General features: G+C 62.3%; 60 protein-coding genes, 1 other RNA gene and 1 pseudogene (1 of these 62 running past the window's edge). 47 read left to right on the top strand and 15 right to left on the bottom strand.

Translation table 11 applies throughout. The annotated features are described in order from the left end of the window. On the top strand, positions 1–191 hold a 191-nt coding region (locus tag H0241_RS12260), incomplete at its 5' end, for a transposase (RefSeq protein WP_181057704.1). A 222-nt stretch (positions 192–413) separates the two neighbouring features. Then, entirely contained in the window at positions 414–728 is a 315-nt protein-coding gene (locus H0241_RS12265) for a hypothetical protein (protein ID WP_181057706.1), read from the top strand. Positions 729–800: 72 nt separating this feature from the next. Here H0241_RS12265 and H0241_RS12270 read toward each other — a convergent pair whose 3' ends face one another. Further along, positions 801–1,130, bottom strand: a complete 330-nt coding sequence (locus H0241_RS12270) for a nuclear transport factor 2 family protein (protein ID WP_181057708.1) — start codon at positions 1,128–1,130, stop codon at positions 801–803. Positions 1,131–1,305: 175 nt separating this feature from the next. On the opposite strand from H0241_RS12270, the gene H0241_RS12275 reads away from it, so the two are divergent. Beyond that, complete coding sequence (locus H0241_RS12275; protein WP_181058219.1) at positions 1,306–1,629, top strand: winged helix-turn-helix transcriptional regulator; 324 nt, start codon at positions 1,306–1,308, stop codon at positions 1,627–1,629. Between the two features lie 8 nt (positions 1,630–1,637). On the opposite strand, the gene H0241_RS12280 is transcribed toward H0241_RS12275, so the two are convergent. Then, positions 1,638–2,330: a GntR family transcriptional regulator gene (locus tag H0241_RS12280; protein WP_181057710.1), complete on the bottom strand. Its 693-nt coding sequence runs from the start codon at positions 2,328–2,330 to the stop codon at positions 1,638–1,640. Between the two features lie 69 nt (positions 2,331–2,399). Here H0241_RS12280 and H0241_RS12285 point away from each other — a divergent pair, with 69 nt between their 5' ends. The 4 genes from H0241_RS12285 to H0241_RS12300 are packed head-to-tail and all read left to right on the top strand — an operon-like array spanning position 2,400 to position 6,006. Further along, positions 2,400–3,293: a dihydrodipicolinate synthase family protein gene (locus tag H0241_RS12285; RefSeq protein WP_181057712.1), complete on the top strand. Its 894-nt coding sequence runs from the start codon at positions 2,400–2,402 to the stop codon at positions 3,291–3,293. A gap of 10 nt (positions 3,294–3,303) precedes the next feature. Next, complete coding sequence (locus H0241_RS12290; protein ID WP_181057714.1) at positions 3,304–3,747, top strand: GNAT family N-acetyltransferase; 444 nt, start codon at positions 3,304–3,306, stop codon at positions 3,745–3,747. Continuing rightward, positions 3,744–4,991, top strand: a complete 1,248-nt coding sequence (locus tag H0241_RS12295) for an NAD(P)/FAD-dependent oxidoreductase (RefSeq protein WP_328824667.1) — start codon at positions 3,744–3,746, stop codon at positions 4,989–4,991. The genes H0241_RS12290 and H0241_RS12295 overlap by 4 nt, the downstream gene beginning before the upstream one ends. Positions 4,992–5,004: 13 nt before the next feature. Then, a complete protein-coding gene (locus H0241_RS12300; protein ID WP_181057716.1) occupies positions 5,005–6,006 on the top strand; it encodes a 4-hydroxyproline epimerase in 1,002 nt (333 codons plus the stop codon). Here the strand turns inward: H0241_RS12300 and H0241_RS12305 are convergent. Further along, positions 5,999–6,904: a LysR substrate-binding domain-containing protein gene (locus H0241_RS12305; RefSeq protein WP_181057718.1), complete on the bottom strand. Its 906-nt coding sequence runs from the start codon at positions 6,902–6,904 to the stop codon at positions 5,999–6,001. The genes H0241_RS12300 and H0241_RS12305 overlap by 8 nt on opposite strands. Positions 6,905–7,036: 132 nt before the next feature. Between H0241_RS12305 and H0241_RS12310 the strand changes: the two genes are divergently transcribed. From H0241_RS12310 to H0241_RS12355, 10 genes and pseudogenes are all read left to right on the top strand, one after another. Further along, positions 7,037–7,423 (top strand): ectoine synthase, encoded by a 387-nt coding sequence (locus tag H0241_RS12310; RefSeq protein ID WP_181057720.1) that lies wholly within the window; start codon positions 7,037–7,039, stop codon positions 7,421–7,423. A 446-nt stretch (positions 7,424–7,869) separates the two neighbouring features. Continuing rightward, positions 7,870–8,772, top strand: coding sequence for a branched-chain amino acid ABC transporter permease (locus H0241_RS12315; protein WP_181057722.1), 903 nt, complete (start codon positions 7,870–7,872; stop codon positions 8,770–8,772). Positions 8,773–8,776: 4 nt separating this feature from the next. Continuing rightward, positions 8,777–10,372 (top strand): high-affinity branched-chain amino acid ABC transporter permease LivM, encoded by a 1,596-nt coding sequence (gene livM, locus H0241_RS12320; RefSeq protein WP_181057725.1) that lies wholly within the window; start codon positions 8,777–8,779, stop codon positions 10,370–10,372. Next, a pseudogene (locus H0241_RS12325) lies at positions 10,372–11,451 on the top strand (ABC transporter ATP-binding protein); the annotation flags it as partial. The gene livM and the pseudogene H0241_RS12325, both read left to right, overlap by 1 nt. Positions 11,452–11,468: 17 nt before the next feature. Beyond that, the gene (locus H0241_RS12330) at positions 11,469–12,197 is read left to right on the top strand and encodes an ABC transporter ATP-binding protein (RefSeq protein ID WP_181058221.1); all 729 of its coding nucleotides are present in this window, start codon (positions 11,469–11,471) and stop codon (positions 12,195–12,197) included. Between the two features lie 112 nt (positions 12,198–12,309). After that, a complete protein-coding gene (locus H0241_RS12335) occupies positions 12,310–12,657 on the top strand; it encodes a DUF6867 family protein (RefSeq protein WP_181057727.1) in 348 nt (115 codons plus the stop codon). 137 nt (positions 12,658–12,794) lie between these two features. Beyond that, a complete protein-coding gene (locus tag H0241_RS12340) occupies positions 12,795–13,916 on the top strand; it encodes a branched-chain amino acid ABC transporter substrate-binding protein (RefSeq protein WP_181057728.1) in 1,122 nt (373 codons plus the stop codon). Between the two features lie 300 nt (positions 13,917–14,216). Then, positions 14,217–17,675: a pyruvate carboxylase gene (gene pyc, locus H0241_RS12345; protein WP_181057730.1), complete on the top strand. Its 3,459-nt coding sequence runs from the start codon at positions 14,217–14,219 to the stop codon at positions 17,673–17,675. Positions 17,676–17,943: 268 nt separating this feature from the next. Beyond that, positions 17,944–18,204 (top strand): DUF2312 domain-containing protein, encoded by a 261-nt coding sequence (locus H0241_RS12350; protein WP_112393546.1) that lies wholly within the window; start codon positions 17,944–17,946, stop codon positions 18,202–18,204. A gap of 92 nt (positions 18,205–18,296) precedes the next feature. Next, positions 18,297–18,749: a hypothetical protein gene (locus tag H0241_RS12355; RefSeq protein ID WP_181057732.1), complete on the top strand. Its 453-nt coding sequence runs from the start codon at positions 18,297–18,299 to the stop codon at positions 18,747–18,749. 10 nt (positions 18,750–18,759) lie between these two features. Here the strand turns inward: H0241_RS12355 and H0241_RS12360 are convergent, their stop codons facing one another. After that, on the bottom strand, positions 18,760–19,269 hold the full coding sequence (locus H0241_RS12360) for an arsenate reductase ArsC (RefSeq protein ID WP_181057734.1): 510 nt from the start codon (positions 19,267–19,269) through the stop codon (positions 18,760–18,762). 205 nt (positions 19,270–19,474) lie between these two features. Here H0241_RS12360 and H0241_RS12365 point away from each other — a divergent pair, with 205 nt between their 5' ends. Then, on the top strand, positions 19,475–19,813 hold the full coding sequence (locus H0241_RS12365; RefSeq protein WP_181057736.1) for a hypothetical protein: 339 nt from the start codon (positions 19,475–19,477) through the stop codon (positions 19,811–19,813). Positions 19,814–19,880: 67 nt separating this feature from the next. On the opposite strand, the gene msrB is transcribed toward H0241_RS12365, so the two are convergent. The 6 genes from msrB to H0241_RS12395 form a co-directional block, all read right to left on the bottom strand. Continuing rightward, positions 19,881–20,285 carry a peptide-methionine (R)-S-oxide reductase MsrB gene (gene msrB, locus H0241_RS12370; protein WP_023832607.1) on the bottom strand — a complete coding sequence of 135 codons (405 nt, stop codon included), beginning with the start codon at positions 20,283–20,285 and terminating at the stop codon, positions 19,881–19,883. 103 nt (positions 20,286–20,388) lie between these two features. After that, positions 20,389–21,579 (bottom strand): vWA domain-containing protein, encoded by a 1,191-nt coding sequence (locus tag H0241_RS12375; protein ID WP_181057738.1) that lies wholly within the window; start codon positions 21,577–21,579, stop codon positions 20,389–20,391. Between the two features lie 9 nt (positions 21,580–21,588). Further along, positions 21,589–21,993 carry a type II toxin-antitoxin system HicB family antitoxin gene (locus H0241_RS12380; RefSeq protein WP_181057740.1) on the bottom strand — a complete coding sequence of 135 codons (405 nt, stop codon included), beginning with the start codon at positions 21,991–21,993 and terminating at the stop codon, positions 21,589–21,591. An 11-nt stretch (positions 21,994–22,004) separates the two neighbouring features. After that, positions 22,005–22,199 carry a type II toxin-antitoxin system HicA family toxin gene (locus H0241_RS12385; RefSeq protein ID WP_181057742.1) on the bottom strand — a complete coding sequence of 65 codons (195 nt, stop codon included), beginning with the start codon at positions 22,197–22,199 and terminating at the stop codon, positions 22,005–22,007. Between the two features lie 60 nt (positions 22,200–22,259). Further along, entirely contained in the window at positions 22,260–22,706 is a 447-nt protein-coding gene (locus H0241_RS12390; protein WP_181057744.1) for a GNAT family N-acetyltransferase, read from the bottom strand. A gap of 57 nt (positions 22,707–22,763) precedes the next feature. Beyond that, positions 22,764–23,051 (bottom strand): type 2 periplasmic-binding domain-containing protein, encoded by a 288-nt coding sequence (locus H0241_RS12395; protein ID WP_235984256.1) that lies wholly within the window; start codon positions 23,049–23,051, stop codon positions 22,764–22,766. A 93-nt stretch (positions 23,052–23,144) separates the two neighbouring features. Between H0241_RS12395 and H0241_RS12400 the strand changes: the two genes are divergently transcribed. After that, entirely contained in the window at positions 23,145–24,404 is a 1,260-nt protein-coding gene (locus H0241_RS12400) for an MFS transporter (protein ID WP_235984257.1), read from the top strand. Between the two features lie 44 nt (positions 24,405–24,448). Here the strand turns inward: H0241_RS12400 and H0241_RS12405 are convergent, their stop codons facing one another. Beyond that, a complete protein-coding gene (locus H0241_RS12405) occupies positions 24,449–25,288 on the bottom strand; it encodes an AAA family ATPase (RefSeq protein WP_181057746.1) in 840 nt (279 codons plus the stop codon). Between the two features lie 147 nt (positions 25,289–25,435). Here H0241_RS12405 and H0241_RS12410 point away from each other — a divergent pair, with 147 nt between their 5' ends. The 8 genes from H0241_RS12410 (at position 25,436) to H0241_RS12445 (ending at position 30,431) form a co-directional block, all read left to right on the top strand. Then, positions 25,436–25,861: a DUF4345 domain-containing protein gene (locus H0241_RS12410; protein ID WP_328824669.1), complete on the top strand. Its 426-nt coding sequence runs from the start codon at positions 25,436–25,438 to the stop codon at positions 25,859–25,861. 25 nt (positions 25,862–25,886) lie between these two features. Continuing rightward, positions 25,887–26,042: non-coding RNA, 6S RNA (gene ssrS / locus H0241_RS12415), on the top strand. Between the two features lie 94 nt (positions 26,043–26,136). Beyond that, a complete protein-coding gene (locus H0241_RS12420; RefSeq protein WP_181057748.1) occupies positions 26,137–26,721 on the top strand; it encodes a 5-formyltetrahydrofolate cyclo-ligase in 585 nt (194 codons plus the stop codon). Between the two features lie 81 nt (positions 26,722–26,802). Further along, positions 26,803–27,330, top strand: coding sequence for a DUF3592 domain-containing protein (locus H0241_RS12425; protein WP_181057749.1), 528 nt, complete (start codon positions 26,803–26,805; stop codon positions 27,328–27,330). Between the two features lie 56 nt (positions 27,331–27,386). After that, positions 27,387–28,211 carry a TIGR00282 family metallophosphoesterase gene (locus H0241_RS12430; RefSeq protein ID WP_181057751.1) on the top strand — a complete coding sequence of 275 codons (825 nt, stop codon included), beginning with the start codon at positions 27,387–27,389 and terminating at the stop codon, positions 28,209–28,211. A gap of 73 nt (positions 28,212–28,284) precedes the next feature. Further along, positions 28,285–29,046, top strand: a complete 762-nt coding sequence (locus H0241_RS12435; protein ID WP_181057753.1) for a TerC family protein — start codon at positions 28,285–28,287, stop codon at positions 29,044–29,046. Between the two features lie 336 nt (positions 29,047–29,382). Continuing rightward, positions 29,383–30,132 carry a YebC/PmpR family DNA-binding transcriptional regulator gene (locus tag H0241_RS12440; protein ID WP_181057755.1) on the top strand — a complete coding sequence of 250 codons (750 nt, stop codon included), beginning with the start codon at positions 29,383–29,385 and terminating at the stop codon, positions 30,130–30,132. 14 nt (positions 30,133–30,146) lie between these two features. Then, entirely contained in the window at positions 30,147–30,431 is a 285-nt protein-coding gene (locus tag H0241_RS12445) for a SelT/SelW/SelH family protein (RefSeq protein WP_181057757.1), read from the top strand. 338 nt (positions 30,432–30,769) lie between these two features. Here H0241_RS12445 and H0241_RS12450 read toward each other — a convergent pair whose 3' ends face one another. Further along, positions 30,770–31,810, bottom strand: coding sequence for an IS110 family RNA-guided transposase (locus H0241_RS12450; RefSeq protein ID WP_181057759.1), 1,041 nt, complete (start codon positions 31,808–31,810; stop codon positions 30,770–30,772). Between the two features lie 222 nt (positions 31,811–32,032). Between H0241_RS12450 and ruvC the strand changes: the two genes are divergently transcribed. The 6 genes from ruvC (at position 32,033) to H0241_RS12480 (ending at position 36,005) form a co-directional block, all read left to right on the top strand. Next, positions 32,033–32,545, top strand: a complete 513-nt coding sequence (gene ruvC / locus H0241_RS12455) for a crossover junction endodeoxyribonuclease RuvC (RefSeq protein ID WP_181057761.1) — start codon at positions 32,033–32,035, stop codon at positions 32,543–32,545. A 13-nt stretch (positions 32,546–32,558) separates the two neighbouring features. After that, positions 32,559–33,179 carry a Holliday junction branch migration protein RuvA gene (gene ruvA, locus H0241_RS12460; protein ID WP_181057763.1) on the top strand — a complete coding sequence of 207 codons (621 nt, stop codon included), beginning with the start codon at positions 32,559–32,561 and terminating at the stop codon, positions 33,177–33,179. 67 nt (positions 33,180–33,246) lie between these two features. Next, positions 33,247–33,531 carry an AbrB/MazE/SpoVT family DNA-binding domain-containing protein gene (locus H0241_RS12465; protein ID WP_181057765.1) on the top strand — a complete coding sequence of 95 codons (285 nt, stop codon included), beginning with the start codon at positions 33,247–33,249 and terminating at the stop codon, positions 33,529–33,531. Then, positions 33,528–33,932: a PIN domain-containing protein gene (locus H0241_RS12470; RefSeq protein WP_181057767.1), complete on the top strand. Its 405-nt coding sequence runs from the start codon at positions 33,528–33,530 to the stop codon at positions 33,930–33,932. The genes H0241_RS12465 and H0241_RS12470 overlap by 4 nt, the downstream gene beginning before the upstream one ends. After that, positions 33,929–34,966, top strand: coding sequence for a Holliday junction branch migration DNA helicase RuvB (ruvB, locus tag H0241_RS12475; RefSeq protein WP_181057769.1), 1,038 nt, complete (start codon positions 33,929–33,931; stop codon positions 34,964–34,966). Before H0241_RS12470 ends, ruvB begins: the two co-directional genes overlap by 4 nt. 136 nt (positions 34,967–35,102) lie before the next feature. Continuing rightward, positions 35,103–36,005, top strand: a complete 903-nt coding sequence (locus tag H0241_RS12480) for a metallophosphoesterase (protein ID WP_181057771.1) — start codon at positions 35,103–35,105, stop codon at positions 36,003–36,005. 3 nt (positions 36,006–36,008) lie between these two features. Here the strand turns inward: H0241_RS12480 and H0241_RS12485 are convergent, their stop codons facing one another. Further along, on the bottom strand, positions 36,009–37,259 hold the full coding sequence (locus H0241_RS12485) for a glycoside hydrolase family 5 protein (protein ID WP_181057773.1): 1,251 nt from the start codon (positions 37,257–37,259) through the stop codon (positions 36,009–36,011). 66 nt (positions 37,260–37,325) lie between these two features. Here H0241_RS12485 and ybgC point away from each other — a divergent pair, with 66 nt between their 5' ends. The 10 genes from ybgC (at position 37,326) to ppk2 (ending at position 48,418) form a co-directional block, all read left to right on the top strand. Continuing rightward, positions 37,326–37,796 (top strand): tol-pal system-associated acyl-CoA thioesterase, encoded by a 471-nt coding sequence (ybgC, locus tag H0241_RS12490; protein WP_181057779.1) that lies wholly within the window; start codon positions 37,326–37,328, stop codon positions 37,794–37,796. Positions 37,797–38,108: 312 nt separating this feature from the next. Next, on the top strand, positions 38,109–38,819 hold the full coding sequence (gene tolQ / locus H0241_RS12495) for a protein TolQ (protein ID WP_142869706.1): 711 nt from the start codon (positions 38,109–38,111) through the stop codon (positions 38,817–38,819). Positions 38,820–38,830: 11 nt separating this feature from the next. Further along, positions 38,831–39,283: a protein TolR gene (gene tolR / locus H0241_RS12500; RefSeq protein ID WP_181057782.1), complete on the top strand. Its 453-nt coding sequence runs from the start codon at positions 38,831–38,833 to the stop codon at positions 39,281–39,283. 7 nt (positions 39,284–39,290) lie between these two features. Beyond that, positions 39,291–40,448: a TonB family protein gene (locus tag H0241_RS12505; protein WP_181057784.1), complete on the top strand. Its 1,158-nt coding sequence runs from the start codon at positions 39,291–39,293 to the stop codon at positions 40,446–40,448. A 40-nt stretch (positions 40,449–40,488) separates the two neighbouring features. Beyond that, positions 40,489–41,793, top strand: coding sequence for a Tol-Pal system beta propeller repeat protein TolB (gene tolB / locus H0241_RS12510; protein WP_181057786.1), 1,305 nt, complete (start codon positions 40,489–40,491; stop codon positions 41,791–41,793). Positions 41,794–42,027: 234 nt separating this feature from the next. Continuing rightward, complete coding sequence (pal, locus tag H0241_RS12515) at positions 42,028–42,534, top strand: peptidoglycan-associated lipoprotein Pal (RefSeq protein ID WP_181057788.1); 507 nt, start codon at positions 42,028–42,030, stop codon at positions 42,532–42,534. A 213-nt stretch (positions 42,535–42,747) separates the two neighbouring features. Further along, complete coding sequence (ybgF, locus tag H0241_RS12520) at positions 42,748–43,830, top strand: tol-pal system protein YbgF (protein ID WP_181057790.1); 1,083 nt, start codon at positions 42,748–42,750, stop codon at positions 43,828–43,830. A gap of 52 nt (positions 43,831–43,882) precedes the next feature. Further along, complete coding sequence (gene tilS / locus H0241_RS12525; RefSeq protein WP_181057797.1) at positions 43,883–45,256, top strand: tRNA lysidine(34) synthetase TilS; 1,374 nt, start codon at positions 43,883–43,885, stop codon at positions 45,254–45,256. 123 nt (positions 45,257–45,379) lie between these two features. Next, positions 45,380–47,305: an ATP-dependent zinc metalloprotease FtsH gene (gene ftsH, locus H0241_RS12530; RefSeq protein ID WP_181057799.1), complete on the top strand. Its 1,926-nt coding sequence runs from the start codon at positions 45,380–45,382 to the stop codon at positions 47,303–47,305. Between the two features lie 180 nt (positions 47,306–47,485). Continuing rightward, on the top strand, positions 47,486–48,418 hold the full coding sequence (gene ppk2, locus H0241_RS12535) for a polyphosphate kinase 2 (RefSeq protein WP_235984258.1): 933 nt from the start codon (positions 47,486–47,488) through the stop codon (positions 48,416–48,418). Positions 48,419–48,490: 72 nt separating this feature from the next. Here the strand turns inward: ppk2 and H0241_RS12540 are convergent, their stop codons facing one another. After that, positions 48,491–48,943, bottom strand: a complete 453-nt coding sequence (locus tag H0241_RS12540) for a hypothetical protein (RefSeq protein ID WP_181057801.1) — start codon at positions 48,941–48,943, stop codon at positions 48,491–48,493. Between the two features lie 239 nt (positions 48,944–49,182). Further along, the gene (locus H0241_RS12545; protein ID WP_181057803.1) at positions 49,183–50,184 is read right to left on the bottom strand and encodes a hypothetical protein; all 1,002 of its coding nucleotides are present in this window, start codon (positions 50,182–50,184) and stop codon (positions 49,183–49,185) included. Positions 50,185–50,559: 375 nt separating this feature from the next. Between H0241_RS12545 and glmM the strand changes: the two genes are divergently transcribed. The 4 genes from glmM to H0241_RS12565 form a co-directional block, all read left to right on the top strand. Beyond that, positions 50,560–51,912, top strand: a complete 1,353-nt coding sequence (glmM, locus tag H0241_RS12550) for a phosphoglucosamine mutase (RefSeq protein ID WP_181057805.1) — start codon at positions 50,560–50,562, stop codon at positions 51,910–51,912. A gap of 254 nt (positions 51,913–52,166) precedes the next feature. Beyond that, entirely contained in the window at positions 52,167–53,021 is an 855-nt protein-coding gene (locus H0241_RS12555; protein WP_181057807.1) for an outer membrane protein, read from the top strand. Positions 53,022–53,248: 227 nt separating this feature from the next. Then, positions 53,249–54,022 (top strand): outer membrane protein, encoded by a 774-nt coding sequence (locus H0241_RS12560; RefSeq protein ID WP_181057809.1) that lies wholly within the window; start codon positions 53,249–53,251, stop codon positions 54,020–54,022. Between the two features lie 201 nt (positions 54,023–54,223). Beyond that, a protein-coding gene (locus H0241_RS12565; RefSeq protein WP_181057811.1) for a phosphoserine transaminase crosses the window boundary here: on the top strand, positions 54,224–55,043 show its 5' portion. Its footprint extends 356 nt past the window's final position; only the first 820 of its 1,176 coding nucleotides appear in the window; its start codon is at positions 54,224–54,226; the stop codon falls past the right edge of the window.

Genomic DNA, 55,043 nt, shown 5'->3' on the forward strand with positions numbered 1-55,043 from the left:
TGCCGCCCTACTCCCCGGACCTCAATCCAATCGAGCAGGCCTTCGCAAAGATCAAACACTGGATGCGCCAAGCCCAGAAGCGAACCGTCGAGGACACTTGGCGCCACATCGGCCACCTCGTCGAAACAATCGAACCCGGCGAATGCAAGAACTACTTCGAAAACGCCGGATACGCTTCCATCAAAACGTGAAAGACTCTAAAGGAACAAGCAGGCGTCCGCGCGGCGCCCGCTTGTTATTTTCCTTGGTCAACACCATATATGGAACATAGCGGGAACATCCGCTGGATGGCAGACCGGAACACAGAAAGGAGCGACGCGATGATGACGTCGGAACCGGCCTGGGTCGTCCCGGCAAAATGAGGCCGTCAACCACCTCTTCTTGCCGGGATGCGATGGCAAAGGAGGTGCTCTATGGCACGCAAATCTCTGTTAGCTTGGGTGAAGACCCTGGTTCTTGCCGGTGCACTGGCGATGGGCACGAGTGCCGCCAGCGCTCAGTACCAGTTCTGCGTTGAGCACGGCGTTCTCGTCGCGCATCTGAGCGAGAATTTCCAGGAAAAGCAGTTTGCGTTCGGGCTGATCGGTCAGACCGCGATCATGGAAGTCTTCGTCGGTGAGAGCGGAACCTGGACGATCGTCGTCACCAATGTCGCCGGCACAAGCTGCATCATCGCGGCCGGCAACAATTGGGAAAGTGTCGTGGCCCAGTCCGGCCACGATACATGACGGAACAGGCGCTGTGCCTTGCGTCACCCCACCGTAAAAAGCCGGTGAACGGTGGCCTCGCCGGCGGCATGGTCATGCGCCGATTTCCAGCCGCGTGATCCGCTCGCCGGCCAGCATGAAGTTATAGTGCAGCGTCGCCGGACTGCCGGGGAAATTGCCAGAGACGATGCCGGCGACCCGCCACACATGGCCGTTGACCGTCGCGTCGGCGACCTCCACTGTCACCCGGTATTTACGTGTGGTTGCTTCCATCCAGTTGCGAATGGCGGCTGGCCCCTGATGGGTTTCGCCCTCGTCGCGAACCGTCGCGTCCGGTGCGAAGGGGATGAGCATTGCGTCGATGTCGTGCCGGTTCTTGGCAGCAAAATAATCCGCCAGCGGCTGCGGAAGTTTTACGGTCATGGTCTCGTCTCCGGTTCCGGTTGTCGCCCGCCGGCTTGACGTCGGCGGTGCTTGTTCGGCCCCTAAAGTGAGGTATGCTGCGGAAATGACAAGAACCGACGAAAAGGTAAGGTACTTACCTGAAAGTAAGGCCGAGCCTGAAAGTAAGGTTGGGGCTGAAAGCAAGGTCGCGCCGCTGACGCCCTCATCCGCGGCGAGCGGCGTCGAGAATGTGCTGCGCATCCTCGAAGGGCGCTGGAAGCTGGTGATCCTGTTTCACCTGTTCGGCGGCAAGGTGCTGCGCTTCTCCGACCTCGAACGGGCGATCCCGGCGATCTCGCAGAAGATGCTGATTCAACAGCTACGGCAGATGGAGGCCGATGGCATCGTGCGCCGTATCGTGCATCACCAGGTGCCGCCGAAGGTCGAGTATTGCCTGACCGACTGGGGACAGTCGCTGTGCCCGGCGCTCGATGCCCTGTTGAAATGGGCGGCCAAGAAAGAACCTGCCGCAAGCTGAGGTAGGATCTACCGCGTCGCCGCTGCCTCGGCATGGCCGCGCAGCAGCGCCATCAGGCGTTTGGCGTCCTTGGCGGCGGCTTCCTCGTCGCCGGCCAGGATCGAGCGGATCAGCGCGACGTGGTGCTCGGCGGATTCGGCAAGGCCGGTGTCGGCCTTGTAGCGGAACCAGAAGCGGCGGCTGTGCGTCTGCAAGGGTGCGGCTAGGCGCGCCGCGAACGGGTTGTCGGCAGCCAGCGCCAGCGCTTCGTCGAGCGCCTTGTCGGCCTGGATGAAGGCCAGCACATTGCCCGAGATGACCGCCTTCTGCATGGCGAGCGCCGCTTCGTGAAACATGTCTGCGGCTTCGCGGGTGACGAAGCGAGCGGCCGAGCGGGCCAGCACCACCTCGACGCCGCGCCTTGCATCAAGCACACGCAGCCAGTCGCCGGGGTGCAGCGGGGCGATGGCGATGCCGGCGCGGGGCCTGACGTCCAGCAGCCCTTCCCATGCCAGGCGCTGGATCGCTTCGCGCACCGGCGTGCGGCCAAGGCCGAGCCTTTCGATCAGGGCGCCCTCGGTGACGAAGCTCGACGGCGCCAGTTCCAATGTCACGATCATATGCTCGAGCACGCGGTAAGCCTTGACGGCGGCCGGTTCGGATGTCGTGCCTGGTTCGATGGATATCAAAGGCGGTCTCCTGATATATTTTAGATATATCATAACAGATTCCGCATTGACAGCGGATTTCTTACCAGATATACGGCTGATATATCAGATGGAGAAATGACCATGTGGACCGGAGTTTTCCCCGCCGTCACGACCAAATTCACCGAGGACGATCGCCTCGACCATGCCGAGATGGAGCGCTGCTTTGCGCTGCAGATGGAGGCCGGTTGCGACGGCATCATCGTCTGCGGTTCGCTCGGCGAAGGGCCGATGCTGTCGCATGACGAGAAGATCGAGGTGTTGAAGACCGCCCAGAAGGTTGCCGGCAACAAGCCGGTGCTGCTGACGATCAACGAGGCGGGCACCCGCGAGGCGGCAAGCATTGCCAAGCGCGCCGCCAAGGAGGGTGCCAACGGCCTGATGGTGGTGCCGAGCCCGATCTATCACACCAACCCCGAAGAGACAGTCGCCGCCTTGCGCGCCGTGGCGGCGGCCGGCGACCTGCCGGTGATGATCTACTCCAACCGGCTCGCCTACCGCGTCGACGTCACCGTCGACCAGATGGAGGAGCTCGCCGCCGACAAGCGCTTCGTCGCCATCAAGGAATCGTCCGACGATATCCGCCGTTCGACCGAGATCATCAACCGCTTCGGCGACCGCTACGACCTGTTCACCGGCGTCGACAATCTCGCCTTCGAGGCGCTGTCGGTCGGCGCTATCGGCTGGGTGGCGGGTCTGGTTGTCGCCTTCCCGCGCGAGACCGTCGCCATCTACCAGCTGATGAAGCAGGGCCGCCGCGAAGAGGCGCTTTCGATCTACCGCTGGTTCCGGCCGCTGCTCGATCTCGATGTCTCGACCTATCTGGTACAAAATATCAAGCTTGCCGAAGTGCTCGCGATCAACACAAATGACCGCGTGCGCATGCCGCGCCAGCCGCTGTCGGGCGAGCGCCGCAAGGTCGTCGAAAAGATCGTCAAGGACGCGCTGGCGGTACGGCCGAAGCTGCCGTCCTTCTGAGGAAGGTTAGATGCCGTCTCATCTCAAGCGCGTCGAAAGCGATGGAGACTGGTCGGCATATCACAGCATACGCAAGCGCGTTCTTTGGGAGGATCGGGGCCTGGGCGGTTATGACGAACGGCATCCCGACGACCGTCTTGCCGACAATCATCCGCTGCTCCTAATGCAGGATGGCGCGCCGGTGGGGACTGCCAGGCTGGATGTTGTCGACCAGCACCTCGGCATTGTCAGGCTTGTTGCGATCGAATCCGGGCTGCAACGGCGCGGCCTAGGTCGCGCCCTCATGAGCCAAGTGGAGACTTATGCCCGTGGCCTCGGTCTCGTTCGGCTGGAGGTCAATGCCGCCAGGGATGCCGAAGGGTTCTATCATAGGCTCGGCTGGGAGACTGTGCATTCTGACCGGAAGAACCCGCTGATGACGAAAGCCCTGAAAGCTGGAGGCATTCCATCGTGACTGCGCCAATTTTGGACGTCGCCATTGTCGGTGGCGGCATTGTCGGCATCTGTGCGGCCGCCCAACTGGTGGAGGCCGGGCGCAGCGTCACCATCTTCGACCGCACCGGCATCTGCGAGGAAACCAGTTCCGGCAATGCCGCCGCCTTTGCCTTCTCCGACGTGCTGCCGATGGCGCATAAGGGGATGATGCGGCAATTGCCGAAATGGCTTGCCGACCCGCTCGGGCCGCTCGCCATACCACCAGCCTATTTGCCCAAACTCCTGCCTTGGCTGATCCGCTTTTGGCGCGCCGGCGCGCCGAGGCATTACGAGGCGAGCCTTGCCGCGCAGGCCGGCATGATGAAGCTCGCCGAGGCAGAGTGGATGGGACTGCTCGACCGTTCCGGCGCGCGGCCGATGCTGCACGAGGACGGCTCGCTGGAACTCTACGAATGCGAGGCCGAGTTTCAGAGCGGGCTCCCCGGCTGGGCGGCGCGCGAGCGTTTCGGCATCGGCTTTCGCCATGTCGAAGGCGACGAACTGGCGCAGCTGCAGCCGGGCCTGTCGCCGCGCTTCATCAAGGGCACCTTCGTACCGGTATGGAAGACCGTTGCCGACCCGAAACTGCTCGGCAAGGCGGTGTGGGCCTATGCCGAAGGGTTGGGTGCGCGTTTCGAAAAAGCACGCGTCGAGCGCGTTGCGGCCGATCATGCTGGCGCGACGCTAACGCTGGCCGACGGTACGGCCAGGCAGGCAAGGAACCTCGTCGTCGCGGCCGGCGCATGGTCGCATCTACTGGCCAAGAACCTCGGCGACATTATCCCGCTCGAGACCGAGCGCGGCTACAACACAACCTTGCCGAAGACCGCCTTCGATGTGCGGCGGATGCTGATCTTCTCCGGCCACGGCTTCGTCATCACGCCACTCGACACAGGCTTGCGTGTCGGCGGCGCCGTCGAGTTGGGCGGACTCGACCGGCCGCCGAATTTTGCGCGCTCGAAGGCCATGCTGGAAAAAGCTGGACAATTCCTTCCGGGGCTGGACTCATCAGGTGGCCGCGAGTGGATGGGCTATCGCCCGTCGCTGCCGGATTCGCTGCCGGTTATCGGCGCCTCGCGCGCGTCGCCCAATGTCGTCTACGCCTTTGGCCATGGCCATCTCGGCCTGACCCAGGCGGCGGCCAGCGGCCGCTTGATCCGCGATCTCGTTCTCGGGCAGACTTCGCCGATCGATCTTACTCCCTTCAGTCCGCAACGGTTTTGAGTTCGAGGAAATCATGGCCAAAAAATCCTTCTTCTGCATCGACGGCCATACGTGCGGCAATCCGGTGCGGCTGGTCGCCGGTGGCGGTCCTTTGCTTCAGGGTTCGACGATGATGGAGCGGCGGGCGCATTTCCTGGCGGAATATGACTGGATCCGCACCGGGCTGATGTTCGAGCCGCGCGGCCATGACGTGATGTCGGGCTCGATCCTCTATCCGCCGACGCGCGAGGATTGCGACATCGCCATCCTGTTCATCGAAACCTCAGGTTGCCTGCCGATGTGCGGCCACGGCACGATCGGCACGGTGACGATGGCCATCGAGCATGGGCTGATCAAGCCAAAGACGCCGGGTGTGCTCAGGCTCGACACGCCCGCCGGGCTGGTCATCGCCGAGTACAAACAGGTGGGCGACTATGTCGAGGAGGTGCGCATCACCAATGTGCCGTCCTTCCTCTATGCCGAAGGGCTGACGGTCGACTGCCCGCAGCTTGGCGAAATCAGCGTCGATGTCGCCTATGGTGGCAATTTCTACGCCATCGTCGAGCCGCAGGCGAATTACCGCGACATGGCTGATTATTCCGCCGGCGACTTCATCGCCTGGAGCCCGGTGGTGCGGCAGCGGCTCAACGAGAAGTATTCGTTCGTGCATCCGGAAAACCCAGGGATCAACCGGCTGTCGCACATGCTGTGGACGGGCAAGCCGACGGTGGCGGGCGCGGATGGGCGCAACGCCGTCTTCTATGGCGACAAGGCGATCGACCGCTCACCCTGCGGCACAGGCACTTCGGCGCGCATGGCGCAGCTTCATGCCAAGGGCAAGCTCAAGGCTGGCGACAGCTTTGTTCATCAATCGATCATCGGTTCGCTGTTCAAGGGCAAGGTGGAAAAGGACGTCACGGTCGCCGGCAAGCCGGCCATCATCCCTTCGATCGGCGGCTGGGCGCGGATGACCGGTCTGAACACCATCTTCATCGACGACCGCGACCCGTTCGCACACGGCTTTGTGGTCAAGTGAGATTGCTGGGCTGCTGATCATCCGGCCCGACCCAGACCTCACGGCGAAACCAGTCGGCAAAGGTGAGCGCGGCGGGCGAGGCATTCGCCGACATGGTCAGGAAGTATGCCTTGTCGCGGTTGGTCGAGATGTCGGACAGGACCACGAGGTCGCCCCGCTTCAGTTCGTCGCGGAAAACATCGACCGGACAAAGCGCCACGCCGTGGCCGGCAATGACCGCAGTCGCCAGAATGTTGAAGTCGGCAAAGACCGGCCCGTTGCCGACATCGACCTTGGCCAGTCCGGCCTCGGCAAACCACTCGTCCCAGCCCTGACGGTTCTCGTCATGCAGCAGGTCGGCGCCGGCGATCCCGGCAGGGGTTCGCAGATGCTCCCTGCCGGCCAGGTAATAGGGGCTGCACACCGGCCGGTTGAGGCGCGAAAACAGCTTCAGGCTGGTGACGCCGGGCGTCGGATCGGCGCCGAGCGTGATCAGCACGTCATTGTCGCCATCGCCAAGCCTGTCCTCCGCCTTGGCATAGGCGACGCGCATGCCGATGTCGGGATGGCTGGCGGTGAAGGCGGGCAGGCGGGGCACCAGCCAGCGGCTGGCGATGGACGGAATGCAGCCGACGGAAATGGTCGCCGCAGCGGCATTGCGCCGGATGCGCCGGCAGGTGGCGCCGAGTTCGGCAAGGGCAGCACTCGCCGACGCTTGCAGGATCACGCCGGCGTCGGTCAGCCTTACCTTGCGCGCATCGCGATGGAATAGAGACACGCCCAGCCACTCCTCCAGGCGCCTTATCTGGTGGCTGATCGCCGGATGGGTCACATGCAGTTCCTCGGCAGCAGCGGAAAAGCTCAGGCGGCGCGAGGCAGCCTCGAAAGCGCGAATGGCATTCAGCGGGATGTAGTCCATCTGTAAGATTTACTAACATGATCGGTGAGAAGCAATCATTTGAAAGCCTGCCTGGCATGCGGCATCTCTGCAGCGGATCATCAATCCATCCATAATCTTCCGGCCATGGCCGGTATCCGCAGGGAAATCGTCATGTTCACCAGACAATTGGCTGATGTAGAAAAATCTGACTTCTTCGTGAATTGGGGCAATGGCACCAGCCACCGGCTACTGACCCAGCAGGACGGCATGGGCTTCACTGTCTGCCACACCGTCGTGCGCGCCGGCAGCGAATCGCGCCTCCAGTATCGGCAACATTTCGAGGCCTGCTATTGCATCGCCGGCGCCGGCGAGGTCGAGGACATGTCGGGTGCGGTGCACCGCATCGAGCCGGGTACGATCTATGTGCTCAATGAGCATGACGAGCACTATCTGCGGGCCGACGCCGTGGGCGACATGATCCTGGTCAGTGTCTTCAATCCGCCCTTGAAGGGCACGGAGCGGCATGCACTGAGCGAGGACGGTGGGTCCGCCTATTGATCAAAGAAGGGCAGCCGCTTCCACGCCCGGCGGCCGGGCCTGGACGCTCGGATACACATAGTCTTTTATCGACCATCGCGGTCCACTCGCTCGAGGCTTTGTGGCGAAGTAGCAAGAATCTTGCCCCCGAGGAAAGGAATGTGGCTAAAAAACGAAGCCTGTCAGCAACGCAACGATTCGTCTCATCACCTAATTTTGACGGTGATTTCTTCGAAATGGGGTGCATTGTCCGGCTGAATCGTCAAAGACATTGCGTTATGCCAATGATAGGGTCCGCGATAGTCCAGGGGTCGGGAGCAAAAAACGGGCAATCGGACTGCGTGCCGGCAAAACACGCACGACGTTTGAAAAATCACGTTGCAATCCGGGCTCGAAACTTTACGACTAGGGGAAATACGAAAAGGAATGCGTCTGCATGGGCGACATTCCAGGGGAGCCATGTACACATGCAGTATTTTGTCCAGCAGCTTATCAATGGGCTGACGCTGGGATCGATCTATGGGCTGATCGCAATCGGCTACACGATGGTCTACGGCATCATCGGCATGATCAACTTCGCCCATGGCGACATTTTCATGGTCGGGGCCTTCGCCGCCCTCGTCGTCTTCCTCATCCTCGGCTCCTTGTTCTATTCGGTGCCGGTCGTCCTGGCGCTGCTGATCATGATGATCGTGGCGATGCTGCTCACCAGCCTCTACAACTGGACGATCGAGAAGGTGGCCTACCGGCCGCTGCGCGGTTCGTTCCGGCTGGCGCCGCTGATCACCGCCATCGGCATGTCGATCGCGCTGTCGAACTTCATCCAGGTGACGCAGGGTCCGCGCAACAAGCCGATCCCGCCAATGGTCAGCAAAGTCTACGACATCTACGGCATCAGCGTGTCGCTGAAGCAGATCATCATCGTCATCGTCACGGCGCTGCTGCTGGCGCTGTTCTGGTACCTGGTCAACAGGACTTCGCTCGGCCGAGCGCAAAGGGCCTGCGAGCAGGACCGCAAGATGGCGGCACTGCTGGGCGTCGATGTCGATCGTACGATCTCGATCACCTTCATCATGGGCGCGGCCCTGGCGGCCGTCGCTGGCACGCTGTTCCTGATGTACTACGGCGTCATCGCCTTCTCCGACGGCTTCGTGCCGGGGGTCAAGGCCTTCACGGCTGCCGTTCTCGGCGGCATCGGGTCTCTGCCGGGCGCGGTGCTTGGCGGGCTTTTGATCGGCTTCATCGAGAGCATGTGGTCGGCATATTTCTCGATCGACTACAAGGACGTCGCGGCGTTCTCCATCCTGGCGATCGTGCTGATCTTCCTGCCTTCCGGCATTTTGGGCCGGCCAGAAGTCGAAAAGGTCTGAGACAATGGCGGTTTCCGTATCCTCGGAGCGCGACACCGTCGCCTCCCCCGTGCAGCGTGCATTTCGTGAAGCGCTCTATGCCGGCGCCATCTCGCTGGGGCTGTTCATTCTGTTCATCGGCCTGAAGACCGACCAGAACATCAGCAACCAGCTGATCCTGGCGCAGCGCTGGGGACTGCTCATCACCGTGGTCGTGCTGACCATGCTTGGCCGCTTCTTCTACATTGCCTATGGCCAGCCGTTCATGGCCAATCAGAAGATCGCCGATGTCGCCACCGGCCTGTTGCCGGCGAGCGTGGCGTCGCGCTTCTTCCAGCTTCCGGCCTTCATTGTCGCCGTCGTGCTAGCGGTTATCCTGGTTGCGTTCAGCAGCGCTCTGCCGGCGTTGGTGGGACCCGATCTGGCCGGCTATCTCCAGTTCCTGCGCGCGCTGGCCGTCATCTATGCGCTCGCCTGCGTGATCTTTTATTTCCGCGCATTCATCCACGCCAATTTCACCAAGCTCGGCATTGCGGCGCTGGTGCTATACCCGATCCTTGTCGTCGTGGTGCTGTCGGTCTATGCGTGGTCGATCATGGGCGGCCTGCAGGGGTCGTTGAAATGGGTCGACAATTACGGCATCCAGATCCTGATCTATGTGATGCTGGCCTGGGGCCTGAACATCGTCGTCGGCCTCGCCGGTCTGCTCGACCTTGGCTACGTCGCCTTCTATGCGGTCGGCGCCTATGCCTATGCGCTGCTTGGCTCCCACTACGGCCTGTCGTTCTGGATCCTGCTGCCGGCAGCCGGCGCCATGGCCGCCTTCTGGGGCGTGCTGCTCGGCTTTCCGGTGCTCAGGCTGCGTGGCGACTATCTCGCGATCGTCACGCTGGCCTTCGGTGAGATCATCCGGCTGGTGCTGATCAACTGGCGCGACGTGACCAACGGCTCGGCCGGCGTCTCCGGCATCCCGAAGGTCACCTTCTTCGGCCTGATGACGTTCAATTCGTCGGATCCGAACTATATCGGCAAGGTGCTGGATATCGCCCAGTCGAGCGCCTACTACAAGATCTTCCTCTATTACCTGATCCTGGCGCTGGCGCTGCTCACCGCCTTCGTCACCACCCGGTTGAGGCGCATGCCTGTCGGCCGCGCCTGGGAAGCACTGCGCGAGGACGAGATCGCCTGCCGCTCGCTCGGCATCAACACCACCACCACCAAGCTCACCGCCTTTGCCACCGGCGCCATGTTCGGCGGTTTTGCCGGCGCGTTCTTCGCCGCGCGGCAAGGTTTCGTCAGCCCTGAATCCTTCGTCTTCCTGGAATCGGCCATCATCCTTGCCATCGTCGTGCTTGGCGGCATGGGCTCGCTGGTCGGTATCGCGGTCGCCGCGCTGGTGATGATCGGCGGCACCGAGGCGTTGCGCGAACTCGATTTCCTGAAGAGCATCTTCGGCAAGGACTTCACACCGGAGCTCTACCGCATGCTTCTGTTCGGCATGGCCATGGTCATCGTCATGCTGTGGAAGCCGCGCGGCTTCGTCGGCAGTCGTGAACCGACAGCCTTCCTCAGAGAACGAAAAGCCGTCTCCAGTTCCTTCACCAAGGAAGGGCACGGCTGATGAGTGCGAATTCGATGAAAGACGCCATTCTCCAGGTCGAGCATCTGTCGATGAAGTTCGGCGGCCTGGTCGCTATCGGCGACCTGTCCTTCCAGGCCAAGCGCGGCGAGATCACCGCGCTGATCGGACCCAACGGCGCCGGCAAGACCACCGTCTTCAACTGCATCACCGGCTTCTACAAGCCGTCGGAAGGCATGATCACGCTCAACGGTGCCGACGGCTCGAGCTTCCTGCTCGAACGGCTGCCCAATCATGAGATCCCGGCGCGCGCCAAGGTGGCGCGTACCTTCCAGAACATCCGGCTGTTCTCCGGCATGACGCTGCTGGAGAACCTGCTGGTTGCCCAGCACAACAAGCTGATGAAGGCATCGGGCTATACGATCCTCGGCCTGTTCGGGATCGGTGGCTACCGCCGGGCCTCGGCCGAATCGGTTGAGCTTGCCAAGCACTGGCTGGAGAAGGCCGATCTTGTCGATCGCGCCGACGATCCGGCCGGCGACCTGCCCTATGGCGCGCAGCGACGGCTCGAGATCGCGCGCGCCATGTGCACGGGGCCCGAGCTCCTGTGCCTCGACGAGCCTGCGGCCGGTCTCAATCCGAAGGAATCGGCAGCGCTCAATTCGCTGCTGATGGATATCAAGAGCAGCACTTCGATCCTGCTGATCGAGCACGACATGTCGGTGGTCATGCAGATCTCCGACCATGTCGTTGTGCTGGAATATGGCCGCAAGATTTCCGACGGTAGCCCGCAATCGGTGCGCACCGACCCGCGCGTCATCGCCGCCTATCTCGGCGTCGACGACGAGGAGGTCGAGACGGTGCTGACCGAGGTCGGCGATGAAGACGTAATCGAACAGTTGGACATCGGGCCGGACTCGGCACACGGGCCAGGCACGTCGTCTTCTTATCTCGCCGGCCCGGTGAGCGACACGATCGGCCATAGCGAGGGCGAGCGGGTCACGGTATCGAAGGGCGCCTCGAAGGCAGCTCAATTCGACGCAAGGGTCAGCGCCGCGCCGAGAAAACCGACCGAGCGGGCCACGGCCAAGCCCGCCGGGAAATCCCCGACATCCAAGCCGCGCGGAGGGCGTAAATGATGGCCGAGACAACGCTGCTCGACATCAAGGGCGTCGAGACCTACTACGGCAACATCAAGGCGCTGAACGGCGTCGATGTCCACGTCAACCAGGGCGAGATCGTCGCGCTGATCGGCGCCAACGGTGCCGGCAAGTCGACGCTGATGATGACCATCTTCGGTGCGCCGCGGGCCCGTTCCGGCACCATCACTTTCGCCGGCACCGACATCACCCAGATGCCGACGCACGAGATCGCACGCATGCGCATCGCACAGTCGCCCGAAGGCAGGCGTATTTTCCCGCGCATGACGGTAATGGAAAACCTGCAGATGGGCGCCGGTCTCGACAACCTCAAGCACTATGACGAGGATGCCGAGAAGGTGTTCACGCTGTTCCCGCGCCTCAAGGAGCGCATCGCCCAGCGCGGCGGCACGCTGTCGGGCGGCGAGCAGCAGATGCTGTCGATCGGACGCGCGCTGATGGCGCGGCCGAAGCTGCTCCTGCTCGACGAGCCGTCGCTGGGCCTGGCGCCGCTGATCGTCAAGCAGATCTTCGATGCCATCCGCGAGCTGAACCGCATGCAAGGGCTGACCGTGTTCCTGGTCGAGCAGAACGCCTTCGGCGCGCTCAAGCTCGCCACGCGCGGCTATGTCATGGTCAACGGCAACGTGACCATGAGCGGCACAGGAAAGGAATTGCTCGCCAATCCCGAAGTGCGCGCGGCCTATCTCGAAGGCGGCCATCACTGAGTTTGGAGCGAAATGTATGCATACGGTATTCCGCTCCAAGTTGTTTGTTTGTCGCATGACCTTTGTCCGAAAAGTCTGCAACTTTTCGGGGTCATGCTAGGGAGTCTTCACCATGCAAGGCATTCTCTATGAGGAACCTTCCATCTGGCAGTTCTTCTTCGTCACCTGTCTGCTCGGCGGCTGGGCGGCTTGGATGACCGGCAAGGCCAGCGCCCAGACATGGCGCAGCCTGCCGGCGCTGTTCGCCTACCTGCTGGGGCTCGGCATAGGCATCAGGTTCATCCACCATGCCCTGTTCGGCGGCACGATGTTTTCGCTGCAATACTATGTCGTGGACACAATCGTGCTCATGATATTGGGGTTTGTCGGCTATCAATACACGCGCACCAACCAGATGGTGACGCAGTATAATTGGCTTTACGAACGTGCTTCGATCTTAAGCTGGAAACCGAAAGGCTGACGTTCATCATTAACGCCGTTTCGGGGATGAATCGGCGTGACAAGGGCCTGAAAATCGGCAAAGTACGCTTTCTGCGATAAGGGTGGGCATCGCATGAAAGTATCATCCACGCCCACCTCGTAAATGGGAGCGTTTCAATGAAGAAATCACTTTTGTCCGCCGTTGCCCTGACCGCGCTTGTCGCGTTCGGCGGTAACGCATGGGCTGATGTCCTCGTCGGCGTCGCCGGTCCGATCACCGGTCCGAATGCGGCCTTCGGTGCGCAGCTGCAGAAGGGTGCGGAAGCGGCTGTTGCCGACATCAACGCAGCAGGCGGCATGAATGGCGAGCAGATCAAGCTTGAAGTCGGTGACGACGTCTCCGATCCGAAGCAAGGCATCTCGGTCGCCAACAAGTTCGTCGGCGATGGCGTCAAGTTCGTGGTCGGCCACTTCAACTCGGGCGTCTCGATTCCGGTGTCGCAGGAAGTCTATGTCGACAACAATATCGTCGAAGTGACCCCGGCGGCGACCAACCCGAAATTCACCGAGCGCGGCCTGTGGAACGTGTTCCGCACCTGCGGACGCGACGACCAGCAGGGCGGCATTGCCGGCGCCTATATTGCGGCCAACTTCAAGGACGCCAAGGTTGCCGTCATCCACGACAAGACCCCCTACGGTCAGGGCCTTGCCGATGAAACCAAGAAGGCGATGAACGCAGCCGGCCTGACGGAAGTCATGTACGAAGGCGTCAATGTCGGCGACAAGGACTTCTCGGCGCTGATCGCCAAGATGAAGGACGCCGGCGTCACCCTGATTTATTGGGGCGGCCTGCACACTGAAGCCGGCCTGATCATCCGCCAGTCGGCTGACCAGGGCCTCAAGGCAACCCTGATGTCGGGCGACGGCATCGTCACCGACGAGCTGGCTGCGATCGCCGGCGACGCGGTTATCGGTACCCTCAACACCTTCGGCCCGGATCCGCGCCTGATCCCCGAGAACAAGGCACTGGTCGAGAAATTCCGCGCCCAGGGCTTTGAGCCGGAAGCCTACACGCTCTACGCCTATGCCGCTATGCAGGTCATCGCCGAAGCCGCAGCCGTGGCCAAGACGAACGACCCGGTGGAAGTGGCCAAGGCCTTGCATGAGAAGGGTCCGTTCAAGACCGTTCTGGGCGACCTCGCCTATGACGAGAAGGGCGATCCGAAGCTCCCGGGCTACATCATGTACGAGTGGAAGAAGGGTCCGGACGGCAAGATCACCTGGCTGCCGAAGTCCTGATCGGATAACGCAATCCCTACGAAATGCCCGGCGCTTGCGCCGGGCATTTTTCTTTGACCCGTCGCCTGGGTCCGAGCAGGGGCGGTGACGTTGGCTAAAAAGAACCTTTAGCCGGAGCTGGATTGTGCGCGGGATGACAATTCGCGTCACTCCGCGACGCCATTCGCACGCAGTCTTTCGCTTTGCAGTGCTAGAATCCATTTAAATCGGTTTAATCGCCTCCCGATTTTGGTTGCACTGCAGCATTTTCGCGTTAATCATTGCTGAGCCCCCATCCCTCCCTGTCCGGAGCCTTCTTCCTTGGCCATCACGAAGATCCTCGTCGCCAACCGGTCCGAAATTGCCATCCGCGTCTTTCGCGCGGCCAACGAGCTCGGCCTCAAAACCGTGGCGATCTGGGCCGAGGAGGACAAATATTCGCTGCATCGGTTCAAAGCCGATGAAAGCTACCAGGTCGGGCGCGGGCCGCATCTGCTTAGGGATATGGGGCCGATCGAAAGCTATCTGTCGATCGAGGAAGTGATCCGCGTCGCCAGGCTGTCCGGCGCCGACGCCATCCACCCGGGCTACGGCCTTTTGTCGGAGAGCCCCGAATTCGCAGATGCCTGCGCTGAGGCCGGCATCACGTTTATTGGCCCGAAGCCCGATACGATGCGCCGGCTCGGCAACAAGGTCGCCGCGCGCAATCTCGCCATTGAGGTCGGCGTGCCGGTGATCCCCGCCACAGACCCGTTGCCGGACGATATGGAGGCGGTCAAGAAACTGGCCAAGGAGATCGGCTATCCGGTGATGCTGAAAGCCTCGTGGGGCGGTGGTGGGCGCGGCATGCGCGCCATCCGCGCCGAGGCCGATCTTGCCCGTGAAGTCACGGAAGGCAAGCGCGAGGCGAAAGCCGCCTTCGGCAAGGACGAGGTCTATCTCGAAAAGCTGATCGAGCGCGCCCGCCATGTCGAGGTCCAGGTGCTTGGCGACACGCATGGCAACGCGGTGCATCTGTTCGAGCGCGACTGCTCGATCCAGCGCCGCAACCAGAAGGTCGTCGAACGGGCGCCGGCGCCATACCTTGAAATGTCGCAGCGCGAGGAGCTTTGCGGCTACGCGCTGAGGATCGCGCGCGAGACCAGCTATATCGGCGCCGGCACGGTGGAATTCCTGCAGGACGCCGACACCGGCAAATTCTACTTCATCGAAGTCAATCCGCGCATCCAGGTCGAGCACACCGTCACCGAGCAGGTGACCGGCATCGACATCGTCAAGGCGCAGATACACATCCTGGACGGCTTTGCCATCGGCACGCCGGAATCGGGCGTACCGGCGCAGAAGGACATCAGGCTGAACGGCCACGCGCTGCAGTGCCGCATCACCACCGAAGATCCCGAGCACAATTTCATTCCGGATTACGGCCGCATCACCGCCTATCGCGGCGCCACCGGCTTCGGCATCCGGCTCGACGGCGGCACCGCCTATTCGGGCGCCGTCATCACCCGCTTCTACGATCCGCTGCTGGAGAAGGTGACGGCGTGGGCGCCGACACCGGCCGAGGCGATCGCCCGCATGAACCGGGCGCTGCGCGAGTTCCGCATCCGCGGCGTCGCCACCAACCTCACCTTCCTCGAAGCGATCATCAACCACCCGAGCTTCGCCGACAATTCCTATACGACCAAGTTCATCGACACGACGCCGGAGCTGTTCCAGCAGGTCAAGCGCCAGGACCGCGCCACCAAGCTGCTCAACTACCTGGCCGACGTGTCGGTCAACGGTCATCCGGAAACCCGCGGCCGGCCCATGCCGAAGGCCGATGCGGCCGCGCCCGTCGTGCCCTATCTCAACGGCAATGTGCCGGGCGGCAGCAAGCAGAAACTGGACGTGCTCGGCCCGCAGAAATTTGCTGCCTGGATGCGCGAGCAGAAAGAGGTGCTGGTCACCGACACGACGATGCGCGACGGCCACCAGTCGCTGCTCGCCACCCGCATGCGCACGCATGACATTGCCAATATCGCCGGCACATATGCTCGGGCCTTGCCGCAGCTCCTGTCGCTTGAATGCTGGGGCGGCGCGACATTCGACGTCGCCATGCGCTTCCTCACCGAGGATCCATGGGAGCGGCTATCGCTGGTGCGCGAGGCAGCGCCCAACCTTTTGCTGCAGATGCTTTTGCGCGGCGCCAACGGCGTCGGCTACACCAACTACCCCGACAATGTCGTGCAGCATTTCGTCAAACAGGCAGCAAGCGGCGGCGTCGATCTGTTCCGTGTCTTCGACTGCCTAAACTGGGTCGAGAACATGCGCGTCGCCATGGACGCGGTCGGCACCGAAGGCAAGCTGGTCGAAGCGGCGATCTGCTACACCGGCGACATCCTCGATCCGGCGCGTGCGAAATACGACCTCAAATATTATGTCGGGCTGGCGAAGGAATTGCAGGCCGCAGGCGCTCACATCATCGCCGTCAAGGACATGGCCGGCCTGCTGAAGCCGGCCGCAGCACGCGTGCTGTTCAAGGCGTTACGCGAGGCAACCGACCTGCCGATCCACTTCCACACCCACGACACGTCGGGCCTGTCGGCGGCGACGGTGCTGGCGGCGGTGGAAAGCGGCGTCGACGCCATCGACGCGGCGATGGACTCTCTCTCCGGCAACACATCGCAGCCGTGCCTGGGCTCGATCGTCGAGGCGCTGAAGGGAACCGAGCGCGATCCCGGCCTCGACCCGCAATGGATCCGCCACATCTCGTTCTATTGGGAGGCGGTGCGCAACCAGTACGCCGCTTTCGAAAGCGACCTGAAAGGGCCAGCGTCAGAGGTCTATCTGCACGAGATGCCGGGCGGCCAGTTCACCAACCTCAAGGAGCAGGCGCGCTCGCTCGGGCTGGAAACGCGCTGGCACGAGGTGGCGCAGACCTATCACGACGTCAACCTGATGTTCGGTGACATCGTCAAGGTGACGCCGTCGTCCAAGGTCGTCGGAGACATGGCGCTGATGATGGTCAGCCAGGACCTGACTGTCACCGATGTCGAGAACCCCAACAAGGACATCGCCTTCCCGGACTCGGTGGTGTCGATGCTGCGCGGCGATCTAGGCCAGTCGCCGGGCGGTTGGCCGGAAGCCCTGCAAAAGAAGGTGCTGAAGGGCGACAAGCCGATCACGGTGCGGCCGGGCTCGCTGTTGAAACCCGCCGATCTCAAGGCCAGCCGCAAGGAGGTCGAGCAGAAGCTGGAGCGCAAGCTTAGCGAGTACGAATTCGCCTCGTGGCTGATGTATCCAAAGGTGTTTTCCGACTTCGCCGCGGCGCAGGAGACCTATGGCCCGGTCAGCGTGCTGCCGACGCCGACCTATTTCTACGGCATGAAGTCGGAAGACGAGATCTTTGTCGACATCGAAAAAGGTAAGACCCTGGTGGTACGCTGCCTTGCGATCGGCGATGTCGACGAGAAGGGCATGGTCACGGTGTTCTTCGAGCTCAACGGCCAGCCGCGAAGGGTGAAGGTTCCGGACCGGGCGCATGGCGCGTCCGCCGCCAAGGCGCGGCGCAAGGCTGAGCCCGGCAACGAGGCGCATGTCGGCGCGCCGATGCCTGGCGTGGTCTCCGCCCTTGCGGTTGCTGCCGGCCAGGCGGTCAAAGCCGGCGACGTGCTGCTGTCGATCGAAGCCATGAAGATGGAGACGGCGCTGCATGCCGAGCGCGACGGCACGATCGTCGAAGTGCTCGTCAAAGCGGGCGACCAGATCGACGCCAAGGATTTGTTGATCGCCTTTGGCTAAGGCGTGCTGATATTCAGGTGAGGCCGGCCTGCAAATGGCAGCTTCCTGCGCTTCCGGGTGCTCACGTACTTTAAGTACGCTCCGCTCCGGTTCTCGGAAGCCACCATTTTCGGCTCAGCCTGACTTGAATCTCAACACGCCTAAGGCGTGCGCAACTCTTCATGCCACATCGATAATGGCTTGACCCGCCGCGCCCGCTCGGGCATCGAACCCGCTCCAATTTTGCCGCGCCAGAATCGCGGTGCTTAAAAAGAAGCGGAGAAAAAACATGGCCGACGACATCACAGATACCAGCCAGACTGTTGCCGCCGGCCAGTTGCGCGCCTTCATCGAGCGCATCGAGCGGCTCGAGGAAGAAAAGAAGACCATCGCCGACGACATCAAGGAAGTGTTCGCCGAGGCCAAGGGCACCGGCTTCGACACCAAGGCGATGCGGTCGATCATCCGGCTGCGCAAGAAGGATCAGGCCGAGCGGCAGGAAGAAGACGCCATCCTCGATCTGTATATGGCGGCCCTCGGCATGGTGTAAGAGACTGTATGGAAATTCTACCCGGCTGATATCGCCGGAGCGGATTTCGAAACAGTCTCGGCCGGGCATGATGCTGGAGCGGGCATCGAACCATGAGCGAATTCGACTTTGGCGCCCGCCGCGCCTCTGAATTCCGCCAGCGCAGCTTCTGGGCGCTGTTCGCCGAACGGCATCCGGAGGAGCGCGCATCCATGGCGCGGCGCGGGCCGTGGTTCTGGCAGCGCGGGCTGCCCGATTTCGCCCTGGTCCTCTCCATGTATGTCGCGCCGGCGCAAAACCATGTCGGCGTCTTCTTCGGCCGCAACGAGAAATTCGGCGCCACTGAAGCCTGGTCGCGGCTGAAGCCGTTCCGGCCGGCGATCGAAGACAGGTTGAAACTCAGGCCCGAACAGAGCTGCGACGGCCTCGGCATCAATTCGATGTGGCGGGTGAACTGCTATGCCGAGGACAATTGGCCGGCCATGGCCGACTGGCTGGTGACGGAATGCTCGCGTTTCGAGCGCGCCGTCACCGAGGTGCTGGGACAGGTCGAGGCCGGTTCGTGAACCCGGCTGCCTAGTTCGGTTTCGGCGCGTCGCGGCCGATCTCGTCCAGATGCTGCTGCAGCGCCATGTGATCGAGCGCGTCCATCGGCAGGTTGGTGAACAGCGAGATGCGGTTGTTGAGCATGCGATAGGCATCGGCGAAGGCCAGATGCATCTCGGCGTCGGTGCCTTGTGCTTTGGCCGGGTCCGATATCGCCCACAGCGCCGTCATCGGATGACCCGGCCAGACAGGGCAGGATTCATTGGCGGTGCTGTCGCAGACGGTGAAGACGAAATCCATTTCAGGCGCGTTAGGTTCGGCAAACTCATCCCAGCCTTTGGAGCGGGCGAAGCCGGTGTCGTAGTTGAGGCTCTCGAGCAGCTGCAGCGCGTAGGGATTGACGGTGCCCTTCGGCTGGGACCCGGCGGAGAAGGCCTTGAATTTCGCGGCGCCGATCCGATTGAGGATGGCTTCGCCCATGATCGAGCGCGCCGAATTGGCGTTGCACAAGAACAGAACGTTGTAGCTTTTGTCGCTCATCAAAGACCTCCCCTGCAGGCGACCGGGATGAAGGAACGGCACGTTGTGCAGTTAGCTTTGCTGCGGATGCCGGCAAGGGGCGGGCTCGAAAAGATTTCGCGATTGTTTGAGGATGATCGACAAGCCATATGCTTCAACGATCATCATGCGGCGTTGACGTCGCGCTCGGATCGTTGTGCGGTATCGAATGGAGAGAGCCGAGCCGATGCAGGGGCCAGCAGGCAGCGAAAATGGCGAGCCGCGGCGCGCGGCCGGCTTCTTCCGTTCCCGTTGGCAAAGCCTGACACCGCTCGATCGGCTTTTCTGGCGCGACCTGGTCGTCGTCGGCACCGCCATCAGCATCGCCTCGTCAGTAGCCGCGCTCATCCTGCTCGGCCTGAAGCTGCCACTGCCATGGGTCCTGTTGGTGCATTTTTCGCCGGTGCCCTACAACATCTTCCTGACGCTGGCGGTCTGGCGAACTGCCGAGAAAGCCGGCGGTGCGAAGGCCTCGCTGATGATGCTGGGCTCGGCGCTTTGGCTGATCCTGACGGCCATCGCCTGAGGCGATTGCCGAACGAAAAAGGGCGGCCGGAGCCGCCCTTTGCAGGAGATGATGACCGGGTTGCGGTTTAAGCCGCCGGCTCGAATTTCAGCGCCACGCCGTTGATGCAATAGCGCAGGCCGGTTGGCGGCGGGCCGTCGTCGAAGACATGGCCGAGATGGCTGCCGCAGCGGGCGCAGTGGCATTCGGTGCGGACCATGCCGTAGCTGCGGTCGACAGTGTTTTCGACCGAACCAGGCACCGGGTCGTTGAAGCTCGGCCAGCCGGTGCCGCTCTCGAACTTCAGCTTGGATTCGAACAGCGGCTGGTCGCAGCCGACGCAGGAAAAGGTGCCAGCGCGCTTCTCGTAGAGCAGGGCGCAGCTTCCGGGACGTTCGGTGCCGTGGCCGCGCATGACCGCATATTGCTCCGGCGTCAGCCGGGCACGCCATTCGGCGTCGGTGCGGGTAACGGGGTAGGTGTGGGTGTCCATTCGATCTCCTCAGCCTTGGCGGCTTGTTGTTGGTTGCAATCTGTCTTCGCCCCAAGATAGGGGTTTGTTACAGGTTCGGCCAGCGCAGCGATGTACCTGAGCCTCAATGCTTGCGTGAAAGCTGCTTCGTCGCGGCTTCGAGCCCTGCCAGCGTCAGCGGGAACATGCGGCCGCCGAAGAGGTCGCGGATCATGGCGATCGAATGGGTGAAGCCCCAATTCTTGGGGTTTTCCGGGTTCAACCACACCGCATTCGGCCATTGCTGCAGCAAACGGCCGAGCCAGACGCTGCCGGCTTCCGGATTCCAGTGTTCGACCGAACCGCCGGGATGGGCAATCTCGTAAGGGCTCATCGAGGCGTCGCCGACGACGATCACCTTGTAGTCTGGGCCGTATTTGTGGAGGAGGTCGAAGGTCGGGATGGTCTCGGCTTGCCGGCGGCGATTGTCCTTCCAGACGCCCTCATAAAGGCAGTTGTGGAAGTAGAAATATTCGAGCTGGCGGAATTCGGCGCGAGCGGCCGAAAACAGTTCCTCGACGCTTTTGATGTGGTCATCCATCGAGCCGCCGACATCGAAGAACATCAGGAGCTTCACGGCGTTGCGCCGCTCGGGGCGCGTCTGCACATCGAGATAGCCGTGCTCGGCGGTGGCGTGGATGGTGCCGGGCAGGTCGAACTCTTCCTCCGCTCCCTCGCGCACCCAGCGGCGCAGGCGCTTCAGCGCCACCTTGATGTTACGGGTGCCGAGCTCGACCGCATCGTCGAAATTCCTGAACTCGCGCTTGTCCCAGACCTTTACCGCGCGGCGGTTGCGGCTTTCGTGCTGTCCAATGCGCACGCCTTCGGGATTGTAGCCATAGGCGCCGAAGGGCGAGGTGCCGCCGGTGCCGATCCATTTCGAGCCGCCCTGGTGCCGGCCCTTTTGCTCCTCCAGCCGCTGCTTCAGCGTCTCCATCAGTTTGTCGAAACCGCCGAGAGCCTCGACCAGCTTTTTCTCCTCCTCGGTCAGGTGCTTTTCAGCGAGACGGCGCAGCCATTCTTCCGGAATGTTGGCGACGTCAATGGCGTCCGGTCCGGTGAGCGCCTCGACACCTTTGAAGACATGCGCAAACACCTGATCGAAGCGGTCGATATGGCGTTCGTCCTTCACCAAAGCGGCGCGGGCGAGGTAATAGAAACCCTCGACGTCATAGTCGACCAGCCCGGCTTCCAGTCCCTCCAGCAGCGACAGATATTCCCTGAGCGAGACGGGAACCCGCGCGGCCTTCAGTTCGAGGAAGAAGGGAAGGAACATGGCCGGCCGTTATCTATGCCCTTCGATCTTCTCTCGTGCTGCACTAGCGATGAAAGCTGAACGCGTGAGGCCGCGCCGACCGGCTTCCTCGTCGATCGCAGCCAAAAGACCCGCGTCGAGCGACAGATTAGCCCGCACCGGCCGGCCGGAATCAATCAATACCGGGATCATCACGGCGGACTCTCCCGCTGTGCTGTCGATTTCACCCTGTCCGAGCAGCTCAGCAACGGTATTCGGTCCCGGCAAGGGCAAGTGTTTCGCCAAGTGCGCTTCGACCCATTCACGCACGGCCGACGTCACATCGGCGATGGCCTCTTCAGGGCTTGCGCCGCCGCCATGGCAACCCGGAAGGTCAGGGACTCGGACACCCCAGACATCGTCCGCGCCATCGAGAATTCCGATATAGTGCGCCATGTGCTTGGTCCTCAAATCCATCCTGCCAGCCGAGCGATCGACCGGGCAACGCCAGGAGATTGCTCACGGTGCCGAGGTACGATGAGCATCACCTCAGGCTTGTCCGGATGCTCATACTTGTCGTGCTTGCCGCCGCCGACACCTACCCAACCCTCGCGCAAAAGCCTCGCGATGATCTTGCGCGTATTGGTCTCGATCAGCGGCATCGCTCACCCACGTATGCGCAATATATTGCGCAATAGCTGTTATTTCAACTGGGTGTCTATCTACAGCAGATCGTACTCGATGAAGCCCGTCCGCCGCGCGACATGGTCGTAAAGCTTGCGGGCGGTGGTGTTGGTTTCGTGGGTCATCCAATAGACGTTCTTGACGCCGATCTTGCCGGCCTCCTGCTTGACCGCTTCGATGAGGGCCGCACCGATACCCTTGCCGCGCACATCGGGGTCGGCGAACAAATCCTGCAGGTAGCAGTTGTTTTTCTCCGACCAGCCGGAGCGGTGGTAGAGATAGTGGGTCAGGCCCACCGCCTTGCCGTCAAGGGTGGCGATAAATCCCTTCGGCTCGAATTCGCCTTCCGTGAACAGCCGGTTCCAGGTGATGTCGTAGATCTCGTCCGGCAGCTTGGTTTCGTAGAAGGTGAGGTAGGCGGTCCACAGCCGTCGCCAGTCGGCATGGTCGGACTGCGCCAAAGGGCGGACGGTGATCTCGGTCATTTAGGTTCCTCCAAAGCCTGATCCGTTCCGGCGGAATCAGATCCAGTACAGCTTCGCCTAAACCACCGGCGAATTGTACTCGCGAAATGCGGTCGCCAGCACATGCAGCGCCTCGCGCGCTCGCGGCGCCAGTGTGTGCGAATGCAGCACTACTTCGGATGGGTCAAGCGGCGGCAGGCCAAGCTTGCGGCCAATCTCGACCAGGCCGGGAGGAACGACGCGGTGGGCCAGCGCCGAGACAGCGAAGCCCGCCGACACCGCAATGTTGACGGCCGCACCGCCGCCGCCGACGAAGGCTTCCTCCCAGGCGATGCCTGCCTTGTCCAGCGTCTCGACTGCTCGCACACGATCCGGGCAGCTGCATATTGTGCTTAGAAGCGCCAGGCGTAACGGCGTACCGTGCTGCCATTCGAATGAGGGCGCCGCGAACCAGCCATAATGGTTGCGCGACAAGGTCCGGCCCGGACGGCTGTCGCCTTCGCGGTGGACGATGATCGCCTGACCTGCAGCGTGGCCGTGCTGTCGCATCAGTTCCAGGACGGCCGTGAACGCGGCAAGGCCTTTGTCGCCTGGAGTGTCGTGTCCGGCATCGGGCTTGGTTTCGGGCCTGCCATCGGCGGTCTGATCGTGGCGCTGTCGAACTGGCAATGGGTGTTTCTCATCCATGTGCCACTGGCGATCCTGGCGCTCGCCTTCATCGGCGCAGGGGTCACGCAATCGCGCGATCACAACGCCCAGAAGCTCGACTGGGCCGGCATGCTGACGCTGTCGGCCGCTGTCTTCGGCTTCTCCTATCTGATCACGCAAGGCGCGGATCTCGGAGCCAGTGCCCGTATCGGCGTGATTACGGCAGCGGTGGCGGCCTTCATCGCTTTCCTTGTCGCCGAGAGGGTCAATCCCTATCCGATGTTCGATTTCTCCGTCTTCCGCATCCGCCAGTTTTCCGGCGCGATCATGGGCGCGATCGGCATGAATTTCAGCTACTGGCCATTCATCATCTATCTGCCGATCTATTATTCCGGCGTGCTCGGCTACGACAGCACGACGACCGGCCTGCTGCTGCTCGTCTACACGCTGCCCTTCATGGTGATGCCGCCGATCGCCGAGCGCATTCGCGCGCGCTATCAGGCGCGGATCGCCATCCCGCTCGGCTTGCTGACACTGGGGATCGGTTTCATCGCCATGTGGATCGGCTCCGGGCTCGAAGGGGCGACCTGGCTGACCATGCTGCCGGGCACGCTGATCGCCGGCATCGGCATCGGCCTCACCAATTCGCCGACCACCAACACCACGACCGGCGCGGTGTCGCCGGATCGCGCGGGCATGGCGTCCGGCATCGATATCAGCGCACGCCTGATCACGCTCGCCATCAACATCGCGGTGCTCGGCCTGCTGCTGACGCAGGGTATCGTTTCTTACTTGCGGACCACACTCGGTGCGGCCTTGGAGCCGAACGAGTTGCAGGCGCTGGCGGAAAGGATCGCCACCGGAAATCTCCACAACCTCGCGCAGGGGACGCCGAAGCTCGCAACCCTCGACCCCTCCGGCGCCATCGTGCACGCAGCTCTGGTCAATGGTTTCAGCTGGGTCATGCTCTATTGCGGAATCGGCGTTCTTGCCCTGTCGGTCATCGGCTTCGTCATCTTTGGACCAAAGCGCGTCGCGCCGCAGGAGCGAGGGTTTGCTCCCGCTGAGTAAGCGGCGGAAGCCGGCTCATGGCTGTCAGCTCAGCCCGCCGATCCTCATCCCTGCCGCCTGGCCATGAAGGCCAGGCGTTCGAACAGGTGCACGTCCTGCTCGTTCTTTAAGAGCGCGCCATGCAGCTTGGGCAGCGCGTTCTTGGGGTCGGCGCGCAGATCCTCGGGTGCTATGTCGTCGGCGACCAGCAGGCGGATCCAGTCGAGCGCTTCCGATGTCGAGGGCTTCTTCTTCAGCCCCGGCACGTCGCGGATCTCGTAGAACTGGGTCAGGGCCGCACGCACCAAATTTTGCTTGATGCCGGGATAGTGGACGTCGACGATTTTGTGCAGCGTCTCGACATCGGGAAAGCGGATGTAATGGAAGAAGCAGCGGCGCAGGAAGGCGTCCGGCAATTCCTTCTCATTGTTGGAGGTGATGATGACGATGGGCCGAACGGCAGCGCGGATCGTCTCGCCGGTCTCGTAGACGAAGAACTCCATCCGATCGAGTTCCTGCAACAGATCGTTGGGAAACTCGATGTCGGCCTTGTCGATCTCGTCGATCAACAGCACGACCTTCTTGCCGGCCGCGAACGCCTCCCACAGCTTGCCGCGCTTGATGTAGTTCCTGATGTCATTGAAGCGCTCATCGCCAAGCTGGCTGTCGCGCAGCCGCGAGACCGCGTCATATTCATAGAGCCCCTGCTGCGCTCGCGTCGTCGACTTGACGTGCCATTCGATGAGGTCGAGGCCAAGTGCTGACGCCACTTGCCTGGCAAGTTCAGTCTTGCCGGTGCCGGGTTCGCCCTTGACCAGCAAGGGCCGCTCCAGCGCGATCGCCGCGTTGACCGCCACCATCAGGTCCTTGTCGGCGACATAGTCCGCCGTGCCTTCAAAACGCATTCTTGCTCCTCGGTTGGTCATCGCGACCGTAAGGACGCCGCCCGGCCTGTGCAAGGGCGAGCCGGCTGCGACGAATGGGCTTGAAACCCTTGAAGAAAACATCCGTTGCTATCGCAAGGCCGCGCGGTGGGCTGAAGAGGTGGTGGCGTGACCAAAACGATATCAGGCAAGACGGCACTGCAAATCGTTGTCGCCGTGCTGGCGGCGACGCCAGTGCTGGTCGGCCTGGAAGGCGTGTTGTCGGGGCCGGACTTCCTTGACGTAGCAGCATCCTGGCCGATCGATCTCGACAGCCATTTCCGCTTCCTGTCCGGGTTCTTTCTGGCCATCGGCATTGCCTGGTACAGCTGCATTCCCGACATCGAGACAAAGACCGAGCGGTTTCGGCTGCTTGCCGCCTGCACTTTCGCCGGCGGGCTGGCGCGGCTTGTCTCGCTGTTCGCGGCCGGTTTGCCGTCACGCGGACACGTCGCCGGACTCTCGATCGAACTGCTCGCGGTGCCTGCGCTGGTCTGGTGGCAAAGCCGCGTTGCGAATAAAGCCGCCGAGAATGCCCAACTCTCTGGCGCTTAGGTGGTGAGCCGCCTATATTGGGCTTGGCGGTCTGCGCTTCCCGGCAGGAGAACATTTTCCCCGGGGCCTTAACGATCCTTAGGGAGCTGTCCCTGGGAAGACCCGTGGGTTTTCTCATACGGCGCCCACCTACTTTGTAGGTTCCCGGGATCGCTCTCTCCACCGGTTGTGTGGATCGTCACTTGTTGCCTGTCTCCACGTATTTGGTGGATGATGCGGTAGAAAACGTCGCTCTTAAAACTCCGCCCTGCCGTGACCCTTTCTACCTTGGCCACATGACATCTCCCAAAGACCTGAAAAAACAGCTGCGCCGCGAAGCCCTCGGCCGCCGTGATGCGCTCGATCCGATGTGGCGGGTGGAGATCGCACTTGAGATGGCCGAGACGGCGCGCGATCACCTCGCTATCGAGCCTGGCCAGATCGTTTCAGCTTTCTGGCCGATGCGATCGGAAGTCGACGTCAGGCCGCTGATGTTCGCCTTGCGCGAGAAGGGAGCCAGGCTTTGCCTGCCGGCCATCCTCGACAAGAGCACCATCGTCTTTCGCGAACTGGTGCGCGGCGCGCCGATGGTCGAGATGGGTTTTGGCACGGTTGGTCCGCATGAGGACGCGGACGTGCTCGATCCCTCGGTGATGCTGGTGCCGCTCGCCGCCTTCGACGCGCGCGGCCACCGCATCGGCTACGGCGCCGGCTATTACGACCGCGCCATCGCCAGGCTGATCGACAAGGGCCAGCCGCCACGGCTGATCGGCATCGCCTTCGATTGCCAGGAAGTGGCGCAAGTGCCGGACGAGAACCATGACGTGATCATCCCGGAAATACTCACCGAGAGCGGCTTGCGCCGCTTCGATATCGCCTGAAAAATCGCGATCCGTTTAACGTGTTTCCAAGACATGCCGGGTAGTATTTCCGCAGTACAATCCGAGCCGATGGCGGCCATCATGTTTGTCTTTGCACGCTTCCTGCTGATGCCGTTCGTCCTCATCGCGGTGACGCTGTTCGCGATGGGCTTGCACATCATCGGAACCGCCCTGCATCACCAGCTCGCCTGGCATCAGACGGTTGCCACTGTGACGGATGTCAGTCCCTACAGCGAAATGCAGAGGAATGGCCTGACCACCGAAGGCATCAATGTTGCCGTCACCTACGTGGCGAACGATGCGCCGATGACCTGGTCCGGCAAGGGGAAGATCATCGGTCTCTACGCGGCGTCCAAAGGCGACCAGGTGGAATTTTACTACGACCCTGCCGATCCATCGTCCCTCGATACCGCCGCAATGAAGGGCTGGCGCGGCGGGTTGTTGCTCCTTGCCGTTACCGGCGGGTTCACCGCGTTCTACGTCTGGTTCTTTTGGCTGCGCGGACGCAACGCGCCGCCGGCGCCGCCGATCATGCCATCGCCTGTTCGCGTTACGGACCCGGACGCCAAGCCGCCTCAGCAGCAGCGTGGTACTTTCGGCCGGCGTTAACGCCAATCGCCCGGGTAGCGCTTGCCTAGCGTCCGTGCCTCTGGATAGAAGTGGGCATGAGACTTCTCTTCCTCGGCGACATGGTGGGCAAATCGGGACGTACGGCAGTGTGGGAACAGCTGCCTGGCCTGATCTCCGATTTCAAACTCGATTTCGTCATCGTCAATGGTGAGAACGCCGCCGGTGGCTTCGGCATCACCGAAGACATTTTTCGCGACACCATTGCCGCCGGCGCCGATGTCGTCACCACCGGCAACCATGTCTGGGACCAGCGCGACGCGCTGATCTTCGCACCGCGCGAGGAGCGCTTTTTGCGCCCGTCCAATTTTCCCAAAGGCACGCCAGGGCGCGGCTCCGGCGTCTACATCGCCAAGAACGGCGCGCGTGTGCTGGTCGCCAACATTATGGGCCGAGTGTTTATGCATCCCGAGCTCGACGATCCGTTCCAGGCCGGTGAGCGCGAGCTGGCGGCGTGTCCGCTGGGCGAGCAGGCCGATGCCGTGGTCATCGATTTCCACGCCGAGGCGACCTCGGAGAAAATGTGCTTCGCGCATTTCGTCGACGGCCGCGCCAGCCTCGTCATCGGCACCCATACGCACCAGCCGACCGCCGACCACCAGATTCTCAATGGCGGCACAGGCTACATGTCCGACGCCGGCATGTGCGGCGATTATGATTCCTCGCTCGGCATGGACAAGGAAGAGCCGCTCAACCGGTTCCTGTCGAAAGTGCCGAAAGGCCGGTTCGAGGCGGCGACCGGACCGGCGACATTGTGTGGCATCGGCGTCGATATTTCCGACCGCACCGGCCTGACCGAGAAGATCGCGCCGTTTCGTCGCGGGCCGCGGCTCGAAGAAACCGCGCCATCCTTCTGGTCGTGACATTGATATAGTCGAGTACAGTACCTAACTGGCGACGAAACTGCTCTAGATCGTTAAAGAGGGGACGACCTCCATGCAGCTGATCGAATTCTTTGCGCCGCATTTTCAATTCGTTTCTGACCCCACCGCCTGGGTCGCGTTGCTGACGCTGATTGTGCTCGAGGTCGTGCTCGGCATCGACAATCTGATCTTCATCTCGATCCTGACCAACAAATTGCCGGAAGCGCAGCGCGCTCGCGCCCGCCGTCTCGGCATCTCGGCGGCGCTGATCATGCGGCTGGTGCTGCTTGCGACCATTTCGATCATCGTGCAGCTGACGACACCGGTGTTCACCGCTTTCGGCCATGGTTTTTCCTGGCGCGACCTGATTCTGATCGCTGGCGGCCTGTTCCTGGTGTGGAAGGCGACCAAGGAAATCCACCACACGGTCGATCCGGAGGATCACAAGGACACGATGCTGGGCGAGACGCTGCAGATCTCGCTTGCCGGCGCCATCTTCCAGATCCTGCTGCTCGACCTCGTCTTCTCCATCGATTCGATCATCACCGCCGTCGGCATGACCGACGAGATCGCCATCATGTACATCGCTGTCATCGTGGCGGTGAGTGTGATGATGCTGGCGGCCGGGCCGCTCGCCAATTTCATCGCCAAGAACCCGAGCATCGTCATGCTGGCGCTGGGCTTCCTGCTGATGATCGGCATGACGCTGATCGCCGACGGCATGGGCTACCATGTGCCGAAGGGCTACATCTACGCCGCCATGGGTTTTTCGGCCTTGGTCGAAGGGCTCAACATGCTGGCGCGACGACGCAGGAAATCCGGCGGCGGGCACTGAGGGCCATGGCACCCAAGAGCCTCGATCGGGATCAGCGCGATCAGTTGGCCAAGCTGGCTGATTTGCCTGACAGCGAGATCGATACGTCGGACATTCCGGAAGCTCCGGTCGAGAATTGGATTTGGGCCTATCGTGGCGCTAACAGGTCGAGCGGCGAACGCCGCGTCTGGACGAATTGAGCCGATTTATCTATAAGCCGGCCATTCCGACAAAGAGCGCCGTATGCCTTCGCAGGCATGCGAGAGACGTTCTGAGATTTAAATTCGAGCATTTGCGGGAAGGCTGGGTGCCGTCGCCTCGCTTCCCGATGCTCTAGCCGAAGACGACAGGGGTGCCATGGCTGGCCATTCACAGTTCAAGAACATCATGCACCGCAAGGGCCGCCAGGACGCGGTGCGGTCGAAAATGTTTTCCAAGTTGGCGCGCGAAATCACCGTCGCCGCCAAGAGCGGGACGCCCGATCCATCGATGAACCCGCGCCTGCGCCTGGCGATCCAGAACGCCAAGGCGGTGTCGATGCCCAAGGACAATATCCAGCGCGCCATCAACAAGGCGTCGATGGGCGATGCCGAGAATTACGAAGCAGTGCGTTATGAAGGCTATGGGCCGGGCGGCGTGGCGCTGATCGTCGAAGCGCTGACCGACAACCGCAACCGTTCGGCGTCGAACGTGCGCGCCGCCTTCACCAAGGCCGGTGGGGCACTCGGCGAAACCGGCTCGGTGTCGTTCATGTGGAACCGCGCCGGCGAGATCTACTATCCGGCTTCCGCCGGCAGCGCAGACAAGGTCATGGACGCGGCGATCGAAGCCGGCGCCGATGACGTCGAGTCGGACGAGGAAGGCCACACCATCTACTGTGCCTTCGAGAGCATGGGCGATGTGTCGAAGGCGCTGGAAGCATCGCTCGGCGAGGCCGAATCGGTGAAGCCGATCTGGCAGCCGCAGAACAATGTCCCGGTCGACGAAGAGCGGGCGCAGTCGCTGATGAAGCTGGTCGCGACGCTCGAGGACGATGACGACGTGCAGAGCGTCTACGCCAATTTCGAAGTCGACGACGAGACCATGGCCAAGCTCAGCGCGGCGTGAGTCTAAACTCGAAGATGAGCGATCTCCCCACCATCCGCATCACCTATTGCACGCAGTGCCAGTGGCTTTTGCGTGCCGGCTGGATGGCGCAGGAGCTGCTCTCCACTTTCGGCACGGATCTGGGTGAAGTGACGCTGGTGCCCGGCACTGGCGGCATCTTCACCATTTCCTGCAACGATCAGCTCATCTGGGACCGCAAGCGCGACGGCGGCTTTCCCGACGCCGCCAAGCTCAAGCAGCTGGTGCGCGACGTCATCGATCCGGACCGCGATCTAGGCCATTCCGACCGCAAGGCCTAATCTGCGTCGATATTCAGGTGAGGCCGGCCTGCAAATGGCGGATACCTGCGCTTCCGGTGCTCATATGTGGACGGCCCCCCGCTTGCAAGGATGGTTGAGATAGTTTGATCGGGTCTCTTGCGCTCATATGTCCGGCCTTTTGCGCGCGGATCTGAGAGCGCTGGCCAAGATGGGCTACGCGGATAGCGAGTTCCAAACACGTACACGACATTGGCTGCCGGTGAGCACCTCGGAATGCCTCGCTGGTCCCGGTTCGACCGGTCACACCATCTTCTCCTCTGCTTGCAAGTTCCGGCCTTCAGCGTCGAGTGTGGGCTCGGCGCCGAATTCTGAATGCTCTACGGCTGCACAGGTGCCGGACAGGTGGCGTCGACGGGGCGATATTGCTCGCCGCTGATCATCAGTTTCCAGGCGATACGGGCCAGCTTGTTGGCCAGCGCCACCGCAGCAAGCTTGGGAGCTTTGCGCGCTATCAGCGCCGACAGCCATGGCCAGACCCGTTTGCTGCCGCGCCGCATATGTTGGATGAGAGCGGTGGCGCCCACCACCAGCACGCTTCGCAGCATCTCATCGCCAGCACGGGTAATCACCCCAAGCCTGTTTTTGCCTGCTGTTGAATGGTTCTTCGGCGTCAGTCCGAGCCAGGCGGCAAAGTCCCGTCCCGACTTGAAGCCGTGTGCATCGGTAACCTTGATAGCCAGGAGCGTCGCTCCGACAGGACCGATCGCCGGTATGGCGGCCAGTCGCCGGCTCATTTCGCTCTGTCTGTGAAGCTCAAGCAGCTTCTCATCGAGCGTGGCGACTTCGGTGCCGATGTGCGCATAGTCGCGCGCCAGGGTCTCGAACATGTCCCTGGCCGTGTCCGGGATTGTCGCGTCAGCGCGAATGTCGGCCAGCAGATCGCCGAGCCGGGAAAGTCCCTTGGGCGCGACAAGGCCGAACTCCGCCGCAAAGCCTCGGATCGAATTGGCCAGCTGCGTGCGCCGGCCGATGAACTGCGCGCGCAGCTTCGCCAGCATCTGCGATCCCTGCTGAGCGGCGCTCTTGGTGGGAACGAAACGCATATCTGGCCGGCTCATGGCCTCGCAGATTGCCTGCGCATCGGCTGCATCCGATTTGGAGCGTTTGACATAGGGCTTCACATACTGCGGCGGCAGCAACACCACTTCATGGCCCAGCGCGCGCAATTCCCGCGCCCAGTAATGGGCCGAGCCGCAAGCCTCCATGCCAATCTTCAGCGGTGGAAGCCCGGCAAAGAAGGCGAGCACCTGATTGCGCCGCAGTTTCTTGCGCAACACAGGCTGCTCGGCTTCATTCACGCCATGGAGCTGGAAAACGTTCTTTGACGTATCCATCCCAATGCGAATAATCTTATCCACGGACGGTCTCCTTGATTGAGATTTGCAACGACCTCATTCTGGCACATTGCGATGCCGTCGGGGGCCGTCCACCCCAACACGTACTCAAGTACGCTCCGCCCCGGTTCTCGAAAACCACCCCAGCTGTCTCGTCAGAGCGAATTCTCAAACAGCCTGTAGCTCCCGTTTCCGGTTTGTTCACATTTCGCTGGCATCGCTGTCCGCCGGAGGTAGACTTGGCGGATGGGGGAAGCGATTCGCATCATCGGTATCGATCCGGGGCTGAGACGCACCGGTTGGGGCATCGTCGAAAGCCTAGGCAACTCGCTGCGCTTCGTCGCATCGGGCACCGTGCGCTCCGACGACAAGGCGGCGCTGGCGACACGGCTCTGCCAATTGCATGACGGGCTGGCTGAGATCCTGCACGCGGCCATGCCGCATGAAGCGGCCGTCGAGCAAACCTTCGTCAACAAGGATGCGGTGGCGACGCTGAAGCTCGGCCAGGCGCGCGGCATAGCCATGCTGGTGCCGGCGCGCGCCGGCCTTGTCGTCGCCGAATATGCCCCCAATGCCGTCAAGAAGGCAGTGATCGGCGTTGGCCATGGCGACAAGAAGCAGATCCACATGATGGTCAAGGTGCTGTTGCCGAAAGCCACTTTCGACACCGAGCATGCCGCCGACGCACTGGCCATCGCCATCTGCCACGCGCATCACCGGCAAAGCGTCGCCTACAGGATGGCGGCGTTGGCATCATGAAAGGCTATTGAGCATGATCGGCAAGCTCAAGGGCACACTCGACGAGATCGACGAGGATTTCTGCCTCGTCGACGTGCATGGCGTCGGCTATGTCGCCTATTGCTCGGCGCGCACGCTGGCTGCGTTGCCTTCACCGGGTGAAGCGGTGGTGCTGTTCATCGAGACCTATGTACGCGAGGACATGATCCGGCTTTACGGTTTTCAGTCGGTGCTGGAGCGCGAATGGTTCCGGCTTTTGATGACCAATGTGCAGGGCGTCGGCGCCAAGGTGGCGTTGGCGATCCTGTCGACACTGGCGCCGGCCGACCTCGCCAACGCGATCGCACTGCGCGACATCGCCATGGTCAGCCGCGCGCCCGGTGTCGGCAAGAAGGTGGCCGAGCGCATCGTCACCGAATTGAAGAACAAGGCGCCGGCCTATGCGGGAACCGCCTCCGGCACCATCGGCTTGAAGCAGGAGCTCGGCGAAGGTGTCGCGCCGGCGCCCATCACCGATGCCGTCTCGGCGCTTGTCAATCTCGGCTATTCGCGCGACACGGCAGCCAATGCCGTGGCGGCGGCGCTGAAGACGGCGGGCGAGGATGCGGATGCCTCGAAGCTCATTCGTTTCGGGCTGAAGGAACTAGCGCGGTGAGCGGTTGCTGGAAAATGGAATTCCGACTACTATATAATCAGTAAGAATTTTCTCGGAAAGTAAGAAAATGGGCGCATATGCCAGTCTGACCTCTAAGGGGCAGCTTACAATTCCAAAGGACGTTCGGGACGCGCTCTCGCTCAAGACGGGCGATATGATCGCCTGGACCGTTGTGGACGGCTATCTGGTTGGAACGCCGCGCAATCTCGACTTCGCCGATCTTGCCGGATTTCTAGGTGACCCACCCGGCGGTCCCGCTTCCCTGGAAGAGATCGATGCCGCTGTCAGGGAGGCCGTAGGTCAGCATGTCGTTGGAGACAAGCTGTTGAGCGGAGAAGAGGACGGCGCGTGACGTCGATAGGTATCGATACGAATGTTCTGCTTCGAATGGTGCTGAATGATGATGCCGAGCAGCGGGCAAAAGCCCTCGCCTTTGGTAAACTCCTCAGCGAGGATAACCCCGGCTTTGTGAGTTTGATTGTTCTGGTCGAATTCAGCTGGTCACTGCTTTCGCGTTACCGGCTGCCAAAGGAGCAAGTGTTGGCCGCGATTCAGAGACTGCTCAAGATCAAGACGCTGGTATTCGAGGATTTCGACGCCATCGTGATCGCGCTCGAACGATCGAATTCGGCCCACGTCGACTTCGCTGATGCGCTGATAGCCGAGCAGAATCGCAATTTCGGCTGCTCTCATACAGTTACATTCGATCAGAGGGCCGCCAAGTCCATTGCCGGGATGGAATTGCTCGCATGAGCCTTTCCCCCCGCCTCATTACCCCGGAAAAGCGCGGCGAGGATGCCGAGCAGACCTTGCGGCCGCAGACGCTTGCCGATTTCGTCGGCCAAGCGGCAGTGCGGGCCAATCTCAAAGTGTTCATCGAGGCCGCCAAGGGCCGCAGCGAGGCGCTCGACCATGTGCTGTTCGTCGGGCCGCCGGGGCTTGGCAAGACGACGCTGGCGCAGATCATGGCGCGCGAGCTCGGCGTCAATTTCCGCTCAACCTCGGGCCCGGTGATCGCCAAGGCAGGCGACCTTGCGGCACTTCTGACCAATCTCGAAGACCGCGACGTGTTGTTCATCGACGAGATCCACCGGCTCAATCCTGCGGTGGAGGAAATTCTTTATCCGGCGATGGAGGATTTCCAGCTCGACCTGATCATCGGCGAGGGGCCGGCGGCGCGCTCGGTCAAGATCGACCTCGCCCGCTTTACATTGGTCGCCGCCACGACGCGGCTTGGGCTTTTGACCAACCCGTTGCGTGATCGCTTCGGCATTCCGGTCAGGCTCAATTTCTATTCGGTCGAAGAGCTGGAGCAGATCGTGCGCCGTGGCGCCCGCATCCTGCAAATGCCGCTCGGCGACGACGGCGCGCTGGAGATTGCGCGCCGCGCCCGCGGCACACCGCGCATCGCCGGCCGGCTGCTGCGCCGGGTGCGCGATTTCGCGTCCGTTGCCGGTGACGGTCACGTCGACAAGCAGATTGCCGACGAAGCCTTGACGCGGCTGGAGGTCGACGCGCTGGGCCTCGACGCGCTCGACCGCCGCTATCTCTCGATGATCGCCCGCAATTTCGGCGGCGGGCCGGTCGGCATCGAGACCATCGCCGCCGGCCTGTCGGAGCCGCGCGACGCCATCGAGGACATCATCGAGCCCTATCTGATCCAGCAGGGTTTCATCCAGCGCACGCCGCGTGGCCGGGTGCTGACCGCCAATGCCTGGCGGCATCTCGGCCTCGACGCGCCGAAGGATCTGGCGCAGCAGCAGATCAACCTGTTCCAGGAAGAGTAACGGAGATTTGTCCTCCAGAACGGATCGTCTGCGCAGAATCTCCTAAGCTCCGCCAGCGTGAAGGCGCAATCCTGGATTTTATCGAGCGTCGTAATGTCGGCGCGGACTGCTCCGATCAAGCATCGGAGCCAGGAAAGTGATCACCAGACGCGGGTTTCTGAAATTCGCTGGGGTTTCGTTTCTCTCGCTGGCTTCGCTGGGTGCCTATGCCGTCGGCATCGAGCCAATGCTGCTGACGCATGTGAAGCGCTATCAGCTGACGCCGCCGCATTGGCCGGCGGGTTTGAAGCTGCGGGTTGCGGTGCTTTCCGACATCCATGCCTGCCACCCCTGGATGACACCCGAGCGGATCGCCTCGCTCGCCGCCGAGGCGAATGCGCTCAAGCCGGATGTGATCGTCATGCTCGGCGACTATCCGGCTGGTACACGCCTGGTGACGGGCTGGGTGGACGCGTCGGAATGGGCGCCTGCGCTGTCCGGCCTCAAGGCGCCGCTCGGTGTCTTGTCTATCCTCGGCAATCACGACTGGTGGCACGATCCGTTCGCACAGCAGGCTGGAGCCGGACCGACGGTGGCGCGCAAGGCACTGGAGAGCGTTGGTATCGCGGTCCTGGAGAATGATGCCGTGCGGCTGGAAAAGGATGGGCAGGGCTTCTGGATAGCCGGGCTCGCCGACCAGCTGGCCCTGCGACCGAACAAAGCCAAAGGCCGCGACAAGTTCAAGGGCCTGGACGATCTCGACGGCACGCTGGCCAAGGTCAGCGACCAGGCGCCTATCATCCTGCTCGCCCACGAGCCCGACATTTTTCCGAAAGTGCCGTGGCGGGTTTCGCTGACGCTGTCGGGCCATACCCATGGCGGGCAGGTCCGGCTGTTCGGCTATTCGCCGGTGGTGCCGTCCCGCTTCGGCAATCGGTTCGCCTATGGCCATGTCGTCGAGAATGACCGCAATTTGATTGTGTCAGGCGGGCTCGGCTTCAGCATCGCGCCGGTGCGGTTCGGTATGCGGCCGGAAATCCTGCAGATAGACCTCGGCTAACTGCTAATGAAGCGACCGGATCGCATCCATCACGGCAGGCTCGGCTTTTTCGCCGTTGAAGGCGTCGACGATGCCGAAGGCGCCGCCAAAACTCCACACCGACCATGAGAAGCCATGCGCCTCGGCGCGCGCGATCATGTCCTTGACATAGGCGGCGCGGTATTGCGGCGGCATCACATAGGGGTTGCCATATTCCTGGCGGATCATGCCGAATTCGCCCAGCGTGATGTTTTCCGGCTTGATGCCGTTGGCCTTGGCCCAGGCGTTGACCTTTTCGAACGGCGCACCCATGACGCCGAGCAGCTTCTGGTCCGTGTCCATGCTGGCCACCTGCTCATCGAGATAGGCGAGCAGGCCGTTCCGCCTGGTCCACGGCGCCTCGGCCTTCATCTTGGCGCGGATCGCATCCAGCTTCGCATCGAGTTCGGCACGCGGCACTGCGGTCAGTGGGTAGGGCAGGCCGGTGACATAAGGAATGAAATCGCCGGCCCAGGTCGCGCCCTGATGGGTCAGCAGGAACGGGTCGTAGGAGTGGAACGTCCAGATGATGTTGTCGTCGGGGATAGTCTTCGGGTCGATCTTGACCAGCGAAGCGGCATTGGAATAGCAGGCGCCGGTCAGGATCAGCGTCAGCCGGGTGGCCGAGGCGCGGGCGGCGGCGAACAGCTTCTGCTGACGCTCAGGCCAGAGGCTGGTCCCATCGCTGTCGCAGTCGACGATCGGCTCGTTCATCGGCTCGAAAGCGACCTGCGTTGGGTCTTCGGAGGCCAGCGCGCGCGCCATTTTGCGGATGACCTCGACATAGGCGTCGAAGGTGGCGGGATCGTCCATCACCTGGCCCATGCCGATCTCGCGGCCGCCACCGGCCGGGATCAGGTGCATGTCGACGATCACTTTCAGGCCGGCGCGGTTGATCATGCGGGCCGAGTCCCGCACGCTGGCATAAAGGTCGTCGCGCAGCGCCAGCGTCTGGTCGGACATGAACGGCGAGGGGTCGACCGGCATGCGCAGGAAGTCGAAGCCGGCGGCCTTCAATGCTTTGAGATCATCCTCGTTGAGGAACTTGCGCCATTCCGGATAGGGCAGGATGGCTTGTGGATCATTCCATTTGTCTTCCCCGACCCAGGTCGTCCATTGGTCGAGGTTGAGGCCGCGCTTCATCGAAAAGCTCGCGGCATGGCCGGGCAGCGCAGACGCCGCCAGCACCAGCAGAGCCGGCATCAAGGTCTTGATCATCGCCTTCAACAGTGCCATCCGGTTTGTTGCGCTGGTGATTTTTGTAAGGACAGGTGCCCCGCCGGGGGCAAAAAGGAAAGCGCGATGGACGATCATGGTGAATCGGCGGCACTCACTGCCGGACTTTCCGGCGCGCTGACGGAATTCGGCCATCGGCTGATGGCGCGGGTCTATTATGCCGACACCGATTTCTCCGGCGTCGTCTACCACGCGCGCTATCTCGAATTCTTCGAGCGCGGGCGCTCGGACTATCTCAGGCTGGCCGGCGTCCATCACACCGAACTTCACGAAGGCAAGCATGGCGAACGCATCGTCTGGGTGGTGCGGCGCATGGAGATCGATTTTCGTTCGCCCGCCCGCATGGACGATATCCTGACCATCGACACTCGCACCGAAGACATTTCCGGCGCCCGGATCGTCATGGCGCAGCAATTGAAGCGCGGCGACGAGGTGCTGGTCGAGGCAAAGGTCGAGGCGGCGATCATCGGCGAGAACGGCCGGCCGAAGCGCTTTCCAAAAGAATGGATCGCTGCCTTCATACCAAGGGCTAGATGATATCCGGGCCTGCCGGCCTGCAACGAGCGGCCTGATTGGCAGCGTGTTCGATCGCTGTGAACAGGCTGCCGGCGTGCCGGGGCGCGGCAATGCGCCGCGCCGTATTTCCTAACCCATCCTTAACCATAACGGTTCATGAAGAGATCGGTGAAGATTGGAAGAATCCGCGCGCCTTCCTTTCACCAATATTTGCCCTGAAAAGGCCGCTAACGGTGCATTTTGGGGTAATCCGCAAGCCTAGCGCGAACGGACCACAAGGATGCCCATGGGCCAGCCGCCAGCGATGCCCGGAAAATCTTAAGGACTTGAACGATGGAAAATATCGCACTCGCCGACCCGGCAGCGCATTTGTCGATTTGGGCGCTGTTCATGCAGGCCGGCTGGGTGGTCAAGCTGGTCATGATCGGGCTGCTCTGTGCTTCGATCTGGACCTGGGCAATCATCGTCGACAAGCTGGTCAGCTATGCCCGCATGCGGCTGTCGCTCAATCGGTTTGAACAGGTGTTCTGGTCGGGACAGTCGCTGGAGGAACTCTACCGGACGCTTGCCGACCGCAAGACCACGGGCATGGGCGCGATCTTCGTCGCCGCCATGCGCGAATGGAAGAAGAGCTTCGAGAAGGGCGCCAAATCGCCGCTCGGCCTGCAGACCCGTATCGACAAGGCCATGGACTTGGCGCTGACGCGCGAGATGGAGCGGCTGGAGGGACGGCTCGGCTTCCTCGCCACCACCGGTTCGGCTGCACCCTTCATCGGCCTGTTCGGCACCGTCATCGGCATCATGACCTCGTTCCAGGCCATTGCCGCCTCCAAGAACACCAGCCTTTCGGTGGTTGCCCCCGGCATCGCCGAGGCGCTGCTGGCAACGGCCATCGGCCTGCTCGCCGCCATCCCGGCTGTTATCGCCTACAACAAGCTGTCATCGGACGCGAACAAGATCGCGGTGCGGATGGAAGGGTTCTCGGACGAGTTCTCCGCCATACTCTCGCGCCAAATCGATGAAAAAGTAGCGCCGAAGGCCTGAGGAGCAGCAAGATGGGTATGTCCGTAGGCATCTCGGGACGCGGCGGGCGCGGCCACAGGCGGCGCGGCCGCCATCACGCGCTGATATCCGAAATCAACGTCACACCGATGGTCGATGTGATGCTGGTGCTGTTGATCATCTTCATGGTCGCCGCACCCTTGTTGACGGTCGGCGTGCCGATCGACCTGCCGGACACGCAGGCCAAGGCGATGAATGCCGACACGCAGCCGATCACCGTCTCGATCAATGCCGCCGGCCAGATCTACCTGCAGGAAACCGAAATCCCGATCGAGGAACTGGTGGCCAAGCTGCAGGCGATCTCCAAGACCGGCTATGAGGAACGCATCTTCATCCGCGGCGACAAGTCGACCGACTATGGCACCGCCATGAAGGTGATGGCTCGCATTTCGGCCGCTGGTTACAAGAACATCGGCCTCGTCTCGCTCCAGGAACAGGAACAGTAGCGCCAAGATGCGGACCGGCCTCACCACATCGGTGATCTTGCACACGGTAGCGTTGGCTTTCGGGCTGTTCACGCTGTCGTCGCCGCCTGCCATGCCGGCGTCCGATGCTGAATCGGTCTCGGTCGCAATCGTGCCGGTGGAGGCCGTCGCGCAGACGCTGCAGGGCGACAAGAAAGCCGTGATGCGCGAAAAGCCGGCGCCGACCCCGACCAAGCGGCCCGATATCGTGCCCGCGGCACAGACGATCGGTGAGAACAGTGTCGACACCGACGCGTCGGTGACGGACGTGGCCAAGCCGAAGCCGGTCGAGAAAACAGCGACGGCTGCCCCGGCGCCGACGCCGACCGAAAAGCCGAAGACCGAGGACGCGCCGAAGCCTAAGGAAGAGCCGAAGCCGACACCGGCAACGGAGGTGGCGCCGGTGCCGCAGCCGAAGGAAGAGGTCAAGCCCGAGCCGGTCAAGCAGGCCGAACCGAAGCCGACCCCGGCGAAGGAGCCGGCTCCAGCGCCACAACCGGACACGACTGCCGCCATCGAGCCGAAGCCGGAGGCCAAGCCCGACGCGGTCGCCGACGCCATATCGGAACAACAGCCTCCGGAGGAGGCGCAGCTCCCGAATTCCGCACCCGCGCCTGAAGCGCGGCCGAAGCCGCAGCCGGCGCAGGCCGAAAGCGCCAAGGCGCCGGACCGCAAGGACGCCGACAAGCCGGTCAAGGAAGCTTCGTCCAAGCCAAAGTCCGACGACAACCAGTTCGATGAAGGTAAGATCAAGGAATTGCTCGATAAGCAGAAGCCGTCCGGCGGCGGCGCCAAGCGCTCGACGCAGCAGGCGTCGCTCGGCGCCGACAAGACCCAGGGCCAGAAATTGTCGCAGGCCGAAATGGGCACCTTGTCGGATCAGCTCGGCAATTACTGGACCATTCCGGCAGGGCTCGAGGGCTCGGAAAACTTCGTCGCCGTGATCGTGTTCAATCTCGATGCCTCCGGCAAGCTCGCCGGCCGTCCGACGGTCGAAAAGTCGAGCGGAAACCAACAGTTCGACGAGAGCGCGGTGCGTGCCGTCCAGAAAGCAAACATGGCCGGCCTGCAGGTTCCCGCCGGCAAGCAGGATATCTGGGCCCAGGTTCGAGTCACGTTCGACCCCAAGGAGATGCAAGGGCTCTAGGCCTGGCATCCACAAAATCAGTTACGAGAAGCGAGAAGACATGAAATCCATCCTCAAGCCGCTCCTGACGATTGCAGCCATGGCGCTGGGCATGACTGCCGTTGCCACCTTGCCGGCGCGAGCTCTCGTCGAGATCAACGTCAACAAGGGCAATGTCGAACCGCTGCCGATCGCGATCACCGATTTTCAAGGTGAGATTGGCGCCCAGATATCCGATATCGTCAGCGCCGATCTGAAACGCTCCGGCCTGTTCGCACCGATAGACAAGAGCGCCTTCATCGAGAAGATCGCCAATCCGGATGCGCAGCCCCGCTTCGACGACTGGAAGGTGATCAATGCGCAGGCGCTGGTTACCGGCAGCGTCGGCAAGGAGGCGGACGGCCGCATCCGCGCCCAGTACCGGTTGTGGGACACTTTTGCCGGCCAGCAGATGTCCGGCGAACAGTTCTTCGCCAACGACGCCAACACCAGGCGCGTCGCCCACATCATCGCCGACGCGATCTATGAGCGGCTGACCGGCGAGAAAGGCTATTTCGACACCCGCGTCGTCTTCATCGACGAATCCGGGGCCAAGAATGCGCGCAAGAAACGGCTCGCCATCATGGACCAGGATGGCGCCAACGTCCGCTATCTCTCGGACGGCAAGTCGATCGTGCTGACGCCGCGTTTCTCGCCGAACCGGCAGGAAATCACTTACATGTCGTACGAAAGCGGCCAGCCGCGGGTCTATTTGCTGCAGATCGAGACCGGGCAGCGCGAACTTGTCGGCAATTTCCCCGGCATGACCTTTGCGCCACGCTTCTCGCCCGACGGCCAGAAGGTGATCATGAGCCTGCTGCGCGATGACGGCAATTCCAACATCTTCGCCATGGATCTGCGCAGCCGCTCCACGACGCGGCTCACCAATTCCACTGCCATCGACACTTCGCCGTCCTATTCACCCGACGGCAGCAAGGTGGTGTTCACCTCCGACCGTGGCGGCCGCGCGCAGATTTATGTGATGGGCGCCGACGGTTCGGGCCAGACCCGCATTTCCTTCGGCGACGGCGTTTATTCGACGCCGGTGTGGTCGCCGCGTGGCGATCTGGTCGCCTTCACCAAGCAGACGGGCGGTGAATTCCAGATCGGCGTCATGAAGACCGACGGCTCTGGCGAGCGCATCCTGTCGTCCGGCTTCCAGCAGGAGGGCCCGACCTGGGCGCCCAACGGGCGCGTGCTGATGTTCTTCCGCGACTCCGCCGGTGGACCGAAACTGGTTTCCGTCGATCTCACCGGCCGCAACGAGCAGCCAATCCCGACCGCAAACTTTGCCTCCGACCCGGCGTGGTCGCCGCTGCTCGAATAAGTTCGGCTGAATTGCCACACCTGCTGAAAAGGGGCCGTTTCGGCCCCTTTTTCATGCATTAGTCGCGTTTCGGCCGCATTTCCGCCTAGGGTCCGCGCCAACTGTGACCGTGGATTTGAAGGTCGTGGACGGGCGCCGAAACCAAATTTTAACCGTGTTTCTTGAATGCCGGTTAACCCAAACGTGGTTACTGGGTGATCAACGAAATCACTCGAAATACGAAGGAGAGGCGGCATGGGCCGTATCGCAGCACTTACCAGAAACCCGGCAATGATCGCCCTGATCGCGATGCTCGCCATCACCGGTTGCGCCTCGAAGAAAACCCCGAACAACGCTGCCGATCTCGGCCTCAATGGCGCGGGTGCCGCAACGCCCGGCTCGGCGCAGGACTTCACCGTCAACATAGGCGACCGCATCTTCTTCGACACCGACTCGACCTCGATCCGTGCCGACGCGCAGACGACGCTTTCGCGCCAGGCGCAGTGGCTCAACCAATACAAGCAGTATGCAATCGTCGTCGAAGGCCATGCCGACGAGCGCGGCACGCGTGAATACAATCTGGCGCTTGGCGCCCGCCGCGCCGCCGCCACGCGTGATTTCCTCGTCGCCAAGGGCGTTTCGGCAAGCCGCCTGAAGACGATTTCCTACGGCAAGGAACGTCCGGTTGCCGTCTGTGACGACATCTCCTGCTGGTCGCAGAATCGTCGCGCCGTCACCACGCTCTCCGGCGCCGGCTCCTGATAGGTAAGACTGCGACGAACTAGTCGCATAATTGCAACACCTCCATGCGAAAGGCGGCCAATGGCCGCCTTTTTCAGTTCCAGTCCCGGAAACAAAATTGGGAAACAAAATTTGGCCGAAGTCTCGCCTCCTGCTAAGAGCCGAGGGCGCCTGGCCGGTCCCATTGTGATTGGAAGGCGCGAACAGACTCACGAATTACACGGCGAGAGGCACATGCATTTCAGATCGGTCTTGAGCGGCACGCTTGCGCTGCTGCTCGTATCAGGCTTCGCGGCTACTGCGAGCGGCACCGGACAACCCGCTGATAGCGGCTTTTCCTTCCATCTGCCGACGCTCGGCATCTTCGGCAAGAAGGAGAAGCCGGAGCAGCAACAGATCGCGCAGCAGCAGGACGGTACCACCGCCGCCAGCCTCGAAGAACAGCTGCGGCAGATGAACGGCAAAATCGAGGAACTCAATTTCCAGGTCCTGCAGATGCAGGAGCAGATGCGCAAGCAGCAGGAAGACAATGAGTTCCGCTTCCAGCAGCTGGAAGGCGGCTCCAGCGGGCAGCCGCCGGCGCAGAAGAAATCGGAGGCCGCGCCGCAGGATGGCGATACCGACAACAGCGTCGCCGAGGCCCCGGCAGCGCAGGCGCCGGCCGATTCGGGTGCACAATCGGATGGCGGCCAGAGCGTCGGTGAAGTCATCGTCGAATCGCAGACCGGCGATCCCGGCAAGGTGATCACCGGCACTCCGCCGAAGACCTTCGGCACTATCACCGTCGACAAGAACGGCAATGTGATCGATGCCGGCGGCAACACGCAGGCGACCGCGCCGGCGGAAGCTGCGGCTCCTGCCGCCGAGGCGCCGGCGACCGGTCCCAAGACCGGCAAGTCCGACGGTACGGTGGTGGCGGCGTTGCCTGCCACCAACAATCCGGAAGAGATCTACCGCAACTCCTACCAGTTCATCTTGTCGGGCGATTACAGCACCGCCGAGCAGGGTTTTCGCGACCACATCGCCCGTTTCCCCAAGGATGCCAAGGCGGCGGATGCGCATTACTGGCTGGGTGAGTCGCTGCTTGGCCAGCAGAAGTACCACGACGCGGCCGAGGTTTTCCTCTCCGCCAGCAAGGACTATCCGAAGGCCAAGAAGGCGCCCGACATGCTCTTGAAGCTCGGCGTGTCGCTGGTCGGTCTCAAGCAGAAGGATGTCGCCTGCGCCACCTTCGGCGAGATCGGCAAGCGCTATCCCGATATTTCGGCGGCGCTCAAGGAGCGCGTCAAGCAGGAAAGGGCGCTGGCGGCGTGCTAGTCTTCCCCTTGCATGTCGGTGTCCGGGGACCATATTTGGGCGACATGCATTGATGCTCGATACCGAGCCTGACCTTTCGGACTTTTCAACGATCGACTTTACCAACGGCGCTGTTGCGGCCGTGTCCGGCGGCAGCGACTCGACCGCCCTCCTTCTTCTCCTCAAAGCTCACCTCGACCGCAGCGCCCCGACAGCCCGGCTGCTGGCGGTGACGATCGACCACGGCCTGCGTCCGGAAGCGGCGGTGGAAGCGCGCGCCGTGGCAAAGCTCTGCGCCGAGCGAGGCATCGCGCACCGCACAATTAGCTGGTCCGGCGCCAAGCCGTCGACCGGTCTGCCCGCCGCTGCGCGCGAGGCGCGCTACCGGCTGCTGGCCGAGGCCGCGCAGGCGCACGGCATCGGTGTGATCGTGACCGGCCACACCGCCGACGACCAGGCCGAGACCGTGCTGATGCGGCAGGCGCGGGGCGATGGACGAGAGCTTGCAGGCCGAGGCCTCGCCGGCATGGCGCCGGCCACGCTCTATGACTGGCGGATCTGGATCGCGCGGCCGCTGCTCGGCGTACGGCGCGCGGCATTGCGGGCCTTCCTGCGGCACGAGCATGTCGGCTGGGCGGAGGACCCGACCAACACAGATGCGCATTTCGAACGGCCGCGCATTCGTGCTGTGCTCGGCGAAGACCGGGGCGAGCAGCGTTTTGCCGAGGCGATCAGCCTGGCCGGACGGGCGGCCAGCGAGCGCGAGCAACTCGGACGCCGCGCCGCCGCGCTGATCCAGAAATTTGCCAGCCAGCCAGCACCGGGTCTCATCCGTCTCGATCCCGGTTTCGCCAACGCAGACGACACGCAAGCTGCGGTCTATGCGCTGCGTGTTCTGCTGGCGGCGACGGGCGGCGTCGCCTTGTTGCCGCACCAGGAGCGTAGCGAAGCGCTGTTCGCGCAAATGCGGGCCGGACCACTTTGCGCCACATTGTCGCGGACGGTCGTCGATACTAGGCGCACCGGCATCTTCCTGCACCGTGAGTCACGCGACCTGCCGCCTGCCGCACCGTTGGCTGCCGGGCTCTGGGACGGCCGCAGGCGGGTTACCGAAGCAGAGGCGATCACATTGGACGACAGTTCTGGTGCATTGTTGATCGCGCCGCTCGGCGCGGCTGCCGCCGCCAAACGGAGTGCCGGGATTGGCGCGCCAGCAAGCCTTGTGCGCGCCGCCCTGGCTGCGGAACCGGCGCTGTGGCGCGGTAGCGAATGCCTTGGTTTTGCAGGGGATGCAACGACGGCAGCGGCAATCGCTGTCAGCCCCGCCGTCGCGCCTTTTGCACGCTTCCTGCCCAGCTTCGATCTGGTGCTGGCCGGGGCCGTCGCCGAACTGACCGGAGCGCCGCCCGTCCCCGCCTTGCCTTCCGGCCGCCACAGTGCCGGTTGATGGTGGCGCGAAAGCTTAACCCAGACGTGCTGTTATGCTTGGCAAGGGGAGGCGCTCTCCCTATGTTAGGCCCAAGTTTCCTCTCATGACGCGTGCCCCCACCGGGTACCAACGGGACAATTGATGAATCCGAATTATCGCAATCTCGCGCTCTGGGCGATCATAGCGGTCCTCCTCATCGCTCTCTTCAATCTGTTCCAGACGCCGCAGACGCGAGGAGCCTCGACCGACGTGCCCTACTCGCAGTTCCTGCAGGAGGTTGCGGCCGGCCGGGTCAAGACGGTGACTATCGCCGGCGACCGCATCATGGGCACCTACACCGACAACGCCAACGGCTTTCAGACCTATTCGCCTGGCGATCCGCAGCTGGTCTCGCGGCTTCAAGACAAGAACGTCGTCATCAATGCGCGTCCTGAATCGGACGGTTCCACCTCGCTGTTCAGCTATCTCATCTCCTACCTGCCGATGATCCTGATCCTCGGCGTGTGGATATTCTTCATGCGCCAGATGCAGTCCGGCTCCGGGCGTGCCATGGGCTTCGGCAAGTCGAAGGCCAAACTTCTGACCGAGGCGCATGGCCGTGTCACCTTCCAGGACGTCGCCGGCGTCGACGAGGCGAAGGAAGATCTGGAAGAGATCGTCGAGTTCCTGCGCGATCCGCAGAAGTTCCAGCGCCTGGGTGGCAAGATCCCGCGCGGCGTACTGCTCGTCGGCCCTCCCGGCACCGGCAAGACGCTGCTCGCCCGCTCGGTTGCCGGCGAAGCTAATGTGCCCTTCTTCACCATTTCGGGTTCTGACTTCGTCGAAATGTTCGTCGGCGTCGGCGCAAGCCGTGTCCGCGACATGTTCGACCAGGCCAAGAAGAACGCGCCTTGCATCATCTTCATCGACGAAATCGATGCCGTCGGCCGCCATCGCGGCGCCGGTCTCGGTGGCGGCAATGACGAGCGCGAGCAGACGCTGAACCAGCTGCTGGTCGAGATGGACGGCTTCGAATCCAATGAGAGCATCATCCTGATCGCCGCCACCAACCGTCCCGACGTGCTTGATCCGGCGCTGTTGCGTCCGGGTCGTTTCGACCGCCAGGTGGTGGTGCCGAACCCCGACATCGTCGGCCGCGAGAAGATCCTCAAGGTGCATGTGCGCAACGTGCCGCTGGCGCCCAATGTCGACCTCAAGGTGGTCGCGCGTGGCACGCCGGGTTTCTCCGGCGCCGATCTGATGAACCTGGTCAACGAATCCGCGCTGATGGCGGCGCGCCGCAACAAGCGCCTCGTCACCATGGCAGAATTCGAGGATGCCAAGGACAAGATCATGATGGGCGCCGAGCGCCGCTCGTCGGCCATGACCCAGGCCGAAAAGGAGCTCACCGCTTACCACGAGGCCGGCCACGCCATCCTGGCGCTCAACGTTCCGTCCGCCGACCCGCTGCACAAGGCAACCATCATCCCGCGCGGCCGTGCGCTCGGCATGGTCATGCAGCTGCCGGAAGGCGACCGCTATTCGATGAGTTACAAATACATGGTCTCGCGGCTCGCCATCATGATGGGTGGCCGCGTCGCCGAGGAGTTCAAGTTCGGCAAGGAGAACATCACTTCGGGCGCTTCCTCCGACATCGAGCAGGCGACCAAGCTGGCGCGCGCCATGGTCACGCGCTGGGGCTTCTCGGACAAGCTTGGCCATGTCGCCTATGGCGACAACCAGGAAGAGGTCTTCCTCGGCCATTCGGTGGCGCGCACGCAGAATATCTCGGAAGAGACCGCGCAGATCATCGATGCCGAAGTGCGCCGTCTGATCGACGAGGCCTATGTCTCGGCCAAGTCCATCCTGACCAAAAAGAAGAAGGAATGGATCACGCTGGCGCAGGGCCTGCTCGAATACGAGACGCTTTCAGGCGAGGAGATCAAGCAGCTGATCGCCGGGCAGAAGCCCGCGCGAGATCTGGGGGATGATACCCCCACGAGCCGTGGCTCAGCCGTGCCGAAGTCCGGTCGCCGCAAGAAGGGCCCGGAGCCCGAAGGCGGCATGGAGCCTCAGCCATCGAGCTAGGATCCGACCAGGACAGGTTCTAAAAAACGCCGCGGCTCAACCGCGGCGTTCTTTTTTGGGCAAGACATTTCGTTCGGGCAGACGTTGCAGCCATTGGCTTGACTCCCCTCGCAGTCGGTATTGAATCGATTAGCCGGCTGCCGTCGGATCAACCGGCGCGGCTGCGTGGGAGGTGTGATCATGGGCAAGAGGAACAAGCAGGCCAGAAATGCGTCGGTCGGAGGCGATATCCATCTCGACGCGGTCGAGGGCGAGGCAAAGGAAGCAGCCTGGAAAATGCCGAACGGCGATGCCGGTGGGCGGGGCAAGAAAAAGAAGAAGAAGGCAAAGCAGGCCAAGGCCGATAAACCCTACCGTTATGTCGACGAACTGGTCCGGCTGCAGTTTGAACTGATCAAGCTGCAGGATTGGGTGCAGAAGGAAGGGCTGAAGGTCGTCGTGATCTTCGAAGGCCGCGACGCGGCCGGCAAGGGCGGTGTCATCAAGCGCATCACCGAAAGCCTCAATCCGCGCGTCTGCCGGGTCGTGGCACTGGGCACGCCGACCGAACGCGAACGCAGTCAGTGGTATTTCCAGCGCTACGTGTCTCACCTGCCCGGCAGGGGCGAGATCGTGCTGTTCGACCGCTCCTGGTACAACCGTGCCGGTGTCGAGCGCGTCATGGGCTTCTGCACCGACGCGGAGTACAGCGAATTCCTGCGCTCTTGCCCGCTGTTCGAGGAGATGCTGATCAAGTCCGGTATCATCCTGGTCAAATACTGGTTCTCGGTTGGCGACGACGAACAGGAACGCCGGTTCAAGGAGCGTATCGACAATCCGATCAAGCGCTGGAAGCTGTCGCCCATGGACCTGAAGTCGCGCGAACACTGGGTCGAGTATTCGCGGGCCAAGGACATGATGCAGAAATTCACCGACACCGATCAGTCGCCCTGGAACATTGTCGATGCCGACAACAAGAAGAAGGCGCGGCTCAATTGCATCAGCCATCTGCTGACGCGGATTCCGTACAAGGAAATCCGTCCGGCGAAGATAAAGCTCAGCCCGCGTCAGAAGGACGACGGTTATGTCCGGCCGCCCAAGACCAGCCAGCACTGGGTGCCAACCGTCTACTGATCCTGCACAAAGAAAAACCCCGCGAACCTGGACAGGTCTGCGGGGTCCTTTATCAGCTCGAAGCTTGGGAAATCAGCTCTTCAGCTTGGCGTTGCAGAGGCTGTAATAGCCGCCGCCCTTCTGGATCCAGCGAAGGCCGTTCAACGTACCTGCGTCCTTGTTGCCGTGGTAACCCTGCAGGCAGGTCTTCATCCGCGCCTTCGCTGGCTTTTCGGTCTTGAACTCGGCGGCGAGGGTGGTCGGGAATGTCACGCCCGCCGGCGCTACAGCGGGGGCGACCGCCGCGCTGGTTTCCTTCTTCGGCTGCGGCTCGGTTTTGACCGCATCCGTGCTGGCACTCTCCGCAGCTGACGTCGCGCACTTCTCCGCGCGGAAAGCGTTCCAATCCATGCCGTTCAGAGTGCCGCCTTCCTTGGCTGTGCGATACGCCTCGCCGCATTCCTTCATCGTCAGTGCGCTTGCAGGGGCGACGCTCCAAGCAACCCATGCCGTCACAGCCAATGCCACCAATTTCAATCTGGACATAAGACCCTCCTGGTTGACAAAAGTTCGATGTCCTTTTGTATACTGTTTGTTCCGTATATGTTCAACTGGAATCTTTGCAAAGCACCGACAAGTCTGGCGGCGGCAGTGTGGGCGAATAGATGATGCCGACAGCTTCCGCGATATGTAGACGCGAGCAAAGCCTGATGTCTTCGAGCGCAACAAAAAGGCCCGAGCATGCTGCGATGCGCGGGCCTTGTCTGGAGAATATGGCTGCGCGATCAGCTCTTCAGCTTGGCATTACAGAGGCTGTAGAAGCCGCCGCCCTTCTGGATCCACTTCAGGCCGTTCAGTGCATTGGCGTCCTTGAGAGCATAGTACTGCTCGAGGCAGGTATGCATGCGGGCCTTGCCGGGGGTTTCGCTGGCATATTTCTTGGAGATCGCGGTCGGGAACTTCACGCCCTTGGGAGCAACGACGGTCGGGGCTTCCGGATCGGCCTTGTAGCTCGCCTCGCTCGGGGCCGGCACGGTGTCGTCGTCATCGGCGCCAGCGCCGCATTCGGCCTTGCGGAAGTCGTTCCACTTCTTGCCGCCCAGCGTGTTGGCAGACTTGGCCGCCTGATACTTGGCGCTGCAATCGGCCATGCTCAGGCCCTTGCCGCTGCTGTCGGAAGCAGCCTTGGTCGTTGCCTTGGCCGGTTGTACGGCCGCGGATGCGCCGGCGGCGCATTCGGTCTTGCGGAAGTCGTTCCATTTCGCGCCGTTGAGCGTGCCAGCAGCTTTGGCGGCCTGGTACTTGGCGCTGCATTCCTTTGATGTCAGGCCCTTGGCGCCATCGTCGGCTGCAGCTGCTGCCTTGGTCGTGGCCTTGGCGGGTGCTGCCTCAGCCGTGGCGCCGGCGGCGCATTCGGTCTTGCGGAAGTCGTTCCACTTCGCGCCGTTGAGCGTGCCGGCGGCCTTTGCCGCCTGGTATTTGGCGCTGCATTCCTTGGCCGTCAGGCCCTTGGCGCCGTCGTCGGCGGCAGCGGCGGCCTTGGTCGTGTCCGCCTTGGTCGCGGCGGCCTTCTTGGCCGGCTTGGCGGTTTCGGTGGTGGCGGCGGCGTCGGTGCCGCATTCGGCCTTGCGGAACTGGTTCCAGGTCTGTCCGTTCAGCGTGCCGCCGTCCTTGGCGGCATTATACTTGGTACTGCACTCGGCCATGGTCAGCGCGTTGGCAGGCGCCGCCATGAACAAGGTTGCGACGGCAAGACCCGTCAAGGTTGCAAGTTTATGGATGAGCATGGCGTTTCTCCCGTTGCTGCCGCCGCCGATGGTGTCCCTTTGGTGAATCAATAGCTCTCAACGCTAGGCTGCGCCAGATGCTAACCCGCACCGATACCCCCGGAAAGCGCGTGCTCTCGACAAGGTGATGAAATCATTGCGATCTGCGGCCTCAAACAGCAGGGTTTGCCCGGATCAAACTGCGCCGAGCGGTCCAGTGTGACTGGTATATTGCGGCGAGACCGTGTCATCGTGCTACGCAGCGAACGGACCTAGACAGCCCGCTACAATGATTTTCTAAGAATTCGTAATATACAATCACACAATGTGATCGTAAGGCCCGCCCAATTGTGGCATTAGAAGCCGGCTGAAAAACCGACGGGGATTCTGGCTAACATGGCAGGACGATATTTCGGCACCGACGGCATTCGTGGGCGCGCCAACAAATTTCCGATGACGGCTGAGATCGCGATGAGGGTCGGCATGGCCGCCGGCCTGTCGTTCCAGCGCGGCAACCACCGCCACCGCGTCGTGCTCGGCAAGGACACGCGGCTGTCCGGCTATATGATCGAGAATGCGATGGTGGCCGGCCTTTGTGCCGCCGGCATGGATGTGTTCCTGCTCGGCCCGATTCCGACGCCGGCGGTCGCCATGCTGGTGCGGTCGCTGCGCGCCGATATCGGCGTCATGATCTCGGCCTCGCACAATCCGTATTTCGATAACGGCATCAAGCTGTTTGGGCCTGACGGCTACAAGCTCTCCGACGAGATCGAGGAGCGCATCGAGAGCATGCTCGACAAGGACATCGAGCTGGCGCTCGCCGATTCCGACGGGCTTGGCCGCGCCAAGCGCGTCGACGGCGTGCATGACCGCTACATCGAATTCGCCAAGCGCACGCTGCCGCGCTCGATGTCGCTGTCGGGTCTCAGGATCGTCGTTGATTGCGCCAATGGCGCCGCCTACAAGGTGGCGCCAGCCGCCCTTTGGGAACTGGGCGCCGAGGTCATTGCCATCAATGTCGAGCCGAACGGCTTCAACATCAACAAGGAATGCGGCTCGACCCATCCGGCCGGCCTGCAGAAGAAGGTGCATGAAGTGCGCGCCGACATCGGCATCGCGCTCGATGGCGATGCCGACCGCGTCGTCATCGTCGACGAGAACGGCACGATCGTCGACGGCGACCAGATCATGGCGCTGATTGCCGAGTCCTGGCATCAGAGCGGGCGGCTCGCCGGCGGCGGCGTCGTCTCGACGGTGATGTCCAATCTCGGCCTCGAACGCTTCCTCGGCGACATGAAGCTGCAGCTGCACCGCACCAAGGTCGGCGACCGCTATGTCGTCGAGCACATGCGCGCGCATGGGCTGAATGTCGGCGGCGAGCAATCGGGCCACATCGTGCTGTCCGATTTCTCGACCACGGGCGACGGGCTTGTCTCGGCGCTGCAGGTGCTGGCCTGCATCAAGCGGCAGAACCGCCCGGTCAGCGAATTGTCGAAGAAGTTCGAGCCGGTGCCGCAGCTGTTGAAGAATGTCCGCATCGCCGGCGGCAAGCCGCTCGAGGAAGCCCCGGTCAAGGCCGCGATCGAAGATGCGCGCAACCGTCTCGGCAAGGCCGGGCGACTGGTCATCCGGCCCTCCGGCACCGAGCCGCTGATCCGCGTCATGGCCGAGGGCGACGACCCGCACCTGGTCGAAGCCGTGGTCAACGACATCGTCGACATCATTTCGGAAACGCGCAGCGCCGCCTGATCGCGACGTTTCCTGCGGTAGGCGCGAACTGCCGGCTCGAAGACCTCAAGGCCCGCCCTCCAGGCGGGCTTTTTTGTTTCGGCCTGGGTGGTCCCAGCGTCATGCAGACAGATACTGTTTGCTAAAATGTCGATAATTCGTGGTTAACCGACAGGGTTAAACGCCTTTTAACTTTTGCAATTCATTATCCACAACTGAGGTCAATCATATTCGGGCGGGTTGGACTTTCCCGACGGTTCTCAGGGGTGACAAGCATGTTCAATACAGCAAAAATGGCTCTCCTTGCCGCGCTGTTCGCAGGCGTGGCCGGGTCGGCATTCGCTGCCGATCTGGCGGAGCCGCCGGTGGTCAAGGAAGCGCCGCCTCCGGTTGCCTATGAGCAGCCGGCCGATTTCGGCGGCTGGTACATCCGCGGCGACATCGACTATCACTGGTCGAGGTTCGGTGGTGCCGACTACACCACTTACAGCGCCACGCCGCCCCAGATTCGCGGCAGCTTCGGCAGCAGCAGTCTGAAGAGCGCCTTTTCGGCCGGCGCCGGTGTCGGCTACCAGATCAACCAGCATTTCCGCACCGATCTGACGGGCGACTGGATGTTCGGTTCGAAGTTCCGCGGCTCGACCAGCGGCTTCTGTAACACGCCTGCTCCCAACACACCTTGCGTGTCGACCGACAGTTCGTCCTACTCGGCCCTGCTGCTCCTTGCCAACGCCTACATCGACATCGGTACCTGGCATGGCGTGACGCCTTATGTCGGCGCCGGCATCGGCGGCGCCTGGGTCAAGTGGGATACGTTGCACAACAGCGACGCCGACGGCGACTTCTTCCACCGCGGTGGCAAGGGCTGGCGCTTCGCCTATGCCCTCATGGCCGGCGCCTCCTACTGCCTGACCGACCGGGTCAAGCTCGATGTCGGCTACCGCTACAGTCACATCAATGGCGGCAAGATGTTCGACTACGACACCATCAGCAATGTCGGCCCGGGCTACGACCATGGCATCAATGTCCACGAAGTGCGCGGCGGCCTGCGCTACCAGTTCGGCCGGTCGGACTGCGCCCCGCCGCCGGAGCCCTACGTTCCCGAGCCGGAGCCGATCTACACCAAGTAGTCGCTTCGAAATCCAGGAATTCGCGAACCGCCCGGTCATGCCGGGCGGTTTTCGTTTGCCGGTTGCGGTGGATTTCACCGGCCGCGTGCGCTGAAGAAAGCCTATCGAAATCAAATCGGTAACGCCGCATTATCCTTAACCCGCACTTAACCACTATGGTTAACAATGCCTACTGAAACGGCGCTTGCAATCAAGTGACGCGCGCCAATTTCAGGAGCCGGGGACCCATGAATTTCAAATCGCTGACAGCGCCTGCGCTCGCCGCACTCGTGCTTGCTCCGCTGACGCCGGCACAGGCCGCAGACTACGATCCGCCGGTCTATGTCGATCAGGCGCCGGACTATCAACCGGTCGAGGTTGGTTCTGGCTGGTATCTGCGCGGCGACGTCTCTTATCTGGCGCAGAAGAGTTACCAGGATCAGGATTTCACCTTCGCGCCGGCGAGCTTCAGCGAAAAGCAGGATCCCGCCTTTGCCAGCATCGGCTTCGGTTATCATTTCAACGACTATCTGCGCGCCGATATCAATCTCGGCTATCTGCCGGGCAACAAGGTTGGCATCCACTACGACGACACCGCGAGCGTGATACCGCCGGCCACGGCAACGGTAGCGTCGGCATCCCTGGAGAATTATTCCCTGTCGGGAATGGTCAATGGCTATGTCGATCTTGGCACTTATGTCGGGATCACGCCCTATGTGGGCGCCGGCATCGGGCTGGTCCGGAGCAAATACAAGCTGTCGGCGAGTTACTTCACCGACAATCTCGACGCTACGGATGATTTCGTCCGGAACGACAACAAGACCCAGTATGCCTTCGCCTACACGCTGGATGCGGGCCTGGCCTACCAGGTGACCAAGAATGTCTCCGTCGACCTCGGCTATCAGTACTTTTCCGCGCCGGATGCTGAATATGTCACGGCAGAGAGCCTGACCTCCTATCCGATCCGCAAGGGCATCAGCAATCATCAGGTCAAGCTCGGGTTGCGCTACGACCTCTGGTAGGCTGGTTACAGATACGAAACCTGACGGCGGATCTCTTCGATCCGCCGTTTGCGTTTCGGCTCACGACATCCTGATCGCGGATTACGTGTATCTTGTCAGCGACAAGAACTTTCCTCTTGACGCCTGATGGCTGAACGCATATCGCCGTCCGTGGGCCACCCCTCCCCAACGAGGGGCCACTATCTGGAAGGATAGACCACGATGACGACGCATACGAAGCCCGGACTCCGTCCGGCAAATCCCAATTTTTCCTCAGGTCCCTGCGCAAAACGCCCCGGCTGGTCGGTCGAGGCGCTGAAGAATGCTGCGCTCGGCCGTTCCCACCGCGCCAAGATCGGCAAGACCAAGCTCGAACAGGCGATCGAGCTGACGCGGGAAATTCTCCAGGTCCCTGCGGATTATCGCATCGGCATCGTGCCGGCGTCGGACACAGGCGCCGTCGAGATGGCGCTGTGGTCGCTGCTCGGCGAGCGCGGCGTCGACATGGTCGCCTGGGAAAGCTTTGGCTCCGGCTGGGTCACCGATGTCGTGAAGCAGTTGAAGCTCGCCGATGTCCGCAAAATCGAAGCCGGCTATGGCGAGCTGCCTGATCTCACCAAGATCGATTTCGACCGCGACGTGGTTTTCACCTGGAACGGAACGACCTCGGGCGTGCGCGCGCCGAATGGCGATTTCATTCCGGCCGATCGCAAGGGCCTGACGATCTGCGACGCGACATCGGCCGCCTTCGCGCAGAGGCTCGATTTCCAGAAGCTGGATGTCGTCACCTTCTCCTGGCAGAAAGTGCTGGGCGGCGAGGGCGCGCACGGCATGCTGATCCTCAGTCCGCGCGCAGTCGAGCGGCTTGAAACCTACAAGCCGGCTTGGCCGCTGCCAAAGGTCTTCCGCCTGACCTCGGGCGGCAAGCTGATCGAAGGCATCTTCAAAGGCGAGACCATCAACACGCCGTCGATGCTGTGCGTCGAGGACTATCTCGACGCGCTTCAGTGGGCGAAGTCGATCGGCGGGCTCGATGCGCTGA

It is taken from the genome of Mesorhizobium neociceri, assembly GCF_013520985.1.
In the GTDB taxonomy this organism is placed as follows: Bacteria; Pseudomonadota; Alphaproteobacteria; order Rhizobiales; family Rhizobiaceae; genus Mesorhizobium; species Mesorhizobium neociceri.

Excerpts from the sequence above, each read along its gene's own strand:
- H0241_RS12330 (WP_181058221.1), top strand. The coding sequence starts at position 11,469 with ATGGCCGAGACAACGCTGCTCGACATCAAGGGCGTCGAGACCTACTAC.
- H0241_RS12285 (WP_181057712.1), top strand. The coding sequence starts at position 2,400 with ATGTGGACCGGAGTTTTCCCCGCCGTCACGACCAAATTCACCGAGGAC.
- H0241_RS12385 (WP_181057742.1), bottom strand. The coding sequence starts at position 22,199 with ATGCCGCTGATCGAGACCAATACGCGCAAGATCATCGCGAGGCTTTTG.
- H0241_RS12555 (WP_181057807.1), top strand. The coding sequence starts at position 52,167 with ATGTTCAATACAGCAAAAATGGCTCTCCTTGCCGCGCTGTTCGCAGGC.
- ybgC (WP_181057779.1), top strand. The coding sequence starts at position 37,326 with ATGGACGATCATGGTGAATCGGCGGCACTCACTGCCGGACTTTCCGGC.
- H0241_RS12540 (WP_181057801.1), bottom strand. The coding sequence starts at position 48,943 with ATGTCCAGATTGAAATTGGTGGCATTGGCTGTGACGGCATGGGTTGCT.
- tilS (WP_181057797.1), top strand. The coding sequence starts at position 43,883 with ATGCTCGATACCGAGCCTGACCTTTCGGACTTTTCAACGATCGACTTT.
- ftsH (WP_181057799.1), top strand. The coding sequence starts at position 45,380 with ATGAATCCGAATTATCGCAATCTCGCGCTCTGGGCGATCATAGCGGTC.
- H0241_RS12375 (WP_181057738.1), bottom strand. The coding sequence starts at position 21,579 with ATGTTCCTTCCCTTCTTCCTCGAACTGAAGGCCGCGCGGGTTCCCGTC.
- H0241_RS12390 (WP_181057744.1), bottom strand. The coding sequence starts at position 22,706 with ATGACCGAGATCACCGTCCGCCCTTTGGCGCAGTCCGACCATGCCGAC.
- H0241_RS12560 (WP_181057809.1), top strand. The coding sequence starts at position 53,249 with ATGAATTTCAAATCGCTGACAGCGCCTGCGCTCGCCGCACTCGTGCTT.
- H0241_RS12465 (WP_181057765.1), top strand. The coding sequence starts at position 33,247 with ATGGGCGCATATGCCAGTCTGACCTCTAAGGGGCAGCTTACAATTCCA.
- H0241_RS12365 (WP_181057736.1), top strand. The coding sequence starts at position 19,475 with ATGCAGGGGCCAGCAGGCAGCGAAAATGGCGAGCCGCGGCGCGCGGCC.
- H0241_RS12310 (WP_181057720.1), top strand. The coding sequence starts at position 7,037 with ATGTTCACCAGACAATTGGCTGATGTAGAAAAATCTGACTTCTTCGTG.
- H0241_RS12315 (WP_181057722.1), top strand. The coding sequence starts at position 7,870 with ATGCAGTATTTTGTCCAGCAGCTTATCAATGGGCTGACGCTGGGATCG.
- H0241_RS12270 (WP_181057708.1), bottom strand. The coding sequence starts at position 1,130 with ATGACCGTAAAACTTCCGCAGCCGCTGGCGGATTATTTTGCTGCCAAG.
- H0241_RS12430 (WP_181057751.1), top strand. The coding sequence starts at position 27,387 with ATGAGACTTCTCTTCCTCGGCGACATGGTGGGCAAATCGGGACGTACG.
- H0241_RS12280 (WP_181057710.1), bottom strand. The coding sequence starts at position 2,330 with ATGATATATCTAAAATATATCAGGAGACCGCCTTTGATATCCATCGAA.
- H0241_RS12305 (WP_181057718.1), bottom strand. The coding sequence starts at position 6,904 with ATGGACTACATCCCGCTGAATGCCATTCGCGCTTTCGAGGCTGCCTCG.
- H0241_RS12265 (WP_181057706.1), top strand. The coding sequence starts at position 414 with ATGGCACGCAAATCTCTGTTAGCTTGGGTGAAGACCCTGGTTCTTGCC.
- H0241_RS12400 (WP_235984257.1), top strand. The coding sequence starts at position 23,145 with ATGGTTGCGCGACAAGGTCCGGCCCGGACGGCTGTCGCCTTCGCGGTG.
- glmM (WP_181057805.1), top strand. The coding sequence starts at position 50,560 with ATGGCAGGACGATATTTCGGCACCGACGGCATTCGTGGGCGCGCCAAC.
- H0241_RS12360 (WP_181057734.1), bottom strand. The coding sequence starts at position 19,269 with ATGAGCGACAAAAGCTACAACGTTCTGTTCTTGTGCAACGCCAATTCG.
- H0241_RS12545 (WP_181057803.1), bottom strand. The coding sequence starts at position 50,184 with ATGCTCATCCATAAACTTGCAACCTTGACGGGTCTTGCCGTCGCAACC.
- livM (WP_181057725.1), top strand. The coding sequence starts at position 8,777 with ATGGCGGTTTCCGTATCCTCGGAGCGCGACACCGTCGCCTCCCCCGTG.
- pal (WP_181057788.1), top strand. The coding sequence starts at position 42,028 with ATGGGCCGTATCGCAGCACTTACCAGAAACCCGGCAATGATCGCCCTG.
- H0241_RS12405 (WP_181057746.1), bottom strand. The coding sequence starts at position 25,288 with ATGCGTTTTGAAGGCACGGCGGACTATGTCGCCGACAAGGACCTGATG.
- ybgF (WP_181057790.1), top strand. The coding sequence starts at position 42,748 with ATGCATTTCAGATCGGTCTTGAGCGGCACGCTTGCGCTGCTGCTCGTA.
- H0241_RS12485 (WP_181057773.1), bottom strand. The coding sequence starts at position 37,259 with ATGGCACTGTTGAAGGCGATGATCAAGACCTTGATGCCGGCTCTGCTG.
- H0241_RS12300 (WP_181057716.1), top strand. The coding sequence starts at position 5,005 with ATGGCCAAAAAATCCTTCTTCTGCATCGACGGCCATACGTGCGGCAAT.
- tolR (WP_181057782.1), top strand. The coding sequence starts at position 38,831 with ATGGGTATGTCCGTAGGCATCTCGGGACGCGGCGGGCGCGGCCACAGG.
- H0241_RS12420 (WP_181057748.1), top strand. The coding sequence starts at position 26,137 with ATGACATCTCCCAAAGACCTGAAAAAACAGCTGCGCCGCGAAGCCCTC.
- H0241_RS12445 (WP_181057757.1), top strand. The coding sequence starts at position 30,147 with ATGAGCGATCTCCCCACCATCCGCATCACCTATTGCACGCAGTGCCAG.
- ruvC (WP_181057761.1), top strand. The coding sequence starts at position 32,033 with ATGGGGGAAGCGATTCGCATCATCGGTATCGATCCGGGGCTGAGACGC.
- H0241_RS12380 (WP_181057740.1), bottom strand. The coding sequence starts at position 21,993 with ATGGCGCACTATATCGGAATTCTCGATGGCGCGGACGATGTCTGGGGT.
- H0241_RS12505 (WP_181057784.1), top strand. The coding sequence starts at position 39,291 with ATGCGGACCGGCCTCACCACATCGGTGATCTTGCACACGGTAGCGTTG.
- ruvB (WP_181057769.1), top strand. The coding sequence starts at position 33,929 with ATGAGCCTTTCCCCCCGCCTCATTACCCCGGAAAAGCGCGGCGAGGAT.
- tolQ (WP_142869706.1), top strand. The coding sequence starts at position 38,109 with ATGGAAAATATCGCACTCGCCGACCCGGCAGCGCATTTGTCGATTTGG.
- ruvA (WP_181057763.1), top strand. The coding sequence starts at position 32,559 with ATGATCGGCAAGCTCAAGGGCACACTCGACGAGATCGACGAGGATTTC.
- ppk2 (WP_235984258.1), top strand. The coding sequence starts at position 47,486 with ATGGGCAAGAGGAACAAGCAGGCCAGAAATGCGTCGGTCGGAGGCGAT.
- H0241_RS12290 (WP_181057714.1), top strand. The coding sequence starts at position 3,304 with ATGCCGTCTCATCTCAAGCGCGTCGAAAGCGATGGAGACTGGTCGGCA.
- H0241_RS12440 (WP_181057755.1), top strand. The coding sequence starts at position 29,383 with ATGGCTGGCCATTCACAGTTCAAGAACATCATGCACCGCAAGGGCCGC.
- H0241_RS12350 (WP_112393546.1), top strand. The coding sequence starts at position 17,944 with ATGGCCGACGACATCACAGATACCAGCCAGACTGTTGCCGCCGGCCAG.
- msrB (WP_023832607.1), bottom strand. The coding sequence starts at position 20,285 with ATGGACACCCACACCTACCCCGTTACCCGCACCGACGCCGAATGGCGT.
- H0241_RS12335 (WP_181057727.1), top strand. The coding sequence starts at position 12,310 with ATGCAAGGCATTCTCTATGAGGAACCTTCCATCTGGCAGTTCTTCTTC.
- H0241_RS12425 (WP_181057749.1), top strand. The coding sequence starts at position 26,803 with ATGTTTGTCTTTGCACGCTTCCTGCTGATGCCGTTCGTCCTCATCGCG.
- H0241_RS12340 (WP_181057728.1), top strand. The coding sequence starts at position 12,795 with ATGAAGAAATCACTTTTGTCCGCCGTTGCCCTGACCGCGCTTGTCGCG.
- H0241_RS12355 (WP_181057732.1), top strand. The coding sequence starts at position 18,297 with ATGAGCGAATTCGACTTTGGCGCCCGCCGCGCCTCTGAATTCCGCCAG.
- tolB (WP_181057786.1), top strand. The coding sequence starts at position 40,489 with ATGAAATCCATCCTCAAGCCGCTCCTGACGATTGCAGCCATGGCGCTG.
- H0241_RS12435 (WP_181057753.1), top strand. The coding sequence starts at position 28,285 with ATGCAGCTGATCGAATTCTTTGCGCCGCATTTTCAATTCGTTTCTGAC.